This is a genomic window from Blautia sp. ZXY-1-C6, from assembly GCF_056339875.1.
Genome location: NZ_JBWJVQ010000159.1, coordinates 1 through 52140 on the forward strand (window position 1 = coordinate 1; position 52140 = coordinate 52140).

Genomic DNA, 52140 nt, shown 5'->3' on the forward strand with positions numbered 1-52140 from the left:
TAACGTCCCAGTTCGGACTGTAGTCTGCAACCCGACTACACGAAGCTGGAATCGCTAGTAATCGCGGATCAGAATGCCGCGGTGAATACGTTCCCGGGTCTTGTACACACCGCCCGTCACACCATGGGAGTCAGTAACGCCCGAAGTCAGTGACCTAACTGCAAAGAAGGAGCTGCCGAAGGCGGGACCGATGACTGGGGTGAAGTCGTAACAAGGTAGCCGTATCGGAAGGTGCGGCTGGATCACCTCCTTTCTAAGGAAGAAGAAGTAGAGTAGAATGTGTTTTACTGTTGAGTTATCAAGGAGATAAAAATTAATCCTTCTGGTGCCGATGCGGTTGGGGGACACACCCGTTCCCATCCCGAACACGACGGTTAAGACCCAATCGGCCGATGGTACTGCACTGGAGACGGTGTGGGAGAGCAGGTGGGCGCCAGATCAAAAAGAAAACAACCAGGCTGGGAGAGCCCTGACTGAAGATAAAACAGGCATTGGAAAGTTGAGTCCTGTCGGAAACAGGATGGAGCCAGATACGAATCGTAAAGATCCGGTGCTAACCCGTATCAGCCGGGAAGAGCTGTTAATGATATGCTGGTTTTACCAGTGATTAGAGATCTCAATTAAGAAGTCCATAGGCTTACGGAATATTTAGATGTGTGGTCTAATGACTGATAAAGCATCAGTCAATATGTACCTTGAAAACTGCATACATGAAATTTGATTAAAAGTTAATCAAATATCCTTGATACAAAACGTTAAGGGATTATACGAGAGTATAATTCAAACGCAAGATAGGAAAAGACATCGATATTAATTGTTATCAACAGTAACAAAAACATATCAAAAACAATGAGAATCAAACGACCGCATCACCTACGCTAGGGTGATGAAGCGAAAGGTCAAGCAATAAGGGCACAGGGCGGATGCCTTGGCACTAAGAGCCGATGAAAGACGTGATAAGCTGCGATAAGCTTCGGGGAGGAGCAAATATCCATTGATCCGGAGATGTCTGAATGGGGAAACCCACATGAGCAAACCTCATGTATCCATACGCCAATCCATAACGTATGGAAGGGAACCCGGGGAACTGAAACATCTAAGTACCCGGAGGAAAAGAAAGAAAACTCGATTCCGTAAGTAGCGGCGAGCGAACGCGGAGGAGCCTAAACCGGAATGCGTGCATTCCGGGGTTACGGACTGCATTTAAGATTCTCTGAAGCTAACAGAACGGTTTTGGGAAAGCCGGCCGGAGAGGGTGAAAGCCCCGTACGTGAAAGCCGATGAGACTGAGCAGGATCCAGAGTACCACGAGACACGTGGAACCTTGTGGGAAATCAGGGGGACCACCCCCTAAGGCTAAATACTACTTAGTGACCGATAGCGCATAGTACTGTGAAGGAAAGGTGAAAAGGACCCCGGGAGGGGAGTGAAAGAGAACCTGAAACCCTGTGTCTACAAGCTGTGGGAGCACTTTACATGTGCGACCGCGTACTTTTTGTAGAACGGTCCGGCGAGTTACGCTTACTGGCAAGGTTAAGCACTTCAGGTGCGGAGCCGTAGGGAAACCAAGTCTTAAGAGGGCCTTAAGTCAGTAGGAGTAGACCCGAAACCGGGTGATCTATCCATGTCCAGGTTGAAGCTGCCGTAAGAGGTAGTGGAGGACCGAACCCACATCCGTTGAAAAGGGTGGGGATGAGGTGTGGATAGGGGAGAAATTCCAATCGAACCCGGAGATAGCTGGTTCTCCTCGAAATAGCTTTAGGGCTAGCCTCGATACAGATTTGCGGAGGTAGAGCACTGAATTTCCTAGGGGGCGTCAAAGCCTACCGAAGAATATCAAACTCCGAATGCCGCGTAATCGATTATCGGGAGTCAGACTGCACGAGATAAGTTGGGCGGTCAAAAGGGAAAGAGCCCAGACCTTCAGTTAAGGTCCCCAAGTGCGCGTTAAGTGGAAAAGGATGTGGGATTTCGAAGACAACCAGGATGTTGGCTCAGAAGCAGCCATCCATTCAAAGAGTGCGTAATAGCTCACTGGTCGAGAGGTCCTGCGCCGAAAATGTCCGGGGCTGAAACGCGCCACCGAAACTAAGGAACCGAAAGGTTGGTAGAGGAGCATTGCATGCGGGAAGAAGCAGTACCGTAAGGAGCTGTGGACTGCATGGAAGAGAGAATGCCGGAATGAGTAGCGAGAATAAGGTGGGAATCCTTATGGCCGAATATCCAAGGTTTCCAGAGTAAAGCTGATCTGCTCTGGGTAAGTCGGGGCCTAAGGCGAGGACGAGAGTCGTAGCCGATGGACAACAGGTGGAGATTCCTGTACTGCGGTATGACAGAACTGTGGGGACACGTAAGGAAAGCGGAAGCCGGGAATGGAAAGCCCGGTGCAAGCGGGGTACCAGTCACTTTGGCAAATCCGGGTGGCAATGGGAAGCCGTGATGCGGAGCGAAATAAAGTAGTGAAGTCCGTGAGCCATGCGTCAAGAAAAGCCGCTATCGTTTATACCGTACCCGTACCGTAAACCGACACAGGTGGATGAGGAGAGAATCCTAAGGCCGGCGGAAGAAGCATTGTCAAGGAACTCGGCAAAATGGCCCCGTAACTTAGGGATAAGGGGTGCCTGGGAAACCAGGCCGCAGAGAATAGGCTCAAGCAACTGTTTAGCAAAAACACAGGTCTATGCGAAACCGAAAGGTGAGGTATATGGGCTGACGCCTGCCCGGTGCTGGAAGGTTAAGAGGAGAGGTTAGCGCAAGCGAAGCTTTGAATTTAAGCCCCAGTAAACGGCGGCCGTAACTATAACGGTCCTAAGGTAGCGAAATTCCTTGTCGGGTAAGTTCCGACCCGCACGAAAGGCGTAATGATTTGAGCGCTGTCTCGACAATGCATCCGGTGAAATTGAAGTACCAGTGAAGATGCTGGTTACCTGCGCCAGGACGGAAAGACCCCATGGAGCTTTACTCCAGTCTGGTACTGGGACTCGGTATTGCATGTACAGGATAGGTGGGAGGCTAGGAGATGGTAACGCCAGTTGCCATGGAGCCGTTGTTGGGATACCACCCTTGCAGTATTGGGTTTCTAACCAGCCGCCGTGACCCGGCGGTGGGACAATGCCAGACGGGGAGTTTGACTGGGGCGGTCGCCTCCGAAAGGGTATCGGAGGCGCCCAAAGGTTCCCTCAGAATGGACGGAAACCATTCGAAGAGTGCAAAGGCAGAAGGGAGCTTGACTGCGACACCGACGGGTGGAGCAGGTACGAAAGTAGGGCTTAGTGATCCGGTGGTATTAAGTGGGAATGCCATCGCTCAACGGATAAAAGCTACCCTGGGGATAACAGGCTTATCACTCCCAAGAGTTCACATCGACGGAGTGGTTTGGCACCTCGATGTCGGCTCATCGCATCCTGGGGCTGTAGTAGGTCCCAAGGGTTGGGCTGTTCGCCCATTAAAGCGGTACGCGAGCTGGGTTCAGAACGTCGTGAGACAGTTCGGTCCCTATCCGGCGTGGGCGTAGGATATCTGAGAGGAGCTGTCCTTAGTACGAGAGGACCGGGATGGACGGGCCGCTGGTGCATCGGTTAGACTGCCAAGTCTACGGCCGAGTAGCCAAGCCCGGAAGGGATAAACGCTGAAGGCATCTAAGCGTGAAGCCCCCCTTAAGATGAGATATCCCATTCGAAAGAAGTAAACCCCCTTGAAGACGACGAGGTAGATAGGGCAGAGGTGGAAGTGCAGTAATGCATGGAGCTGACTGTTACTAATCGGGTGAGGGCTTGACCAAGAATCGCAGGAAGAATGATTTTCAGGAAATGTCAACATGTATGTAGTTTTGAAGGTGCAAAAACCTTTATTCCTCCTTAGCTCAGTCGGTAGAGCATGCGGCTGTTAACCGCAGTGTCGTTGGTTCGAGTCCAACAGGGGGAGTTTTGGCTCCATGGTCAAGCGGTTAAGACACCGCCCTTTCACGGCGGTAACAGGGGTTCAAATCCCCTTGGAGTCATTTAAATAATGGAAATGTGATTTTTGAGGCTTGATTCTGTTACAACATGCCGATGTGGCTCAATTGGCAGAGCAGCTGATTTGTAATCAGCAGGTTATCGGTTCGAGTCCGATCATCGGCTTTTTGGACCTTTAGCTCAGTTGGTTAGAGCAACCGGCTCATAACCGGTCGGTCCTGGGTTCGAGTCCCCGAAGGTCCATTTTTAAATTATTTTGGCCCAGTGGCTCAGTTGGTTAGAGCGTCGCCCTGTCACGGCGAAGGTCGAGAGTTCGAGTCTCTTCTGGGTCGTTAGCATTTGCTGACGAAGTAATTGCATAAGTAGTATGGAATCTTAGCTCAGCTGGGAGAGCATCTGCCTTACAAGCAGAGGGTCATAGGTTCGAGCCCTATAGGTTCCATATGCCGCAGTGGCGGAACTGGCAGACGCCCGGGACTTAAAATCCCGTGGGTAGTGATACCCGTACCGGTTCGATTCCGGTCTGCGGCATGATTTTAAGTGAGAGAAACGTTGTAAAATTAACGTTTCTCTTATTTTTTTTCTTATAGGTTTTGAACACACTTGAACATAATTACTACAGTTGTATACCTCATCTGCGTCTCTTTCTTCGTATAATTCAGAGAACAATTATTAAGACGGAAAACTGACGACTGATAGAACAGAGATAAGAATAAGCCGGATAAATGCTGAATGTTACAGCATTTATCCGGCCTTTGTCTTGTAAATTTTCACCATATTTAAATATAAAGCACTATACCTGTATTCTGTCTGCAATTTCATTTCCAAGAGCTATCTTTCGGTTTGCAGAAGAAATGATCAGAGAATCGTGAAATTTTCGGAGAACACGAATCGTGCTGCCTTCGTGAATATCCATATCATGCATGGATTTAATAACTTCCGGCAGTCCGAACATCCATTTAATTGTGTAAGTGTTTCCCTGAGTAGACTCTGATAATGAATGCATAAAAAAACCTCCTTGTATAAAATAATACAGTAAATAATGTCAGATAATTTATTGCTTCTGCTGGAATAATTGTATATCTATAAGCGCTAGTTCGTCAATTGTAACATTATTTCATACAATACTTGAATAACTATTCATTTATTCAGATATTTCAGAAGCGTTTTTATGCATATTATTTATTCGACAAATTTCAGATTATCAAGTGCATAGCGGAGTGCCATGCACATCAATTCATTTCTTGAGCGTCCGCTTTTGGCAGACAAGTCATCATATTGTTCCTGCAGTTCACGTTCAAGGCGAATGGTCATGGTGATTGATCTGTCTTCTTTTTTATCTGTACATTTTGGCCGGACAATAAAGTCGTTTGGCATGATTATCCCTCCTGTATAAACATTTATTAGTGAATGGTTATCATAATTGATATTGCTTATTCTATAGCAATCCTCTGAAATAATGCATCTTAATCCAGCCCATCAGAGTGTGAAATCCTGCGTCAGATATCTTTGCCGTGCGTCAGCACGCCTGCAGATATCTTCCTTGTCTTTCGCACTCTGCTGAACTGTCTTAAATGCATTATTTACGAGGATTGCTATAATTTTGATCTCCGTAATCACTGTTATGATATAAAGTATAGTTACACAGGATTGACATTGATATAACACAAATTTATAATACATATTAGTATTACTTTTTTTCGCTTTGAATATAGAAAGGTTATCCTGCGAGACTGTTGTAAGAATTAATTTGATGCGATAGTATGAGTGAGTTATGAATATGTGGGGAATACTTGTAACATTAGAGTGTGTCTGAAAAATCATTCCCGCAATCTGCACGCCCCACTTTGCGGGATATTTCACCCGAATTCAGTTGCCGTAGCCCGCTACGGCGCCCTCATCCGGGCAAAATATCCCACAAATTGTGACGCACATCTTGCAGAAAGCCTTTTTCAGACACGCTCTAGAATGCAGTAAATAAATATTTTCAGAGAGACTGGGTAAATATATGGAAAATATGATTCGGAAATTGTATGATATGTATATGGATAATGACAATAGAGAAAAAAATGAAATGTCAGTAATGCATGATGATTTATGTAAAGAGAAAAAAGAGAAGGCATACCAGTGCTATCAGAAATTGAGAGTTCAACTGACAGATGAGCTTGCTGAAGAACTGGATGAACTGATGAATAAACATATGGAAATATATCCACAGGAGCTGGAAGAAAGTTTTGCCATGGGATTTAAAACAGGGGCAAGGCTGATGTGCGAGGTTTTTGGTGAAGAAACAGAATGATTGTAAAGCAGATATGGCAATTCTCCAGATAAAGTATGATTTTAGAGGATTGCCATAGGTCTGATAAGTGGGGGTGACATATAATTTTTGATAACATGATCAGGATAATTTATGGTTGTTGAACGTTATCAGAAATTGTGAGATTGTCAGACGTAATTTCATTCAGGAGATATTCTATAGTATGCATATGTTCATTCATAATTTTTTCTGCAAGAGGTGCATCATTATTGGTTATTGCCTGAACAAGCCGGGTGTGCTGGGAATCAATCTCCGGTGCATCGTTATTTTTCTGCATAAGATAGGAACGTATTCCAACGATCATATTTTCAGTAATCTGTGCAGAGGCATTTAATACACTCAGTATTAATGGATTGGCAGAAATCTGAGCAATTTTCAGATGCAGATCACGATCCAGATCACCGCGGATTTTTTCATCCTGAGTGCTGTCCAGTCTGGCAATGATAAGCTGGAGTTCAGCAGCATCCAGCGGTGTACAGTTTTGGGCGGCGAGAAAAGCAGCTTTGCTTTCCAGTGCGCCTCGAAGCTGCAATGCATCCTGAATTTTGCTGTTGTACATTTGAAATATGATAGACAGAGGTTCAGTAAGACAGCTGTGAAGATCAGTTGCAATATAATTGGCACCGCCATGTACGCTGACAGTAATCCCGAGTAGGGAAAGAGCCTTCAGGACTTCTCGTAATGCTGGTCTGGAGATTCCGAATTCTTCTGCCAGAATACGTTCAGCAGGAAGTGCGTCGCCGGGTTGTAATTCTCCGTTTTGGATATTTTCGATAATTTGTTTCAGAACATCGTTGAAGGTACTGGTTTTATCTATTTTTCTAAACATTTATTTTCCTCTTTCCTGGTACATCGTTTCGTAAATAACTATACCAATCGCGTAAGATGCGGATTCGAGTGTGCAGCTCTATATCAGATAACTGTTCCGCAGAGATTTCTTTGATTATTAAATAGTTACATACATCTAATATTATAACGGATTGAAAGGGAGATGCAACTGATTCCTGCAAAATTTCTAAAAGTGTAAAATTTTTGTGTTGCTGAGAACGGAGTGAACAGTAACAAATTTTTGCAGTTTTTTTATAAATTTTATAATTATATTAGAAATTAGACAAATTTCTCTCACATTTATAGGTTATGATATTTACATCTTAAGGAAATGACGTACCTTAAGAGAAAATCTTTCCTTTCCCTAAAAAGTGTAAAATGAACGTGAATCACCGCTTAGCCGACAAGATCGACGGAGAAGCGGTGATTTTATTATGTCACTGAAGCAGGATTCTTTCTTATAAACCTCTGTAACGATTAAGACAGGCATAAATTTCCTGAATACGGGGAGTAGCGTAACCACAGGAAATTTTTTGATTCTCCGTAAAGAAGGACAGACCATGTAAAGAGAGATTTTTCCAGAGAAACTGCACAATCTCAGGCAGGGTACGTCTGCCGTCTGCCAGATGTTCAACTGCATATTTCAGCAGGAGACCTAAGGCAGCGGTCTGTTCCGCGTCAATAAGCTGTTCTGTATAGCGGAGATCAATCTCCTGTCTGCCGAGAGAGAAGCCATCTGTTCCGGAGATTCTGGTTTTCAGGCGCTCAGGTTTTGCGGCACCGGAATCGGAATGATTTCCACGACTGTTATGTCTGAGGCGCTTAGAAGATTCGGCAGGTCTGCTCATAATGCGATGGCTGTGCGGAAGCTGAAAATCAGTAACTGAAACAGCAGGCAGAGGATATTGGCTGCATAATTTTTTGACAGAAGCTGTAATATCTTTTGGAACGTAATTGTCCATCTGGATAATTGTATCTGCAATATGAAAGAATGCCCCGGAACTTCCGGCAACAAGAATTGTAGAAATCCCTGCTTTTTTATAAAGATCCTCTGCACGCTCCAGAAACGGAGTGATCGGCTCTTTCTCACGCTGGATAACCTGCTGCATGAAAGCATCACGAACCATGAAGTTAGTTGCGGAGGTGTCTTCGTCAAGAAGAAAAAGGTGGCTTCCGGCTTCCATGCTTTCTGCGATACCGGCTGCCTGTGAAGTGCTTCCACTGGCATCCAGTGTAGAGAAACAGCGGGTATCTTTCTTGTTTGGAAGATCATTTATAAACATGGAAATATCCACATCCTTGATAAAACGGCCATCTTCTGAACGCAGTTTGACAGCAGTTGCATCTGTGATCACGTATTCACGTCCATCTCCGGGGATATGATTGTATACACCAAGTTCAAGTGCATTCAGAAGCGTGGATTTGCCATGATATCCACCGCCTACGATCAGAGTGATTCCCTTTGGGATCCCCATGCCTGTGATTTTTCCTTTATGGGGAAGATTTATGGAAATGCGCAGACTGTCCGGAGAAGTAAAGGGAACAGAAGCTTTCATAGGGCGGGAGGAAATACCGCTTTCTCTTGGGAGGATGGAGCCGTCGGCTATGAATGCGCAGAGATTTTTTGCGGGCAGCGTCTGACGGATAAATTCCTGATCCTCTGCAAGCTCTATATAATTCTGTAATTCCTTTGCATTAAGGCTGGAATAGAAAAAGGATTTTTGAATGCATACAGGCAGAAAATCAAAAAGGATTTTCTCCAGTTCAGTGGCATTGATCGTGCGGCCATTAGCAGGGAAGCCCACAAAAAAGCGGGCGGTTATGCCTTTTTCTGTTATTTCACAGGCTGTCCGGGAAAGAATCTCCTGACCACAATGACTGACAGTGAGCAGGCCGCTTTTGCCGGAGCCTTTTGCACGAAAGCTGTACTGGCTGACCTGTTTTTCAAACTGACGTGTAAGATAGTCGCAAAGAGTAGTCCCGGTAAGTGTATCTTTATAATATTCGACGGGAAATCCGGCATCTCTGTGTGAAATCTGAATGCTGACATGAGAGGGAGAAGCAAAAGGATCTCCCTGCACATGGTCGATGGACAGAATATAATTTCCAAAATGATACAGACCTTTCAGCCCTTTATATGCCGGATAACTTTTGCGGTTTATGGAACGAAGCTGCTGACGCAGTTCCTCTGAATTTTTCATGACAGAACCTCCTGGTATTGCAGATATTTTTATAATAATCCTCGCAAATAATGAATTTGAGAGGAGAAACATTAACCTGCCATCAACTATAGCGGAAATGAATCATAATGTCCACTGACAAATAAATATTAATCATATGGAAAATTTTCAGAGGATGTTTTATAATGAAAAACAGGTAATTGTTCAATATCATTACATAATAGCGAACTGATGAATAGTTACCGTTATCAAAGCAATACTATGAATGACAGTCATAAAGAAAGGCGGAACAGTAAATGGAACGTAGAAATGCATGGCTTTCTTATACAGAAGCAGAAGAAAAAGAACTGGAGCAGGTTGCAAAAGCGTATCGCAATTTTCTTAATGTTGGAAAAACAGAGCGTGAATGTGTGACGCAGATCATCAGAGAAGCACGGGCAGCAGGTTATGAATCTCTGGAAGAGAAGACTGCGAAGGGTGAGAAACTGAAAGCAGGAGATAAAGTTTATACAGTCGGAATGAAGAAGATCATTGCACTGTTTCATATCGGACAGGATGATATTTCTGAGGGAATGAATATTCTGGGAGCACACATTGATTCTCCACGTCTTGATGTCAAACAGAATCCATTATATGAGGATACGGATCTTGCATATCTGGATACCCATTATTATGGCGGTGTTAAGAAATACCAGTGGGTGACTCTTCCCCTGGCAATCCATGGCGTAGTGGTAAAGAAAGACGGAAGTACAGCAGAAGTAAATATCGGTGAGGATGAGGATGATCCGATCGTATATATCACAGACCTTCTGATCCATCTTGCAGGAAAGCAGATGCAGAAAAAAGCGGCAGAAGTGATCGAGGGAGAGAATCTGGACATCCTGATCGGCAGCAGACCACTGAAAGACCTGGAAGATGATAAGAAGAAAGAGGCAGTAAAACAGAATGTATTGAATATCCTTAAAGAGAAGTATGATATGGAAGAGGAAGATTTTCTTTCTGCAGAGCTGGAGATCGTACCGGCAGGAAAGGCAAGAGAGTGTGGTCTGGACAGAAGTATGATCGCTGCTTATGGACAGGATGACAGAGTGTGCGCATATACTTCTCTGCTTGCAATGCTTGGGATGGACACCCCGAAACACACTTCCTGCTGTCTGTTTACTGATAAAGAAGAGATTGGAAGCGTAGGTGCAACCGGTATGCAGTCACGTTTCTTTGAGAACGCAGTGGCTGAACTTCTGGATGCAATGGGATGCTACAGTGATCTGAGATTGAGAAGAACTCTGAAGAATTCCAGTATGCTTTCCTCTGATGTAAGTGCAGGCTATGATCCGGCTTATGGGGAGGCATTTGAGAAAAAGAATGCAGCTTATCTTGGAAGAGGTATCGTATTAAATAAATTTACCGGAGCAAGAGGTAAATCCGGCTCGAATGATGCAAATGCAGAATATGTGGCAAGAGTCAGAAATATTTTTGACAGCCATGAAGTTGCGTTCCAGACAGCTGAGCTTGGTAAAGTTGATGTAGGCGGAGGCGGAACAATCGCTTATATCGCAGCGCTTTATGGAATGGAAGTCATTGACAGCGGTGTGGCAGTGCTCAGTATGCATGCACCATGGGAAGTGACAAGTAAGGCAGATATTTACGAAGCTAAGAAAGCATATAAGGCATTTCTGCTGGAAGCATAAAAAGTCAGGCAGATGCGGAATAAAAATATGAAGAAATCGTGGAAGCTGTATCGTTTCTGATAACAGAGACTTGCAGATTCCGCAGATAAGGGCAGAGCTTTTGGAAAACTGAAGCGCTGCCCTTTTAACATATAAGTGAGGTTATGATTGTAAAAGGTATTTCTGATATCTTACGAAAGACAGGTTGCGATTCTGTAAGATCTGGATTGGAGCAGGATATTTAATAGACGGGAGGGAAAGATGGAGGAAGCGCTGATCAGAGTAAAAGATTTGTGTAAAATATATAATCCCGGCGAGAATGAAGTACGGGCGCTGGATCATATTAATCTGGAAATTAATAAGGGTGAGTTTGTTGCTATTATCGGACAGTCAGGTTCAGGAAAGTCTACATTTATGAATATGCTGGGTTGTCTGGATGTGCCTACATCCGGCGAATATTTTCTGAATGGAACTGATGTGTCCACAATGGAAGACAATGAACTCTCAGAAGTCAGAAACCGGGAGATCGGATTTATTTTTCAGGGATTTAATCTGATCTCAAATCTGACTGCAATTGAAAATGTGGAACTACCGCTGGTTTACAGAGGGGTAGACAGAAAAACGAGACATAAGCTGGCAGTAGAGTCACTGACCATGGTAGGGCTTGAGAAACGTATGGATCACAGACCAAATGAAATGTCAGGAGGACAGCAGCAGAGGGTGGCTATTGCAAGAGCAATCGCGGCCCAGCCACCGGTGATCCTGGCAGATGAACCTACAGGAAATCTGGATTCTGCATCCAGTAAGGAGATTCTTCAGATTCTTAAAAGTATGCACGAGCAGGGAAAAACGGTCATATTGATCACACATGATAATGGGATTGCTGCTCAGGCAAGGCGTGTAGTCAGAATTATGGATGGAAAGATAGAGTCAGATTTTATCAATAAAAACTATGGGAAAGAAGAATATATAAAAAATCAGCTGGATGCATAAACCCGGTTACAAGGAGACAAATATTATGAAAAAAAAGAAAAGTAAAAAGAAAATTATTATTGGAGCAGCAGCTGTTCTTGTTGTTGCCGGCGGAGTTACAGTAGCAGGTCAGAGAAATTCAACAGAAAATCAGATTCCACAGGTTCAGGTAGTAACTGCAGAGAAAGGAGATGTTGAGGAAATTGTAGATGCTACAGGAACAGTGGGAAGTGAAGAGGAGAAGACCTATTATTCTCCTGTAAATGCAGAGCTGAAAACGGTTTCTTTTGCCCAGGGAGATGTGGTGAAAAAGGGAACAAAACTGATCGAGTTTAATACAGAGGATCTGGAGAAAGATAATCGGAAAGCAGAACTGAATCTGAAATCAACAAAGTATGATACAAAGGATACAAGAAATAAATCTGACAAAGCAGAGAAGAAGCAGAAGGATGCCAAAAAGAATGTTCAGGAGCTTGAGAAGAAAATAAAGGATAAAAAGGCTTATGTCTCGTCTCTGAAATCACAGATTTCAGCGGCAGCAGCAGCGGCACAGCGTGAAGCGGCAGCTCAGGCATCCGCACAGGCAGCAGCTCAGGCTCAGGCACAGCAGCAGGAAGCTCAGGCAAAAGCCCAGGCAGAGGCAAAGAAACAGGAGGAAATCCAGAGTAAATATCAGGCCGCACTTTATACATACAAGACGGAGACTCTTCCGCAGTACCAGCAGCAGCTCTCAGATCTGAATGCACAGTATAATCAGGCACAAAGCGATTATAATCAGGCAGACACCACATATCAGATGGCATTTGCAACATGGCAGGCAGACCCTTCAGATGAGAATACACAGGCTCTGGATAATGCGGAGGCTGCAAGAACACAGGCACAGCTCGCAATGCAGCAGGCACAGCAGACTTATAATGATCTTAAGCAGCAGACACCGAAAATGCCGGTACTTTCTGATTTCACAGAAAGCAGTGCAGATTACTCATGGGGAATTTCAGACGGTTCAGATGCAGATGACAGTGATGGGGAAGATTCTTCCTCCTCCGGATATGATTACAGTGGAAGTGATGGCGGGACAGTAACTGCGGATACTTCTGCTCTGGAAAGTGCGCTTGAGACAGCAAGCGATGAACTTGCAGAGCTTCAGTCAGATCTGGCTTCTGAGAAAACTATCGCAGAGGCAGATTCCACAAGCCTGACAAAAGAAGAAAAAGAGAAACTGAAAGTAACAGATAATCTTTCCGAACTGGACGCAAAATCAGCCGAGGAGCTGGTGAAGGAAGGAAAGAAAGGAATCACCGCAGAATTTAACGGAATCATATCCAAGGCAGATATTAAGCAGGGAGCAGCAGTTACTCAGGGTATGGAACTGTTTACTATTGAGAATACAGACAAGGCAAGTGTGGATGTGACTCTCTCTAAATATGATTATAATACAGTGAAAGAGGGGCAGTCTGTTGAGATTACCTTGGGGGATAATACTTATCAGGGTACTGTAACAAAAATGAGTCATATTGCGGTGCAGAATGAAAAAGGAACGCCGGTCATTTCAGCAACAGTAAGCATTGATAATCCGGATGAAGATATTTTCCTGGGAGTAGATGCAAAGGTTAAGATTTATGCGGCTTCTGCGAAAAATGTGGTGACTCTTCCTGTGGAAGTGGTCAATATCGGAAAAGAAGGCTCCTTCTGCTATGTGATAGAAGATGGACTGGTGACAAAGAGAAATATTACCACAGGAATCAGCTCAGAGGATTATGTGGAAATTACGGACGGAATCAAAGAAGGAGAAGAAGTAATCGCAGATCTGGGTGATTACACAGAGGGAATGGAAGTACAGGCAGTTCCTGAACAGACAGGAGAGGATGCCGATGAGTAATCTGTATGAATATATCAAGATGGCAGTCCATAACATTATGGCAAATAAGGGACGTTCTTTTCTGACTATGCTTGGCATTATCATTGGCATTGCTTCTGTAATTGCCATTGTATCTGTGGGTGAAGGAACCAAGAACCAGATGAACAGTGAAATTGATGATATCGGCGGCGGGCAGATTGCCATCAGTGTCAGCGATGAGGCACAGACAGATGAGGAGTGGATCACTGCGGATGATGTGGAAGCAATCCGGGCGGTAGACGGTATAGAAGGAGTAAATGTTTCGGATTCATTCAGTGGAGAAACTACCACAGGTAAGGGAAATTTTTCTCTTATGCTGACGGGTGAGGGACCGGATGCAAAGCTGTTAAATAATGCCACCATGAAGCATGGAGTATATTTCGGGGAAAATGAAGTTCAGGAAGCAAAAAATGTCTGTGTGCTTTCCGATGCAGATGCAAAAAGACTCTTTGGCACAGATGATGTGGTTGGAATGACTGTAGATGTCAATTGTTATGGACTGACCAAAAGTCTTCGTATCTGCGGGGTGACAACCCAGAAAGAAAATGGAACCTTTGTCAGTTATACTTATGAGGGAATGCCGGTGACTATTAATGTTCCCTATACTACAATGAATGAATTCACCGGTGTATCCGATTACTTTTTCTCAGTAACAATGCAGGCAGATAAGAGCTTAAACAGTCAGGATGTTGCTGACAAAGTGGTAAAACTGATGGAAAAAAGACATCAGTGTGCAGGAAAAGATTACTTTCAGGTACAGAGCTTTCAGGATATTATGAGCTCTATGAATCAGATGCTGGATATGGTGACTGCTTTTATCTCCTTTGTGGCGGGAATTTCCCTTCTGGTTGGCGGTATCGGCGTTATGAATATTATGCTGGTTTCCGTAACAGAACGTACCAGAGAGATTGGTATCCGTAAGTCACTGGGAGCGAAAACCTCTTCTATTATGATGCAGTTTCTGGCAGAGGCGGCAATTCTGACGGTGATTGGAGGGGTGATAGGAATTGTTCTGGGTGTGATTGGCGGATATGTGATCTGTTCAATCATAAGCAGCAGTATGGGAATGTCCATCACTCCGGGAATCAGCCTGAGTACAATTATGGCGGCGACTTTGTTTTCCTGTGCAGTAGGAGTATTCTTTGGAATTTATCCTGCGAAGAAAGCAGCAAAACTGAGCCCGATCGAGGCTTTGCGGCGGAATTAATGAAAACAGGACTGCGATGGTATTTTGGTGTACCTGTGTACTGATATCATTACAGAATAGTTGTAAATTGTTATAATTTTGCGAATCAAAAGAAAAAAATAAAAAATTCAAAAAAAGTGTTGACAAATGCTCCAGTATAGAGTAGAATACTCATTGTTGTGAGGGACACGAGATAAGAACTTCACAAGGATGTGCGTTTAGCTCAGCTGGATAGAGCGTTTGGCTACGGACCAAAAGGCCGGGGGTTCGAATCCTCTAACGCACGCTAATAAAAAATAAGACAGTGCAAATGCACTGTCTTATTTTTTTATTCGAGTACGGGTCGGACTCGAACGGGTTCGATCTACGCTTCGCTCCGGTCGTTGCTAAACGCGTGCCACTGGCACGCAGCAACCTCTAACGCACGTAGAACCGCTAGAAATCAAGGCTTCTAGCGGTTATTTTTTTGATTGGCCAGTCCTGAAATTACTTCCATGAGAAGCGTTGGAAAATGTTCTGAAAGGAATTTTATAAAGGTTAGGCATGGACGTGGAAAAGGGCTATACAATAAATAAATGAAAAAGAAACGCTGGTTCCGGTAAATACCGGTTCCGGCGTTTCCTTTTATAATTTTCGGATCATTGCGCTTCCATGCAGATCGCATACAGGATCTGCAAACAGATGGTTTTTCAGACAGAATTCCCCGACCGCTTTTCGACATCCGGAAAACTGTGTACTGTACACATCGTGGATCAGGAGAACTCCTCCGGTGGCCAGGCGTTCATAGAACAGAGGAAGTGCGGCTGCAGTTGGAGCATAGAGATCTGCGTCCAGAGATACAAAACAAAAAGTTTCATCTGTGACATCGGAAAAGGTATCCGGAAACCATCCTTTGTGGATCACAGTACGTGTAGGATTAGGCATAACATGAAGAACAGAGTCAATATCAGTAGAAGAAAAATCACCTGTTTTGGCACGGGACAGATTACCGGAGGCTTCTATTGTGATATCCTTTTCTGAAAATCCCTCAAAAGTATCAAAAAGATGGATTTTTCGGTCTGGAAAGGCTGCACTGATCAGGGAAGAAAATTCACCTCGAAAAACACCTAGTTCTGCAACATTTCCCGGAATATCCAATTGATAGATCTGCTCAGATAAAAGACGCATAACAGCAACCCGTGCGTCAAACATGCGAAGGACGGAGGGATCACGAAAAGGTCCGTGATAACCTAAGTTTTCCATCTGCTTTATCATAGAATTGCGCCGTTCTTCATCCAGAACTCCCAGGATGACCAGATCCGGGAGAAGTGCTGCTGCAGTATCCGGAGAACAGACTGGAATATTTCCAATATATGATCCGTGTTTATGGGGGTCATTATCAGCAAAGCACAGGAGCTGACAGGGACTGCTGAGAAGTCTTGCGGTCATTTGTCCAATTTGTCCGGCACCAAATATTACAGTTTTATATACTGATTTTGCCATCATTTTGATGTATCCTTTCTGTCAGCGCGAACCTGGATCATCTGTCCTGTGATGGAGATGGCGATTTCAGCCGGTGTTTCTGCTTTGATCTCCAGTCCTATAGGTGAGATGATACGGTTTAAATCTTGTTCATTAATGTTGTATTCTTCAATCAGACGGCGAAATACAGCAGCTTTTTTTGCACGGCTTCCAATGACGCCTATATAACATGCAGGTGTAGCGAGAAGCTGTGCCTGTACAATGGTATCATAGGAATGTCCACGTGTCATGACGCAGCAATAATCAGCAGCTGTAATAGAAACATACTGGTCCAGATGGTTGAAATCACAAAGTATTGTTTCAACTGCTCCTGGGAAAAGAGCAGGATTTGTAAATTCCGGCCGGTCATCCAGGACAACACAGCGAAAATCAACGCTTGCAAGGATTGGGACAAGCTTTTGTGAGACATGTCCGCCGCCGAATACATAGACAGTTCCTGAGGTTCCAATCTGTTCAGAAAACAGATCATAATCTTCACTGTGATATCGGTGTGGCTTTAGAGACAAAGAAGATAATACAGAAGAAGGAACATTGGCAGTTCCGATGAGACCGCATGCAGGACTGTAAAGGCTCACACCGGAGGTGGTGAGAAGATCGCAAATCAGCCAGAAATCTTTTCGCTCTTCATAGAATTTTTCAGCAGTTTCCGTGATTTCCATAATAATCGGATCGTTATGATCAAGATACTGGAAAAAGGCCGTAACATCACCACCACAGATCATACCAATATTTTCAACATCTTTATGATTCAGCCGGAATTCATGCTCGCAGGATTCCTTTTTTTCAAGAATATCCAATGCCATACATTCAGCACGATATTCTACAGCTCCACCTCCGATGGTTCCGGAAATTCTGCCGTTTTTTCCGACCAGCATGCGGGAACCGGCACCTCTTGGTGTAGACCCTGAGGATGCTGTAACGGAAACAAGTACAAGATCGTTTCCCTCCAGGAATTGTTGTTTTATTGTCTGAAATAATGTTCTCATATAATAAAATACCTCCTAACTAAATTAAGTGATTTTTCTGCTCCAGTTGTGTACGTCTGCCCGCCTGAACTAAAGCGTGATATGGCAGAGTGATTGTATAATGTCCTGCAGTTTGCGGGCTTGTTCTAACTGCTGCTCATGAGCTTTGCGAGCTTCCGGACTTTTGCATTTACTCATGCTGTCGGCAAATCTTTTTTCTATGGTTACACGCTGTGTTTCCTGAATCAGTTTATCAGCCAGAAATACAATAGCTGCTTCATCCAGCGTGGCTTCCAACAGACCATGGTGCTGTGAAATGATCTGGCTGATCTCAGGATAACCTAACTGTAAGAAAAGTTCACCGCCTGTTTTCGCGTGATGCCTCTGAAGTCTGGCAATATCATGCAGAAGTGCACCGGAGCGAACAAGCTTCTGGTCAAAGATATAACCATTGGATTCCAGCATATTGCATAAACAACAGGCAAGTTCAGTAACAGCATCACTGTGAGCTTGTACATGACGGGGCAGAGAAACAGCATTGCGAAGCCTGAGACATAGTCCGTCATTTAATTCAGGATGAGGCAGTATATAACTGGGATCAGAGAAAGAAATATTATTTTTTTCATTCACTTCCAGATGATAGTAAGAGCCGCAGGGCAGACGAAACCGCTGCCTGCTGTACATATCAGAATGTAATGCATGTAAATAAGAAGAGATTACATCTGTATGAGTTACCACTGCAATATCACCTTCAGAAGCGCAAAGAATCTTATGAACTGCCTGCGAAAAGCGAAAACCAGATGCAGCAGGAGTTTCTGCTCCCGGGATCGGATGATCAGGGTTATTCCCACGCGCTTTATAAATGTCCGGCCATCTCTGGCGTATTTCATCAAAAGAAAGGCCATCCCATTCTCCCAGATTTCGTTCTGACAGATCAGAAACAATGATATGTGGAAGCTCAGGTGCCATATGGCCTGCTGTCTCAACTGCTCTTAACAAAGGACTGCAGTATACCCCTGATATTTTATCGGACAATTCTTCGTTAAGAAGGACTGCCTGCAGATGTCCAAGCATGGATAGAGAGAAATCTGTCTGTCCTACACAGTAAGAATGTTCATCCGGATACTGTGGTTTTCCATGCCGGACCAGATAAAGGTTACGCATTTAAAAACCCTCCGAAACATTCTTCAAATATTTTTTTTGAACAGGAACGTGTTTCTTCTGAAAAACGGGCATATCGTTTCAGAAATTCTTCGCCGTATGGTGTCAGTTCGCTATGGCTTCCCCTTGTACCGCCTTGGCTTCTGATGATCAGAGGTTCATGAAGCTGTGATTCCAGGGTATGGATCAGGTTCCAGCTGGTAGAATAGGAAATGTGCATGCGCTCACAGGCATCGCGGACAGATCCTGTTTCATGGATCAGTGTAAGCAGCGAATAGAGTTTTTCATCAAAAAAAACTTTTTCCCGGGCTAGCTGAATATGGATTTCAGAACGGATCAGACTCTGGTTGTGTATGCGGAGAAGTTCAGCATAATCCTCTGGTGTATCAGCATCATGAATAATACCGGGATCCTTTACATTAAGATAATACATGGGTTCCCCGCAGTTATCCACAGCACCTTTAAGTCCTGATTTTCCGTCATCACTTAGGATGGAATCAATCAGTGTGGAACGGATCAGAATGGGATGACCGGGATTGCCATTACAGACCGGAGTTACAAGGGGACGCCCCAGAGAGAGCATTTGAGTGACTGTCTGGGCTGTGAACAGCGGAACATCAACAGGTGTAAAGAGTACCGTATCCACTTTGTCTTTCAGATACTCAAGTCCGATTCGGACAGAATCAAACATATGAGTGTTTGCATAGTTCTCATTTCGAAGAAAGACTACATTATTGGAAGCCAGGTGGCATTCCAGAACATCTGCATGATATCCGGTTACCACTACTACTTTGGAGATTCCGGCCTGCCGGAAATTATTGATCACGCGCTGTGCGATGGAAATGGAGCCAAGCTGAAGCATGGGTTTAAAGTCTCCCATTCGTGATGATTTCCCCGCAGCCACGATGAGGGCGCCTGTCTGCATTTAGATACCTCCTTCTTTCAATGATATTATACAAATTTGATATTATTATAACATATAAAAGAATAAAAATAGTTAAAATTTTAAATAAAACAAAATAAAATTGTCTGCAATATATAAAATAGCCAACTATTAATTATTTGTAATTTGTATAATTGTGCAAAATCATGGTAGTATGGATATATAAAATAACGTGGACAGGAGAACTTTTTTATGGATAAGATTTTTGAGATTACCGCAAAAGAAGTTACTGTACAGGTAAAAGATGAGCGTACAGGGGTTGTATACAGCCGGACGCTTCCCATCGATTATTATGAGAATGCAAATGTTTTAAAGCTCAGCGGTGAGAATCTGGACGGGAGTAGCTCTTCCATTGTTTTCTATTCTGCCAGAGGAATAGAGAGACTGAAAGATCTGACAGGCAAAGGGGCTGATCATGATCCGTGTGGAGTGCATAAGCCTGAAGATCAGTAAGATTGAAATGAATTTTTTTAAAAGGAGGAATGGGACATGATTAAAAAGACATTGAAGATTAATGGTGTTGAGAGAATACTTATTCTTGATAAGGATGAGACACTGGCGCAGGTGCTCCGTAATCACCTTCTTCTTACAGGATGTAAGATTGGCTGCGGTGAAGGTCACTGTGGAGCCTGTAATGTTATTATGAACGGAAAAGTTACAAGATCCTGTATCTACAAGATGAGCCGTGTTCCCGACCATGCAGAGATCACAACCATTGAGGGTGTGGGAACACTTTCTGATATGCATCCGATCCAGGTTGCATGGATGGCATATGGATGTGCACAGTGCGGTTTCTGTTCACCGGGCTTTATTATTTCCGCAAAAGTGCTTCTGGATAATAATCCAAGCCCTACCCGTGAAGAGGTAAGAGACTGGTTTAACAAACAGCGTAATCTCTGCCGTTGTACAGGCTATAAGCCGCTGATCGATGCTACTATGGCTGCAGCAGCAGTTATGCGCGGTGAGATGACAAAGGAAGACCTTGTGTTCAAACAGACAGGGGATTCTATTGTTGGAACAAACTATATCCGTCCGTCAGCAGCACAGAAGGTAACAGGTACCTGGGACTTTGGTGCGGATGATGCGTTAAAGATGCCTTCAGGAACACTTCGTCTTGCTCTTACACAGGCAAAGGTTTCTCATGCAAATATCCTCAGCATTGACACAGCAGAAGCAGAGAGCATGCCTGGTGTTGTTCGAGTTATCACAGCAAAAGATATTAAGGCAGCAGGCGGAACTAATAAGATCAATGGTCTTGTAATGCTTCCAAAACACAACAAGACAGACGGTTTTGAACGTCCTGTACTCTGCGATGAAAAAATCTTCCAGTTTGGTGATGCGATTGCCATCGTAGCTGCTGATACAGAAGAGCATGCACGTGCAGCAGCAGAAGCAGTTAAAGTTGAAATTGAAGAGCTTCCTGCATACATGAATGCAATGGATGCCATCGCACCGGATGCAGCGGAGATCCATCCCGGTACTCCGAACGCATTCTTTGAGACAAACTGTATCAAGGGCCCTGATTTTGACTGGGACAGCATTCCGGACTCACAGCAGGTTGAGATAGAATCTTACTGTTCACGTCAGCCTCATCTTCATCTTGAGCCGGACTGCGGTTATGGTTATATTGACGAAGACGGTATGATAACTGTTCATTCCAAATCCATTGGTATCCATCTGCATATGCCTATGATCGCTGATGGTATCGGTGTGCCAATGGAGAACTTACGAATTGTTCAGAACCATGCAGGAGGAACCTTTGGTTACAAGTTTTCTCCTACAAATGAGGCTTTGATCGGTGCTGCTGTTAAGATTCTTGAACGTCCAGTATCTCTGGTATTTAATCAGTTCCAGAATATTACATATACAGGAAAGAGATCTCCTGCATTTATGAATATCAAGCTTGCAGCAGATGAAAACGGTAAGCTTCTTGCACTCTGGGGCAATAACTATGTGGATCATGGTCCATACTCAGAATTCGGTGACCTGCTTACAATGAGACTTTCCCAGTTTACAGGTGCAGGTTATGGAATCAATTCTATCCGTAATAAATCTACAACAGTATTTACAAACCACGCATGGGGTTCCGCATTCCGTGCTTACGGTTCTCCGCAGTCTTACATGGGATCTGAGATCGCGATAGATGTTCTGGCAGCAAAGATGGGAATCGACCCGTTCGATATCCGTGAAATGAACTGTTACAAAGAATCCGAAGGCAGTACGATCCCTACAGGTTATCCGCCTGAAGTATACTGTGAAGAAGATCTGTTCAAGACAGCACGTCCACTGTATGAAGCAGCTAAGAAACGTGTGGCTGAAAAGAATGCAGCTTCTGATGGCAAGATCAAATATGGTATCGGTGTATCTCTCGGTGTATATGGCTGTGGTCTTGACGGTGTTGATACATCAAACGCATTTGCAGAACTGAACCCGGACGGAACAGTTACCATGTATGCTGCATGGGAGGATCACGGACAGGGCGCTGATATGGGTGTTCTTGTATCATCCCATGAAACACTTCGCCAGGCAGGAATCAGGCCGGAACAGATCAAACTTGTTATGAATGATACCAAGACATGTCCTAATGCAGGTCCTGCAGGTGGATCACGTTCACAGGTTATGTCAGGTAATGCATGTCGTCTGGCAGCAGAAAACCTTGTGGCAGCCATGAAAAAAGAAGACGGAACCTTCCGTACTTATGATGAGATGGTGGCTGAAGGTCTTGCAACAAAATATGAAGGTAACTGGGTGACAACCTTCTGTGCAGATCATCCGATCGATCAGGATACAGCACAGGGTGATCCGTTTGCAACCTACATGTACACGATTTTCCTTCCGGAAGTTGCTGTTAATACAGAAACAGGTAAAGTTAAAGTTGAAAAATTCACCTGTGTGGCTGACGTAGGTACGATCATGAACAGACTTCTTGTAGAAGGCAACTTCTACGGTGGTCTTGTACAGGGTATTGGTCTTGCTCTTACAGAAGATTTCGAGGATCTGAACCATGATACTTCTCTGAAGAACTGTGGCATTCCGTATCCAAATGATGCGCCGGATGATATTGAACTTCATTTCAATGAAACATATCGTCCAAGCGGTCCTTACGGTGCTGCCGGCTGTGGTGAGGCTCCGCTGGATGCTCCTCATCCTGCAATCCTGAATGCAATCTACAATGCTACAGGCGCACGTATCACACGTGTTCCTGCCCGTCCGGAAAAGGTTCTTGCAGCATTAAAGGAACTTGAGAAATAATTCTCAGTATAATTTTATCATGTAATATAATAAGGGGAGACGGGAGACTGTCTCCCCTTTGGAAATGAAAGGAGTATCGGGTTATGACATATATACAGGAGAGAGGTTCCACTCATGTTTATCACGTAAATCGAATGTCAAAGGAAGAGATGGATCATATGATCGGCCTCTGTGTTCATGAACAGCCGGCGTACTGTGTTGCAGCCTGTCCTTTCAAAGCAGATACAAAAGAAATGCTGTTTTATGCTGCAAAAGGAAATTTTAAGAAAGCTCTGGGGATCTATGAGAAGATTACACCATTTCCCATGATCCTCTGTAACGGATGTACTGCACCCTGTGAGGAGAAATGCAGACTCTGTGAGCTGGGTGATGGCATATCTATACGTGAAGTAGAGCGTGCCATTGTCCGATATGGGGAACCTGGAAAACGGAGCAGTGTATTTCGTATCAGAAAGAAAAAAAAGGCTGTGATCTTTGGCTCAGGATTATTCCCGCTGTTTCTTGCAGGGGAACTGGAAAAGAAGATGTATCCTGCAACCATTTACTGTCAGGAGAAAGATTATGAAGCCTATATTGCAGCAGCAGCTCCAAAGCTTTCGGAATCAGATCGCAAAAATGAGGTAAAACGTCTCAGTTCCATGGACCTTTCCTTTGAATTTGGATGCAGTCTTGACCTTCCGTTTATCAGAGAGAAAATGAAGGAGGCAGATGTGGTCTGTGCTTCAGAGGAGGTGGCCAAAAAGCTGGCTCCAGAGGAAACAGCAGACGCAGAGATCATGCTGAGAGAACAGGCGGGAATTGTTAGCGGTCCGGTCCGGTCTGTGATGGATGCGGCTTTTGCTGCAAAGAGAGCTGCTCTGACTGTAGACCTCCTTGTACAGAATCTTTCGCCCCACAGCAACAGAGGCAGTGAAAGAGCAGTTACTACCAGGCTCTATACAAATATGGAAGGGATAAAAGGCTCCAAAAAGATTCCCTGCAGCACAGATGGATATTCAAAGGAAGACGCTATTGAGGAAGCAAAGCGATGCATTCAGTGCCACTGTGATGAGTGTATGAAAAGCTGTGTCTATTTAAGTGAATATAAAAAGCACCCTGGTCTTCTTGCACGTGAGATTTATAATAATACCCAGATCATTATGGGAGATCACCAGATGAATAAACCGATGAATTCCTGTTCACTCTGCGGACAGTGTACTGTAACCTGTCCAAATGGGTTTGATATGAGCCAGGTCTGTAAATCTGCAAGAGAAAATATGGTATCTACAGACAAGATGCCTCTGGCTCCTCATGAATTTGCATTGATGGATATGCTATTTTCCAATTCAGAGGCTTTCTTATGCAGACCTCAGCCGGGATATGAAGCCTGCAGATATGTATTTTTCCCAGGATGTCAGGCAGGAGCCATAGCGCCGGATGTTGTCACAGAGGCATATGAGGATCTGTGCAGGAGGACAGAGGGAGGTGTTGCTCTGATGCTGGGATGTTGTGGTGCCATCAGTGAATGGGCAGGACGCTATGAAATGACAGAAAAGGTAAATGAACAGCTGAAGCAGGAACTTGCAAAGCTGGGAGATCCCATGATCATAGCAGGCTGTCCAAGCTGTATGAAACAGTTAAAAGAGAGTCTTGGTGCCAGAGTCACAGGAATCTGGGAAATCTTAAAGGAGATCGGACTTCCCGGACAGGCAAAAGGACTGGAGATACCTGTTGCAATACATGATGCCTGCGGTGCCAGGAGAGATACACAGACACAGGATACAATAAGAGAGCTTCTTGCAGATATGGGGTGTACTGTTGTAAATACAGAATATTCCAGAGATCTGTCTCCCTGCTGCGGATACGGCGGACTGACTTCCTACGCTAATAAAGAAATGGCAGATAAAATGACAGAAAAGTGTCTGGAACGATCCGATGCCCCATATATAACATACTGCATGGCATGCAGGGACCGATTTGTCAGGGAAGGCAGGGAATCCAGACATATCCTGGAACTTCTGTATGGCACAAATGCCGTCAATATGCCGGATATCAGTGAGAAACGCTACAACCGGCTTATGCTAAAAGAGAAGCTTTTAAAAAATATATGGAATGAGGAACTGATGATGGAGAAAAAAGATTATACCGTTGCATATACAGAGGATGCCATCAGTATGATGGATGAACGTATGATCCTGAAAAGTGATGTGGAGCGTGTATTATCAGATTACAGAGAAAACCAGGAAGCGATCTTTGATGAAGAGACAAAAGAACTGGTGACAAGGAGCAGACTTGGAAATGTAACATTCTGGGTGCGATTTGTGGAAACAGAAGAAGGGTATCTGGTACGTAGAGCATACAGTCACAGAATGAATATTATGAAAAGGGTGGGACAGTAATGGCAGTAGAGAGAACATATTATACCATTGATCCTGAGGGAAAGCTGACCTGCATGAAATGCAAGGTTCCTCTTGTAAAAGGAAAAGCAAAATTTATGTATCTGGAGAACGGTTTTCCTGTTGAGATGCCGGTCTGTCCAAAATGTGGCTTTGTCTATGTTCCGGAGGAACTGGCTCTTGGAAAGGTTCTGGCAGTGGAACGTGCACTGGAGGATAAATAGATGAACAGACATCCCGGAGGGGAAGAGCAGACAATTCATCTTCTGAAAAGAATAGAACTGAAAAAAGGAATGAAAGCGCTGGATCTGGGAGCAGGAGAGGGAGAGACAGTGCGGATCATGAAAGCATTTGGTCTGAACGTGCAGGGAGTGGATCTTGCTCCGCGAAGCAGTGAGGTGCAGAGGGGAGATTTTCTGGACCTTCAGTATGCAGCAGACAGTATGGATCTTTGTATCAGCCAGTGTGCATTTTTTGTCAGCAGAGATCAGAAAAAGGCAGTTTCTGAATGCTGGCGTGTACTGAAAAAAGGTGGATTTCTTTTACTGTCAGATCTGGATCCGGGCAATCTTTTGGAAATTGTGAAAGAAACAGGGTTTACGATTCTCTGTCAGGAGGACCAGACTGCTCTCTGGAGAGAATATTATCTGGACGCAATCTGGAATGATTTATTCTGCTGCGAGGATCATAAGCTTTTGCAGAAAGAATACAAAGGCAGAAAAATAGGCTATACCATGATAGTTGGCAGAAAGGAGTAGTGTATGGATCTTTATGAAAGAATAATGGAATTAGGCAGCATGGGATATCATTGTTCACAGATCATTATGATCATGACTCTGGAAACTATAGGAGAGGAAAATCCACAGCTTGTAAAGGCAATGGGAGGCCTTGGGGGAGGAATTGGTTATTGTGGAGATACCTGTGGGTGTCTGACAGGAAGTGCCTGTGCCATCGGATATTTTCTCGGCAATCTGGCTCCTGAGGAGAAGGAAGATGCACAGATGAAGCCGGCTGTACAGGAATTATATCAGTGGTTCCGCCAGAAGACAGAGGAAGAATTCGGAGCTTTTTACTGTAAGGATATCACTCATCTGGACTGGGGTGTGATCATGGAGAAATGTCCTGGACTTATTGCAGATACTTATACAAAAGTTATGGAAATTCTGACAGAGCGGGAGGTACTGGAGCTTTGATCACCATCGGCAAAACAAAGAGTGTCTGTCCGGAATGTATGAAGGTAGTTCCTGCCATAAAAGGTATCGGTGAAGACGGGATCTATCTGGTAAAGGAATGCAATGCTCATGGAAAATTTCAGACCCTGATCTGGGAAGGAAATGCAGCAGATTATCTTTCCTGGGGAAGAGAAAATCTCTCAGCAGAAACGCCTGTAAATCCGAAGGTTAAAGAAAAATCCTGTCCGGATAATTGCGGACTCTGTGAGGAACATGAAAGAAAAGGCTGCTGTATGATCCTGGAAGTTACAAAACGCTGTAATATGCATTGTCCTGTCTGCTTTGCTTCAGCAGGAGAAGACAGGGAAAAGGGAGATATTCCCATCTGTGAAATAGAAAAACAGTATGATTTTCTGATGACTCACGGAGGTCCCTTTAATATACAGCTTTCAGGAGGAGAACCAACCATGAGGGACGATCTGCCTGAAATCATACATATGGGAAGAGAAAAAGGATTTACATTTTTTCAGTTAAATACCAATGGGGTCCGGCTTGCCAGGGAGGAGGGGTATGCCGGAAAGCTGAAAAAAGCAGGACTGAATACAGTATTTCTTCAGTTTGACGGTGTGACAGATCAGGTTTATGAGACTTTACGTGGACAGGCTATGATGGAACTGAAGAAAAAGGCGGTCTTAAACTGCTCAGAAGCAGAGCTTGGTATTGCTCTTGTGCCGGTCATTGCGCCGGGAGTAAATGATATGCAGGTAGGGGATATCCTGAAATTTGGTCTGGATCATATGCCCTTTGTTCGTGGCGTACATTTTCAGCCTATCAGTTATTTTGGCAGATGTTCCCAGAAGCGCCCCCAAAATCCCATCACCATACCAAAGATGCTGAGGCTTATTGAAGAACAGACAGAGGGACTGATGAAAATTGAGGATTTTGCAGGCGGCGGCGCAGAGAATCCCTACTGCTCCTTTCATGCAAGTTATCTGAGAAAAGGAGAGCAGGAACTGAAGCTTCTTGAAAAAAAATCAGGAAAAGGATGCTGCTGTACTACCAGTGATGATTCCAGGCAGTATGTGGAAAATCAGTGGAGCTACAGTACAAAAACCTATGATGAGGGAGAAATGACACAGACAGATGCGCTAGATGAGTTTCTGATCCGGATACATAATGAAACCTTTGCAGTATCAGGTATGATCTTTCAGGATGCCTGGAATCTGGATCTTGACCGTCTGAAACGCTGTTATATCTGTGAAGTGGATCCTGATCACGGAATGGTACCGTTCTGTGCATATAATCTGACTAATCTGAAAGGAACATATTTATACAGAAAGTGAAACGATCCAATATAGATGCAATGATCTGTAGGCAGGAAAAAATTACAGATATTACAAGGGAAACAATAAACAAAATACAGCTGGATAAACTGAATGCTGTTCTGAAAAGAGAAAAAGAAAGGCAGGGATTTTATAGAGATCTGCCGGAAAGGCTGGAAAGCCTTGATGATCTGAAAACCCTTCCCTTTACAACGGAATCCGACCTTGCTCAGAAAGGGGGCAGGATGTTACTGTGCTCTCAGGGAGAAATACAGAGGATCATTTCAGAACAGACAAGCGGAACAACAGGTGCAGGTAAACGTGTATTTTATACAGAAGGAGATTGTGAACATACCATAGAACTTTTTATGGCCGGACTTGGTGAGTTTATTTATCCGGGAAGCAGGACTATGGTTGCCATGCCGTTTTCAGGTCCTTCTGGACTGGGAGAACTGATCGCAGACGCAATCAGACGTATAGGAGCACATCCCCTTTTAACCGGGAACAATAAAACCTATGGTGAGTTAAAAACAATTCTGGAAGAGGAGCGGCCGGATACTTATGTAGGTATGCCGACAGCACTGCTTTCCATGCTCAGAATGTGTGGAAAAGGCAGTATAAAGAGAGCACTGATATCAGGGGATGCCTGTCCGGAAACAGTAATGAAAGCAATAGAAAAAATTTTGGGAACACCACTCTGGCCTCATTATGGTTCCAGAGAGATGGGACTTGGGGGTGCGATTTGCTGTCAGGCTCATGAGGGCATGCACATGAGGGAGAATCATTGTATCACAGAGATCATAGATAAAGAGGGAAATGTTCTGCCTGACGGTCAATGGGGAGAACTGGTGATCACAACCATTGGGATGGAGGCACAGCCTCTGATCAGATACAGGACCGGCGATCATACACGTATCATCCCCGGAAAATGTATCTGCGGAAGTGAGGTAAGGCGTCTGGATTTTGTAAGGCGCATCGACCAGTCCAAAAGTATGAGAGAAATGGATGAATTACTGTTTCAGTTTCCGAAACTGGTAGATTACTGTGTAAGGAGTGTTGGAGGGAAAAAAGAAATCACAGCACTTTTTATATCAGATAACGGAGAAGAACTGATCAGAAATGTCTGCACAGAGAAGAATATTATTTCTTTGGACTGCAGAAAAGCAGAATGGAGCGATAGGGCATTGTATCCTGCGAAACGTATTATTTTATAGAGAAACTATTAGAAAACAGAACGAAACCCATTGACTATCAGTCGGATTTCGTTCTGTTTTTTATTTTATGAATAGTTATTTGTTCACAGGATAATACGGACAGTCCTCTCTGATACATTCTTTATTATCTTCAAAATATTTACATAGTACAGAAGACAGCGGAATCTTTACAGAGCTGAACTGCCTGTAAAACCTGATCGCTTCTTCAATAGCAATTCTGCTGGTGCGTTTACAGCAGCGCGGACCACCAACATCAGCCAGTTTGGATAAAATAACAGAGACAAGCTTCTGAGGAAAGGGCCATGCATCCTTATGGAGGGGACCGGATCCGGTCATAACAGACATAAAGATTCCGGCACCTGCTGCTGCACCACACACTCCCCAGTAACCGCAGGTACCACCGGGAACCTGCCTCGCTCTTTTACAGATTTCAGATAATGCGGTATCGTAATTCATACGCTCTCCATTATTGCGAAGTGCAGTCAGAAGAACACTGGGAACAATGGCATGATGTTCAGGTCCATGCATGTGGACAGAAGGAAGGTCCATGATCTCTTCCAGAAGCAGCAGGGGATCCTTCTCTGTGCTGCTTCTGAGGGCTATGATCACCGGTATATAAGTACCATAGCTGTGACAGGCATCACAGACAAAATGGCCATTTTCACAGACAGCATTTGTCAGCTGCTCTTTGTGGCAGATGCTGCAGGTTTTCACAGAACTTTCGACGCTGTATGTGACCGGTGCTCCACAGATCAGGCAGCCTGAAAAATGTTCTGTCTCTCCACAACAGCAGGAATTATTTGTATTATCCATAAAAATCAGCATTTCTCAGCAATATCATAGATAAGCCGTTCTGTATCTTCCCATCCGAGGCAAGGATCTGTGATGGAACAGCCAGGAGTCATATGATCACTGATATCCTGGCGGCCTTCGAGAAGGTAACTTTCGATCATAACACCTTTAACCAGCTTTCTGAGGTCTGGATTATAGTTACGGCTGTGAAGTACTTCTGAAACAATACGGATCTGTTCCTTGTATTGTTTGTTGGAGTTTGAGTGGTTGGCATCTATGATGATGGCAGGGTTCTTAAGATCTTTTTTGGCATACAGAGCAGACAGACACATCAGATCTTCATAGTGATAGTTAGGAATAGTCTGTCCGTACTGGTTTACACCACCTCTGAGAATAGTGTGTGCCAGATCATTTCCTGAAGTTTCCACATCATTTCCTCTGTAGATGAAGTGGTGTGGATGCTGTGCAGCAGTGACGGAATTCAGCATAACAGAGAGATCACCGCTGGTAGGATTCTTCATACCGACAGGAATATCCATGCCACTGGCAGTGAGACGATGCTGCTGGTTCTCCACAGAACGTGCACCTACAGCTTCATAGGAGAGAATATCATCCAGATAGCTGCGGTTTTCAGGATAAAGCATCTCATCTGCAGAAGAGAGTCCTGTCTCCTGCATAACTCTCATGTGCATCTTGCGGATAGCAATAATTCCGGCAAGAAGGTCAGGAGCCTTATCAGGGTCTGGCTGATGAAGCATTCCTTTGTAACCGTCACCTGTGGTACGGGGCTTATTTGTATAGACTCGCGGGATGATCATCAGTTTGTCAGAGACTTTATCTGCCACTGTTTTCAGTTTGCGTACATATTCGCAGACTGTATCTTCGTTATCAGCGGAACAAGGTCCTACAAGGACGATAAATTTATCTGATTCACCGGTGAAGATACGGCGTATTTCTTCATCGCGCTGTTTTTTTACTTCTTTGAGTTCCTGGCTGAGAGGGTACTGAGATTTCAGAACCTCCGGTAAAGGGAGCTCGTGATTAATTTTCATAGACATGATTTATTTCCTCCATATAAGTACATGCAGATCTTTCATAATGCCGGAAGTCAGAAATATTTTGTACCTGACCGGACTGCCTGCATATTTTCCTTCACAAGTATAACATGGTGTTATCTAAAATTCCAGTACTTTAGCACTTTAAATCGACATATTTTGAGAAAATGTAATCAGACCGTTTTTTATGCCTGTTTCTTAGCTTCACAAAAATGCTTTCAGATGTTACAATCAAATAAAAGGTATTAGGAAAGAAATATCAAAAGAATACCAAAGAAAGCCGGGGTGAATGTTATGGAGATTAAGAGTATTCTGATAAAGGATACAACCAGAGAGGAAAGAAAACAGATTGTGGAAGAATCTTTTGGGAATATTTCTGCAAGCTGTGATGGCTGTATGGCGGGACTGGCAGAGATGTATCAGGAATATATTGATGGTACGAAGGAAATCCGCGACATTAACATGGAGTTTAATGCACACTACGTACGGGAAGATCTGGATGAGAAATCAAAGAGAAGCTGCCCGATGTAGATAAAACAACTATATGGGAAACTGGCAGATTGCGAATATGCAGGAAATAACAAGATAACAGGAGAAGGATATAAAAATGAGTACAAACAATATGGATAGATTTGAATTCAGATGTATCAGACCGGAGGAGACACAGCAGGCGATAGAGATCGAGCAGATCTGTTTCCCGCCAAATGAGGCATGTTCCCCGAAAAGTCTGACAGAGAGAATAAAAGCAACAGCAGAAACATTTCTGGTAGCTGAGGATAAGGAAACCGGAAAGCTGGCTGCATTTCTTAATGGAGTTCCTACAGATGAGGAGGCTTTCAGAGACGAATTCTTCACAGATATTTCCCTGAGTAATCCTGAAGGCAAAAATATCATGCTTCTGGGTCTGGATGTCCGTCCGGAATATCGTATGCAGGGACTGGGACGTGAACTGGTATCCCGATACTGCCAGAAGGAAGCACAAAAAGGACGAAAGAAACTTTTCCTCACCTGTCTGGATGAAAAAGTGAAGATGTATGAGAAATTCGGCTTTACAGATCTGGGTCAGGCAAACTCCACCTGGGGCGGAGAAGCCTGGCATGCCATGAGCATCGAGATTGGAAGATAATTAACGAGCAGAACAGACAGGAGAGTGTACAATGAGCCTATACGCAATCGGTGATTTTCATCTTTCGTTTACAGTCAATAAACCTATGGATGTATTTGATAAAAGATGGAAGAATCATGTGGTTAAGATCGAGAAATACTGGAAGAGAAAAGTGACAGAGAATGATACAGTAGTGATTACCGGAGATCATTCCTGGGGGAGAGATCTTGCAGAGTGTCAGGCGGATCTGGATTTTATTATGGCTCTGCCGGGCAGGAAGATTCTGCTTAGGGGAAATCACGATATGTTCTGGGATGCGAAGAAGACAGAAAATCTGAATGAGATGTTCAGAGGAAAGCTGGAATTTTTGCAGAATAATTTTTATACATATGAGGATTATGCGCTGGTGGGAACCAAAGGCTACTGTTATGAAGGAAAAGACAGCTATGAGCATTTTCTGAAGATCAGAGAGCGGGAGTTGGGGCGGCTGCGCTGCTCTTTTGAAGCGGCGAAGGCAGCAGGATATGAGAAGTTTATCATGTTTCTTCATTATCCACCTACAAGTATTGGAGAGATGGAGAGTCCGTTTACCCTGATGGCACAGGAATTTGGCGCCGAGAAGGTGATCTATTCTCACTGTCATGGAGAGAAGCGGTATGATGACAGCTTTAAAGGCTATGTGGATGGAATAGAGTACAAGCTGGTGTCAGGAGATTATCTGAACTTTAAACCGGAGCCAGTATTATGCTAATGGTAATCTTTATATCGGTATTCGATTATAGGTGGGTAGTGGAGTGCGAATATCTGTTTAATATTAAGCATCAGTAGTATAGAAAAAATCCCTGGGAAGTATTATACTTTTCAGGGATGATTTTATGTGCTTTGAGAGAAAATATCTTCGGGGAGAAATGAGAAAATGAAGATTTACTACAGAGAGAAATCTGGCGGGATTGAAATTCTGCGGTGTTTTGGAATAGAGGGCAGAGTTGAGATTCCGGGAATGATAGATGGCAGATTGGTGATCAGTGCGGCACCGTATGCATTCTCCAGTCATATGGATGAGAAAGAAGAACTGAAAAATGCCAGCCTGTGGGAAGTGTCAGAGGGTCTTGGGTTTGGCAGAGAAGAGCATGTTCTGGCAGGAAATGACGTGGAGGAGATTGTTTTTCCTTACACTTTAAAAGAGATTGGACGATATATTTTTTATGGCTGCGGGAATCTGAAAAAGCTGGAGTTTTCTGACAGTCTGATGCAGATAGGCTGTGGTGCATTTACAGGCTGCCATGCATTGGAGAAGCTGACTGTTCATATGAGACAGGGAAAGAAGTCAGGCGTTAAGGAAATGCTGGGCGAGATGTGGCAGAGGATAGATGTAAACTTTCTTTCTGAGTATGAAGAAGCCAGACTTGTATTTCCGGAGCATTATGATGAGGCGGTTGAGAACACTCCGGCGCGTATTTTGTATACGGAATATCATGGATCAGGCAGTAATTACAGGCAGTGTTTTTATGATAAGGAGCTGAATTATCAGGAATATGACAGGCTTTTTGAAATGGCGGTAGCCATGGATAAGCTGGAAGTTCTGGTTGATATGTCATTTGGCAGACTGGAGTTTCCTTATGAACTGACCGGGAAAGCCAGGGAGAATTACAGGGAATATATCCGTAAGAATCTGGGAGATATTGCAGAATATCTGGTAAAGCAGGAGGATATGCACAGATTGGAAGTGATATCCTCGCAAAAACTCTGGACACTGGAAGGAATTGATTCTGCGTTAGATTGTGCATCTAAGAGAAAAGAAACGGAAGTATCCGCATTTTTGATGAATGAAAGAGCAAATCTGGTGGATAATACGGCAGGAAGTGAACATATAGATGTGGATAAGCTGCAAAATAGTCAGGAAGCTGACAGGACAGAGCAGGGGAAAAATGAACAATCACAAACTACAGAAAAATCTTTGAATAGAAGAACTATACTAAGAAAAAAGAGGTTTGAACTGTGATAGATATAGAGGAAAATAATGATGCAGCCAGAGGATAAAATACAGGAAATAGCAGAAAGAGCAGAGCGTTTGCAGGAAATCGGCAGCAGTATTCTCAGGGCTGCGCGGGATGAATTATATCTGGGAATGCGGTTTTTGGATGTGGCGCTGAGCAGTTTTTCTTATCAGATGGATGGTCAGGTCCATGGATTTGGAACGGATGGAAGAGTGATGTATTTCCAGCCGCAGATGCTGGGAGGCTTATATAGAGAGAACAGGATTCTGGTGAACAGAGGGTATCTGCATATGGTATTCCACTGTATTTTCCGGCATTTTGCATGGAGCGGTACAGAAAGTAAGAAGAGGGCAGACGATGGAATCACAATCCAGGAACGTATGCGTGATCTGAGTTGTGACATTGCAGTGGAGCATATGATAGATGGGATGAGCTATCGGAGTATCCGTTTCTCACGCAGTCTTCTGCGAAGGGAAACCTACCGTCTCCTTGAAAAAGAGGGAAAAACCCTCAACGCACAGAGAGTATATAAAATATTGTCAGAATGGAATCTGAACGAAAAGGATCTTACAAATCTGGAACAGGAATTTCGCACAGATGACCACAGATACTGGGAAAGTAAGAAACCGGATCAGAAACCGAATCCCATGCTCAGCCGCAAATGGGGGGAGATTAATGATGGAATCGAGACAGACCTGGAAACCTTTTCACAGGAGGCAGGTGAGCGGGACGGAAATTTCCTGGAGCAGATAAAAACAGAGAACAGAAGACGATACGATTACAGAGAATTCCTGCGGAAATTTGCAGTTTTTCACGAAGAACTTGCAGTGGATGATGACAGTTTTGATTACAATTTCTATACCTATGGTCTGCGCCTCTATGGAAATATGCCGCTGATCGAACCACTGGAATCCAAAGAAGTTAAGAAGATAGAGGAGTTCGTGATCGTCATCGATACCTCCATGTCCTGTTCGGGAGAACTGGTGAGAAAGTTTCTGGAAGAAACCTACGGTGTACTTAGTGAAAGCGAGAACTTTTTTACAAAAATAAATGTACACATCATTCAGTGTGATGAGAAAGTCCACACAGATAAAAAGATTACTTCTCAGAAAGAAATGAAAGATTATATGGAACACCTGGAACTGTATGGAGAAGGTGGAACAGACTTCAGACCTGCATTTGAATGGGTGGACAAACTGTTGGAACAGCATGAATTTCATAACCTGAAAGGATTGATCTATTTTACAGACGGATTCGGAATTTACCCGAAGAAAATGCCGCCATATAAGACTGCGTTTGTGTTTATGCAGGATAATTACAGAGATGTGGATGTACCTGTATGGGCCATGAAACTGATCCTGAATGAGGATGATTTTGAGAAGCCGGACAGGTAATGAAATAAAAAACTGAGTAAAAGTAAGAAGTGTTCAGCAGGAAAGGATTTACATTATGGATATAAAACGAGCAAAACAGGAGATAAAAGATTCAATAGAAGCATACCTTGCGAAGGATGAATTTGGAGAATATCTGATCCCTGCCATACGCCAGAGACCGATTCTCCTTATGGGGGCACCGGGAATCGGTAAGACGCAGATTATGGAACAGATCGCCAGGGAATGTAAGGTAGGTCTGGTATCTTATACCATCACACATCACACCAGACAGAGTGCAGTAGGACTACCCTTTATCAAAGAGAAAACCTTTGGAAGTGAAAGTTTTTCTGTCACAGAATATACTATGAGTGAGATTATTGCTTCTGTCTATGAAAAGATGGAAAAAACAGGTCTCAGAGAAGGGATTCTTTTTATTGACGAGATCAACTGCGTCTCAGAAACTCTGGCGCCGATGATGCTCCAGTTCCTTCAGGGAAAGACTTTTGGCAATCAGAAAGTACCGGAAGGCTGGGTGATCGTGACGGCAGGAAATCCACCGGAATATAATAAATCGGTCCGTGAATTTGACGTGGTAACCCTCGACCGAATCAAGAGAATTGATGTACAGCCGGACTTTGAGGTATGGAAAGAGTATGCCTATGAACAGGGAATCCATCCTGCTGTGATTTCTTATCTGGAGCTTCGCAGAAAGAATTTCTACAGAATGGAAAATACGGTAGACGGCCGTATTTTTGCCACCGCCAGAGGCTGGGAAGATCTTTCCAGGCTGATACAGGTATATGAAACACTGGGCAAAGAAGTAGACAGAGAGGTGGTATATCAGTACATCCAGCATCCCATGGTTGCCAAGGATTTTGCTTCGTATCTGGCACTTTACAATAAGTATAAGACAGATTATGCAGTGGAGGATCTGCTTCAGGGTAAATGGACGCCCATCACTCTGGGCAAGATTCGCAATGCTTCACTGGATGAGCATCTGAGTATTGTTGGTCTGCTGAATGGAAAGCTCAGTCAGTTATTTGCAGACTGCTATTTTATGGATGCTTATGTGACAAAGCTCTATGGTTACATGACAGAATACAGAGATAACCTTCCGGAAATGACTCTGGAATTCATTTATAAAAAGGCAGAAAATGATTTTCAGACTGCAAAAAAATCTGAGCTCCTCACTAAAAATGAAGAAAAAGTATTTATCCGTACAGTAGATTTTCTTGAGAAATTATGGATAGAACTGAGGGGAGAAACAGGTTCTGAAGATAAAACAGTAGATAATAAAGCTGTTGAAATTTCGGAAAAAGATACTTATGAGCAGGTAAAAACAGCTTTTGCAGAGGTGGCTGACAACCTTGAAGCTCAGACAGAATATATTTCTCAGACGCTTCAGAATGTTTTTGATTTTATGGAAGCAGCCTTTGGTGACAGTCAGGAAATGGTAGCCTTTATCACAGAACTGAATGCCAATTATTACAGCCTCTGGTTTATCCGTGAGAATGGTTCGGATCAGTATTATCGCCACAATAAAGGTCTGCTTTTCGACAATCGTCAGAAGCAGATTCTGGGACAGATGGAAGAGCTGGAGCAGGGGAACAGCTTTCCTCCTGTATTAAAATGATTGTATCTCAGGGAGATATGAAACTTAACAAATAGCTGCTTTTGTTAAGGAAAGTGTAAATGTCTGTCAAACATAAGCAAACCTGATTGTTTTTTGAAAATTTGGGTGATATACTCCACTTGTCAACAAAAAAATAATATTTTTTGAGTGAAAAGGAGTCTACTATTATTATGAAAAGAAAACTAATTGCAGGTCTTTTGACAGCTCTTTCAGTGACTATGGTTTGTCCTTCTGCATATGCATCTACAGATCATTATACAGACAGCAGCGTGGTTGGTGCTGATTCCGGATGGTCTGACTGGGATGCAGCCTGGGAAACAACAGCAGTTGATTTTACAAAGGTATCTTTAACACCTGGTGCTGATGATACGCAACTGAACCTTGCATGGTACAGTGAAAAAGGTGACAGCGATGCAACACCTGTAGTTCATTTCGGAACAGACAAAGACAATCTTGAAACCTTTGAAGGAACTGCCGGTGATGTAGACCAGAGTCTTACAGGAGACAAGGCATATGAATATAATCATGTAACAGTTACAGGTCTGGAGCCGAATACAACTTATTATTACACAGTTGAAAAAAACGGTGAGCAGACAGAGGTATCTGAGTACAAAACACAGGGTACAGATTCAGTAAAAATTCTCTATGTAGGTGACCCGCAGATCGGTGCTTCCAAAGGTCAGACACAGAATGGAGCAGAGCTTACCAATGAGTCTGGTGCAGCCAATAAAGCAGCAGAAAACGACGGTTTTTCATGGAACCGTACTCTCAATACTGCACTTGAGCAGAATCCGGATATCAACTTTGTGATCTCTGCAGGTGACCAGGTTAACAAAACCGGTGAAGCAAAAGAGGAAGAATATGCTTCTTATTTAAATGCAGATGCTTTGAAGGGACTTGCAGTGGCAACTACAATTGGTAACCATGATTCTCTGAATGAGGATTATATGTATCATTTCAATAACCCGAATAATACAGAAAATGGTAAAACTCAGGCAGGTGGTGATTACTACTACAGCTATGGAGAGGGTCTTTTCATTGTTCTGAATACCAATAATTACAATGTGGCAGAGCATCAGAAAACAATTGAAGAAGCTGTCAAAGCTTATCCTGATGCAAAATGGAGAATTGTAACCATCCATCAGGATATTTACGGATCAGGTCTTGACCACTCTGACACAGACGGTATGATCCTTCGTACACAGCTTACACCTGTATTTGATGCAAATGATATTGATGTGGTTCTTCAGGGGCACGATCATACATACAGCCGTTCCAAAATGCTTTATGGTGACGGAAAGACTCATGGTAAATATGAGTTCAGTCTGAATGCAGACGGAACAGATTATGACTGGGATCATGCAACAAACGTAGATACACAGGAACAGATCGCACTTGCACCGGAAGAGGGAGACACAGATGCACAGGCAGCACTGGATGCATTCCATGAGGATAATAACTGCTACACAATTGAGGATGTTGACGGAGATACAGTTACAGATCCACAGGGGATTCTCTATATGACAGCAAACTCAGCTTCCGGTTCCAAGTATTATGAACTTCTTTCCACTCAGCAGGATTATGTGGCAGCCCGCAGCCAGAACTGGCTTCCAAGTTATTCTGTAATCACATTAACTGCAGATACCTTTGCGATTGATACTTACCAGATCACAGATGACGGTAAGGCGGAAGCAATTGATTCTACATTTAAAATTAAAAAGACTGGTGCAGACGCAGCTGATGCTTCTGCAGATACTACAGACGGTTCCTCAGATGATACAGACACTGTTGCAGACACCACGGACAGTGCTTCAGACACCACAGAAGTTGCAGATACATCCGCAGATGCAGCAGCTGAAGCTTCTGAGAATTAAGATAATCTTTCGCAAATAGTTTCATGAGTATGAAAAAAATAAAATTTACCGGGCTGCTTACCAGAAAAAAAGCAGTCCGGTATCTTATTTATATTTTGTTTGTCTGTGTGTTCGCTGTTTTTGTCATTAAACTGAATCAGGTGGAAAAAACAGAGCTGGTGGTCCGGACAGGACAGACATTTGAGAAAGCAAAAGTAGTAAAAATCCTTCAGGATAATCTGGAGGAAAACGGAACCCGTGTGGGTGAGCAGAAGGTTCGTGTCCGTATGCTTACAGGAGTGAGAAAGGGGGAAGAGCTGGATATTACAAGCAGCTCAGGATATCTGTTTGGCGCTGCCTGCAAACCGGGGATGAAGGTAATTGTCATGCAGAGTGTTGCAGGTGATTCTACAGTTGCCAGTGTTTATACCCAGGACAGAGAAGGAGTTATCTATATTTTTGCACTGATCTACCTGCTGGTTCTCTGTCTGATTGGTGGAAAGCAGGGGATAAAGGGATGTCTGGGACTTGTCTTTACATTCTTCTGTGTGATCTTTGTATATCTGCCTCTGGTGTACCTGAAATATTCCCCCTTCTGGACTGCTGTATTTGTATGTTTTATCACTACACTGGTCACGATGTATCTGATCGGCGGACCTACACGGAAAACCTGTGCGGCAACACTTGGAACCCTTGTTGGTGTTATTCTTGCCGGGGTTTCTGCCTGGTGTTTCAGCAAGGCATCAGGAATTTCCGGATACAATGTTTCGGATATTGAGACCCTGATGACTCTCTGGAATACCAATCGTATCCAGGTTGGAGGTTTGCTTTTATCCGGTCTTCTGATCTCCTGTCTGGGGGCAGTTATGGATGTTGCCATGTCCATCAGCAGTGCCATTGATGAGATTTACAGACAGAATCTGTCTTTATCCAGAAAAGAACTTTTTAAGGCTGGACTGCGTGTGGGAAGAGACATGATGGGAACAGACAGCAATACGCTTATACTGGCATTTGCAGGAAGCAGTGTCAGTACCCTTCTTCTTGATTATTCCTATAATCTTCCGTATCAGCAGATCATTAATTCCAATAATATCGGAATTGCGATCATGCAGGGGCTGGCAGGCAGTTTTGGGATCGTGCTTTCTGTACCTTTTACTGTGCTGATCTGCACAATTCTTTTTCATAAAAAATAAAGCTGAATCATATATGAGAAGGTCACCCTATGATTTCCGGGTGGCTTTCTTTTGCGGTTACTGTTCAAGGGTATGCATAAGTCATTGTAAAAAGTGACGAATTTTAACCGAATCAAGTAAGTCCCCTGCGGAGGTTGCGAAAAGCAATAAGCAGGGGACTTACTTGTATCAGGAGGAGTGCAAGCAAAGATGTCACCTGTAAGTGGTATAATTATTTCGAAAACGCTGTACTGGTATAACATGATGGATTTAAAATCCTGGTGCTTTAGCGCTTTAAATTGACATATTTTTAGAAATTTTTATGAGGAGGTTTTTTATTGGAAAATAGCAGTACAATTTTTGTAAGCAAATGAAATGTCGCCCAAAAAGAGACCACAAAAAATATGACAGGTGTATTATGAGAATATCTTTAAAAGGTGATTTAAGCGGTAACGCTATATATCATACGTTGTGGATATATCTCGCTGTTGCTATAATAAGTATACATAAAATACCGATAGATGAGGATGAGAAATGTTATTGGACAGGTCTTTTAAGACAAAACTAAATGCTTACATAGTGAAAAATTATACAGAGCTTTGTAGAGATGATGACCAATACCTTATGTGGGATGCGTGTGAATCATTAGCAAAGGATGCGGGACTGACAAATAATGAAAGTCTGGATTTAAAGAGCCTGATAGATGAAGTGGGAGATACTTTTCACGACAAATTGTTCCAGTATATTGATAATAGTGGCATGACGGATGTAGAAATTTACAAAAAGGCAGGATTAGACAGAAAGCTTTTTTCAAAAATCCGCAGCAATCCGGCATATCATCCGGGAAAAAATATCGTACTGGCACTGGCTATTGCCCTGGAACTGGATATAAATGAAACAAATGATCTTCTATCCCGCGCAGAGTATGCTTTTTCACCGTCAAACAAAGGGGATCTGATCATTAAATTTTTTATCGAACATAAAGTATATGACCGGATGGCAATTAATTTTATGCTTGATGAATATGGACAGCCGATTCTGGGTTAGGGCATGCAGATTGTGAGAGTGATTTTTTAAACATGCCCTGGAAATGGAAAGGAGAAAAAAGATGGGAGTATTAACAAATCAGGAGCGAAAAGCGAAAATTGGGGATATCGTAGAGAAAGTAACGCAGATGTCAGATGAACAGCTTGGAAATGTTCATGAATATACATCCGATGAATTTAAAGAACCCAATCACGAGGCAGTAGCGTTAAACGCAGTTATTCAATTAAGCAGAAAGTATGGAAAAAGTGAAGATGGAAAATAGATTCTATGCATTGCTTGCACCGGTTGGAGTTTATGAAATCGGTAAAAGAAAAAACCTTCCATCATGGAAGATGGATTTGGAGTTAATGAAGACAGCATTGGTGCAGGGCTTGGAAATCCCAGATGACAATATACGGATCTCTGGTGAAAATGGAGTAGTTACGAGCAGAAGTTTTGCAAGGAATATTGCGGAAATTTCAAAGTATGTTTCTGAAGAAGATGGATTTATATTTTATTTTTCAGGTCATGGAGATAACAGCGGATTATGCTTTTCAGATGCCGCAGTTTCCATTCAGAGTATCATTGAATTCATTAAAAAGATCAAAGCGAAAAGTAAGATCGTTATTATGGATTGTTGTTATTCCGGGGACTTCCGTATGAGTCAGAGTGTGAAGATGGACATGGAAAAAACGGTAGATGATTTTGCAGGTCATGGGATTGCAGTCATGGCATCCTCAGCATCTGATGAAAAGTCCTGGCTTGGAGTGGGAGGAACACATAGCTTATATACAGGGATTTTAACTACCGTTATGACAGTCAATCGAAAAATCCGACATGGAAAAGTTTCACTGGCGGATATTAATGAAGAAGTGAAACAGCTCATAAAAATCTGGAATATGAAAAATCCGGATAGAATCCAGCATCCTATCTATCGTGCCAGCTTAGGCGGCACGATATTTTTTCAGGTAGAAGAATATAAAACGTATCAGTCTTTGCAGGTATATCTTGAGGAAAATGATTATATAATCCAGTCTGTTGAGCCGTTGTCTACGCTAAAGGAAAAGCGATTGGCAGTTTTTATTCTGGTGAAAGAGAAGAGTAATGCCAGGCAGTTGTCTGTGATTACGAGAGAAGCGGTACAGGAAGTAAAGTATGCAGATGTGTATTCAACACAAAAAATGGAAGATATCCATGGCCATAGATCAGCAGATGCTATATGGTTCTATTTTGGATATGATGAAAGCGATATGGTAAATCACCGATATTTTGCAACTGGTATCTGGTGCTGTAATAGCGTATTGCAGAAAAAATATTTCAGGAATGAAAAGAATGCAGAAGTTATAGAAGAAATATGGATCTCACAGGATTCTTCCTATGAAATCGTGCGAAAACTTCAGCAAACCGATATTTCAGAAGAACAATTCCGGCAGCAGGCAAAACAGCTTCTGAGCAAAACGGTATCTATGGCAGAGCAGTTTATTGCGGATCTGGAAGAGGTTGATAACAGAACCAAAACCATTAAGGAAGTTCAGCGGGAATATAAACCATGGATACGCCAGGTCTATGAGGAATATTACAAAATGACAGAAATTCCGGTACCGCCGGATGAACTGCATGACTGGTTTGGTGTGGTGGAGGATTTAGTGGGCTGCGTGCTGGATATGGCACTGGAATTGAGAAGGGATGTAGAATTTAAAGGATTGGACAGATGGGTGTTCAGGAATTGTGTGCGGAGATATTATGAGGACTTGGAGAGGTTGCGGGGGATGGAAGGCTAATATTTGTAAAAAAATATAAAATATGTGAAAGATTGAGATAAAAATTGTGCGTTATGCATATTGCTATGATATAATTTATACGTTTATAGTTACGTGATTTGAAGTAGCAATATCAGAAAGTATGATTGGGTGTAAAATGTGTGAAGAAGAAAAACAATTGATAATTTTTCAGGATAGATTTTCCAATCTTTTAGAGGAAAATATAGAAGCTATTAAAGATGAGAGAAAACTTAGAGGTTTAATTAGTGATTATTTTCCAAAAGAAAAATGGCTGAATCATTTACTGATTTCATTGTACAAAGATGGAATTGTAGAAGAAATAGAAAAATGTGAAAGTGTGGAATTTGAAAGCTTTTTGCGATTTAAAAAGGATCTTATCAGTAATTATAGAACTCAGGAGCAAGAAGCTGAGTGGGCGGTAAATATATGGTTTGAGAGTTATGGAAACTATATTTTGAAAAAAGATAATAATGTTCGAAAGTATGTTCATAGAAATACGGCGATTAATTCTAAGGAGGCAAATGAATTAGTCGAAAAAATTATTCAGATTAGTCAAAATATGCATTATACTGAAAATGCACTACAAGATATTTTGACGATATTTCAAAATGCATCCCAATATCCCAATGTGTTAGGAAAATTATATATGTTATATCCAGTTTTGAAGCAATATTATGATACGGAAGAAACAGAATATTCTTATATTATGTATTACGCGATATATAATGAAAAATCTATTTGTGAATATGAGGATTATATGAATTTGTATAATACATTACTAAGTATGAAATGTAATGTGGATTATTATATTTATGGAATTTTTTTGTTAAAAGGTGCACATTCAAAGGATGGAGTAGTTAGCGTGAAGCTTAATGAGGAAAAAGGATATAAGTGGTGTGCATATTTTTTTGAAAAGTTAAAGAAGATGAACAATATTACAAAAACTAGAGGATTATATTTTCATATTGAAAATTTGGAATTCGCATTGGGTGTTGCATATTTGCAGGGAAAATATGTAAAAAAAGATATAAAAAAAGCTACTATGTGTTGGAAATCCATGCTTAAACGAAATGTAAATGAATATTCCGATATAGAGGATGCTAAAAAAGTTCTTCGTTGTGTAGGTGGGGCATATATAGGAAAATCGGTAACTGTATCGGTAAATGGAATTAAAGAATATGAAATCAAAGTTCAAAAAAATTTGAAGTTAGGATATAAATTCTTAGAGAAAGCGAGTGAATATGGAGATGCATTTTCATTATTCTGTCTGGCTGAGATGTATGAAAAGGGTGAGTATGTAAAAAAAGATTTTTTTCATGCAGTGCAATTATATGAACAGGCAGAAGAAAATGGAGAGGATGAAGCTGCAACATGGATAAAAGAAAATAAAACAGTTGTAGAATTAATTGATGAAGTAGTAGAGATTAGCAAAGCGACTGAATATAATGATGAATTATGGTGTAGAATATATAAGATATTTGAGGAAGCGCCTCAATTCCCAGAGGTATTGAGATGTTTATATTTGTTGTATCCAGTGATAAAAAACTATGACACAGAGGAAAATTGTTATTCTAGAAATATATTCATGCTTTTGTTCAAAAAGGATTCATTATGTGGGTATGAAGATTACTTTGTGTTATTTAATAAAATGGCAGATTTAAGGTGGGATGGGGATTATTATCTTTATGGAATTTTATTAACTGGTGCGGAAGTAGAATGGGGAGAGAGAGTAATTGAGTTAGACCATAATTTAGAAAATGCAATAAAATGGTTTGTATATTTTGATAAATTGATAAATTATGGAAATATTTCTTGTGTTCGATTTTTAATTGGAGAGGAAGAAGAAATTAAGTTTTATTTAGGATGCGCATATATTCAAGGTTTATATATAGAAAAAAATACACAAAAAGGGTATCGATATTGGAAGGAACTATTGGCAATAGAAAATAATAAATGGGGAGATTCAGAACGTGCTGGTAAAATGTTGTTGACAATAGGAAAAATGTATTTGGGAGAAATATGTCATTTTAAGATGTCTAATGATGAAATTTATGATTTTAAGATTAGAAAGAATAGAAAAGAAGGTTTAAAATATTTATATAAGGCAAGCGAACTGGGAAATATAAAAGCAATATTATTGTTGGCGGAAATGTATGAACAGGGAAATTATGTGAACAGGGATGTTGGTAAGGCGTATCAGTTGTATAAGAAAGCAGAAGCAAAAGGTGATGAGAGTGCGCGAGAAAAGATTGCAGATTTAAGAAGTATGCTGGAATTAGAAGAAGTATCATGTAGTAGAAAAGAGAAATTGATTGATATAGAAGATCATAAAGATGAATTCATTCAATTAGATGAGAATGAATATGAACTTGTTGATGTAGGCGAGACTGAAGATGAGTGGTCCGGAGATGAACTCGTTGAAATAGACGAAACGGAAGATTTTGATGAAGATTGACTTGTACTTGTGATAAAATTATAGAAGAATATTAATAAAGAGAATGATAAAATGAATCTGTTAGATATATTTTTAGAGAAAACAAAAATGCCATCTATTGCAGTAAGTATCTTGCCAGAAGTGGCAAAACAGGCTATTTTGCAGAACCAATTACCCAGACTGAATACCAATAATATTTTCCTTAACTCAGGAGAATATTGTTGCTATATAGATAAAACGATTCTTTTAATTGATAAAACAAAAAAAATATATCAACATAAAGGCGGAAGTGCACCAGGTCTTTTTAAAGGAACGAGAATAACTTGGGGAAGTGGGCATCCAGTTGAGTATACAGAAACACAGCAGATCAGGGGGATTTTATATATTACAAATAAACGTGTGATTCTCCAAGCTAAGACAGAAGGATTCGATAAACAACATCGATACTTGACGGCAATTAAACCTTATCAAAATGCTATAGAATTACAGTATGGAACGAAAACCTATTGTCTGATTGTGGCAGATGGAAATTTGGTGTATCATGTATTAAAGATGGTAAATTGAAACGAAGGAGAAGGGAAAATATGGACGGACAATTAAAGACTGGAACAATACTAACATCGGAAGCAGGCGAAGTTTATACTGTAAAGCAGTTACTTGGATCTGGCGGACAAGGAGAAGTATATTCAGTAGAAGCTAAGGGAATCTCTTATGCTTTAAAATGGTATTTTCCTAAAAGTGCAACCAAAAATCAAAAAGATATTTTAGATAATCTGATTATAAAAGGAAAACCCGATGAATCCTTTTTATGGCCACAGGATTTAATTTTTGAAAAAGAAGGAAAGCCATTTGGATATATTATGCCCCTTAGACCGAAGAATTATAAGGGAATTATAGATATGATGAAACGAAAAGCAGAACCAAGTTTCAGTTGTTTGTGTAAAGCTGCATTTAATCTTACGAAAGGGTATCGCGCTTTACATAATATGGGATATTGCTATCGTGATATATCTTTTGGAAATGTTTTTTTTGATCCAGATACAGGAGATGTATTGATTTGTGATAACGACAACGTTTCTTATAACAGTGCGCCAAGTGGCATTTATGGAACTCCGCGTTTTATGGCTCCGGAAATTGTTAATGGAAAAGCAAAACCATCTACAAATACAGATTTATTTTCGTTAGCGGTCCTGTTGTTTTATATGTTTATGCTAAATCATCCTTTAGAGGGAAAACTTGAGGCTGAAATTAAATGTATGGACTATCTGGCTATGAATCGATTATATGGGGAACATCCAGTATTTATTTTTGATCCAAAAGATACTTCCAATCGTCCTGTGAGAGGGTACCAGGATAATGCATTATTATTTTGGGATTTGTATCCGCGACAGTTAAAGGAGCTTTTTATAAGATCTTTTACTGTGGGAATTAATGAAGCAAATAAACGTGTAACGGAAGCAGAGTGGCTGGATGCTTTGGCAAATTTGATGTCTGGTATTGAGATATGTCCTAATTGTCAGGCAGAAATATTTTATGATATAGATAAAGTTAATAAAAATACTGCGCATGTATGTTGGTCCTGCCAGAAAACGGTGAAGATGCCACATATATTAGTTTCTGGCAAGAGTATAGTTTTACTTCAAAAAGGTAACAAACTGTATAAACACCATATCACAGGAAACAGAGATATGTTAAAAGAAGTTGGAGAAGTAGTGCAGAATCCTAAAAATCCAGATTTGCTTGGTATAAAAAATAAAACACAGGACAACTGGACATATATTCGAGTAGATGGAACGCAAATTCCGGTAGCACCTGAGAGGTCTGCTGCTATAGTTGAAGGTGCGAAGATAAACTTTGGGCAATTAACAGGAGAGTTTGTATAAAAACAGAATAATAAATTTTATGAAGCGAGGAAGAGAAAAATGAGTGAAATGAGAAGACCAGGTGGTAAGTTAGCGAGTAGACCATTACATTTTTTCTGGATTGTTGATTGTTCTGGTTCAATGTATGGCGATAAAATTGGAGCTGTTAACTGTGCCATCAGAGAAGTGATTCCAGAGATGAAAAATGCAGCAGATAATAATCCCAATGCGCAGTTAATGGTAAGAGCGTTAAAATTTTCTACAGGTGCTTCATGGATTACAAGTGCACCAGTGAATATTGAAGAGTATGCATGGGATGATTTGGAAGCTGGAGGAGTGACTGACCTTGGTGAGGCCTATGATTTACTGGCAGCACAATTATCGGTAGAGCAGCTTGGAGAAAGGGCACTTCCGCCAGTATTAGTTTTATTGTCTGATGGACAACCAACGGATGATTACAAAACAGCATTGGAAAAGTTAAAGAAACTTCCATGGGGTAAAAAAGCTGTTAAGATAGCAATTTCTATAGGACAGGATGCGGATGATGAGGTGCTTGCAGAGTTTACTGGAAATAGAGAATTAGTATTACAGGCAAATAATGCGGAAATGTTAGTTAAAATGATAAAGTGGGCTTCAACCGCAGCCTCCGTAGTGTCTTCTCCTGCAAGCATTGCTTCTGCAGGTGAGAAAAATAATGATGGAATATCTGTTTCGAATCCGGTTGTAGTAGATATGGTTGATAATATTCCGGATATTGATGGAGACGATGTGTGGTAAGGAGCGTATTCGAATGAGAAAAATCTGTTTGGGGCAGTCTATTCAGGGAGCATCACATAAGAGAACTGGAAAAGAGTGTCAGGATTTTTTTAAAGTGGATGTACAGAAGGACTATATAATTCTGGCAGTCGCAGACGGACACGGGAGTAAATCCTGTCCTTACAGCAGGACTGGTGCAATTTCTGCTACAAATGTGTTTCACGATGTGATTAAAGAGTATTTAAAAGAATATCGTGGACAGTTAGAAAATCTTACAACATTTCTTCATAGAGAGGGAGAAGTCAGCTTTTCAAAAAATATTGAAAGAGCATGGCAATGGAAAATACGGGCAATTCAAGAAAACAATACAAAAATATCATCTAATACACCTAAGGATATAAATGGAAAAATTAACTGGTCAGCGGTTTATAAAATGTATGGTTGTACATTATTGGGAATGTTAATTACAGACGAATTTGTTTTTTCATATCAAATGGGTGATGGGGATATCATGTGTGTAGATTCGGATGGGGTTCGAACTGTAATAGATGGAGATCATATTTTAGGGGTTGAAACACATTCTCTTAGCGGAAAGAATGCATGGGAAAAATCTGTTACGAGCATTGTAAGGAATGATATTTTGGAACATACACCCAGATTATATTTTATGTCAACAGATGGACTGGCTAATAGTTATATTGATTCCAATGAATTTAAAAAGACTTGCCAAGATTATTATAATTTATTTATAGATCATCGCGAGAAAGATATAAAATGTAATTTAAACAAATGGTTAGAAGAAACAAGTGAGCTGGGTTGTGGGGATGATATTACACTTTTGATGTTGTATTTTGAAGGCTGAAAGCTGATTATTATGTGATGTGATTGGGAGAAAAAAGAATGAATACAATAGATTTGAAACCAATATTGCAGAAATATCCAGATGTAGTGAATAATAATAAGGGAAAATTAAAAAATATTCTTCGAGATATCTATCCAGAAATGAGCAGAGAGGTCAATATATTAATAGAAGTATTGGAATCAGGAATTGCTTTGCAAATGAGGCAATTAAATTATATTGAAAAGAAGGATATAAAGAATTATCTTTCTATTTTAGAAAAACTTTACGGAACATCTTCTATATATGGATTAGAGGCAATATATAGTTGGGCTAATGGATTGGGGATTTTATACGATTCAATCGAGTCAACGGATAATAAAATAAGTAACGAAAATCCAATAGTGATGAAGGATAATATATTTGACATTAATTCTCTTGTGTATAAAGATAAAAATGTTGAAATGACATATTTGGGAATTGAAATAGTAGGAGGAGATAATCCGTATAGATTATCGATTAAATTTATTGCGCAAAATAAAACGGATGAAAAAATCACTTTCTATGATGAGATTGTTGTGGTTAATGGAATTGGATTTAGTATAAATACGTTTGCATATAGTCAAGCGGGATATAAGAAAATCATTGGTTTCAGTGTGGATTTAGAAAAATGTAAATATTGTGGGGTACAGGCAGTAAAAGACATACATGATTTAGCATTAAAATTACGTTATGTTATAAATGATAAAGACTATTATACAGATGAGATGAAGCTTAAACTGGTATTTATATAAGAAATACATAAAAATAAATGATAAGAGGATACGCAATATGAATCCTAAAAGAGACGCTAGGATAGCTTTATGTAAATGTAAAGAAGGAAAGAAAACCTACGGAGTCCGCTTTGAAAAGAGTGAAGATGGGTGGAAATATACATGGGCTTTTAAAATAAAAGAGACATCGGCGAAAAGAGAAGGATATGAAAACACGCAGATTATTGGAAATATTTATCCCACAGAGAATTATCCAGGATGTCCATATTGTAGGACGAAATCATTTGTAGTTTGTGAATGTGGAAAGTTAAATTGCAATAATTATAAAGCTGGGGAGTTCGTTTGCGAATGGTGTGGAGAATCAGGAACATTAGTGGATTATGAGGGGGATGGATTTCAATCTGGTGAGGATATGTAAGACATTAAAGAGGCTTTAAATATAGCAAAAGTTTTTTTGACTGATTTGAGAATTTCGATGCGCACAAAACAGCAAAAACATACTTTACGGAGAAATAATATGAGTCTATATGCAATCGGTGACTTCCACCTGTCTTTTACGGTCAACAAACCAATGGACGTATTTGACAAGCGATGGAAGAATCATGTAGTCAAGATCGAGAAGTACTGGAAGAAAAAAGTAACAGAGCGTGACGCTATTGTGATCACAGGGGATCATTCCTGGGGGCGGAATCTGGAGGAGTGTCAGGCGGATCTGGATTTCATTATGGCGTTGCCGGGCAAGAAGATTTTGCTTCGTGGAAATCATGATATGTTCTGGGATGTGAAGAAGACGGAGAAATTAAACGAGATGTTTAAGGGAAAGCTGGAGAGGCTGCGCTGCTCTTTTGAGGCGGCAAAGGCAGTGGGGTATGAGAAATTTATTATGTTTTTGCATTATCCGCCTACCAGTATCGGAGAGATGGAAAGTCCGTTTACTTTGATGGCACAGGAATATGGTGCGGAGAAGGTGATTTATTTACACTGCCATGGAGAAAAGGTACTCGAATTCTATCGTTTACGAAGAAGAAACTAAACCTTGTATCGTGGAATGGTGCAGCTGCAAAGTATGATTTGAGGGATTGGGCACCAGAACATGAAAAAATGGGAAAAGGCATTACATTAAGTGCTGATGAAGTGCAGGAGCTTTATGAGATATTGAAAAATATTGTGGAGGATTAGAACAAGAGAATTGGAGGTAGGGCGTTATGGTAAAAGAGGATTTGTTTTCCGGCATTCGAGCATGTCTGCTCAAATTTATAAAAAATCACAAAACACTTGTTCTGACACAATAAATATATTATAATAGAAAAAAGAACAATATGCTCTTGAAATTTAGACGGTCGAAATAAGCAATAAGTGAGTGTACATAATGAGTTTAGATAATAATTCTCATTCAGTGTTTTTGCTTGATTCTGGTTATGAAATATAGCAGAAAGATGCTGGACGATAAGATGTCAGAGAGAACAAAAGAAATCTTTGAAATATAGCACCTGTTGAAACAATCCATCAGTATATAGAGAGTCAGGGTGAGAAAGATAAACCGGGCAGTAAAAATAAGGATCTATCCAAATAAAGAACAGATAACCCAGATAGAGAAGACGATCGGCTGCAGTCGTTTTCTCTATAACCGGATGCTTGCGGATAAGATCCGTTATTATCAGGAAGAAAAAAAGATGCTGAAAAATACGCCGGCCGGATATAAAAAAGAATATCCATGGCTGAAAGAGGTGGATTCTCTTGCGCTGGCGAATGTACAGTTAAATCTGGAAGGGGCTTTCCGGAAATTTTTCCGGGAAACGGGAGTGGGATTTCCGCATTATAAATCAAAAAAACATTCGCGGAAATCCTATACAACGAATATGGTAAATGGGAATATCTGTCTGCAGGACAGGTTCCTGAAACTGCCAAAGATGCAGCCGGTAAAAATAAAACTCCACCGTATGATCCCGGAGGGATGGAAGCTGAAATCAGTGACTGTGAGCAGGGAACCGTCCGGAAAATATTTTGCCAGCCTGCTGTTCGACTGTGAAAACCAAACAGCGGAGAAAAGACAGGCGGAAAAATTCCTGGGGATGGATTTTGCCATGCATGGGATGTGTGTATTTTCTACCGGTGAAAGAGCCGGATATCCCATGTTTTACCGGAATGCAGAGAAAAAGCTTGCCCGGGAACAGAGAAAACTTTCCAGATGTGAAAAGGGCAGCCGTAACTATCAGAAACAGAAGAAAAAGGTTGCTTTATATCATGAAAAGATAAAGAACCAGAGGAAGGATTTCCAGCATAAGCTCAGCCACAGCCTTGCAGAAGACTATGACGCAGTATGTGTGGAGGATCTGAACCTGAAGGGGATAGCCGGAGGCCTGCATTTCGGAAAAGGGATACAGGATAACGGATACGGTCAGTTCCTTTCCATGCTTGGATATAAGCTGGAAGAACGTGGAAAATATCTGATAAAAGTAGACAAATATTTTGCATCCAGTAAGATATGCAGCGTATGCGGACATAAGAAGAAAGAGCTGGCATTATCAGAACGGATATACCTATGCGAATGTGGAAACCGGATGGACCGGGATGTGAATGCGGCGGTCAATATTCTGGAAGAAGGAAAAAGAATATATAAAAAATGTGCATAATAGCACAGAAAAGATCCGTAACCGGATAAAAAAAGAACCGAGGGACACGCGGGGATAGCCTGTTTTAGCTTTGCTCTGAAGGGCAATTGAGCAGGAAGCTCTCACTTTAAAATCTGTAAGATTTAAGTG

Annotated in this window: 43 protein-coding genes, 8 tRNA genes, 3 rRNA genes and 3 pseudogenes; 46 read left to right on the plus strand and 11 right to left on the minus strand. The window is 41.9% G+C overall.

The genetic code is table 11. From position 1 onward, the window contains the following. The 10 genes from AC075J_RS07055 to AC075J_RS07100 form a co-directional block, all read left to right on the plus strand. Positions 1 to 253: ribosomal RNA gene (locus AC075J_RS07055) — 16S ribosomal RNA — on the plus strand; the annotation flags it as partial. A gap of 68 nt (positions 254 to 321) precedes the next feature. Continuing rightward, a 5S ribosomal RNA gene (gene rrf, locus AC075J_RS07060) occupies positions 322 to 439 on the plus strand. Between the two features lie 458 nt (positions 440 to 897). After that, a 23S ribosomal RNA gene (locus AC075J_RS07065) occupies positions 898 to 3781 on the plus strand. A 70-nt stretch (positions 3782 to 3851) separates the two neighbouring features. After that, positions 3852 to 3924, plus strand: a tRNA-Asn gene (locus AC075J_RS07070). A gap of 4 nt (positions 3925 to 3928) precedes the next feature. After that, a tRNA-Glu gene (locus AC075J_RS07075) sits at positions 3929 to 4000 on the plus strand. 48 nt (positions 4001 to 4048) lie between these two features. After that, positions 4049 to 4121, plus strand: a tRNA-Thr gene (locus AC075J_RS07080). A gap of 4 nt (positions 4122 to 4125) precedes the next feature. Beyond that, positions 4126 to 4199: transfer RNA gene (locus AC075J_RS07085), tRNA-Ile, on the plus strand. 15 nt (positions 4200 to 4214) lie between these two features. Further along, positions 4215 to 4288, plus strand: a tRNA-Asp gene (locus AC075J_RS07090). A gap of 37 nt (positions 4289 to 4325) precedes the next feature. Then, positions 4326 to 4398, plus strand: a tRNA-Val gene (locus AC075J_RS07095). 3 nt (positions 4399 to 4401) lie between these two features. After that, a tRNA-Leu gene (locus AC075J_RS07100) sits at positions 4402 to 4487 on the plus strand. Between the two features lie 262 nt (positions 4488 to 4749). Here the strand turns inward: AC075J_RS07100 and AC075J_RS07105 are convergent. The 3 genes and pseudogenes from AC075J_RS07105 to AC075J_RS07115 all read right to left on the minus strand — a co-directional run bounded on the left by AC075J_RS07105 (position 4750) and on the right by AC075J_RS07115 (position 5870). Further along, positions 4750 to 4962 (minus strand): FeoA family protein, encoded by a 213-nt coding sequence (locus AC075J_RS07105; RefSeq protein ID WP_476390181.1) that lies wholly within the window; start codon positions 4960 to 4962, stop codon positions 4750 to 4752. Between the two features lie 176 nt (positions 4963 to 5138). Beyond that, a complete protein-coding gene (locus tag AC075J_RS07110) occupies positions 5139 to 5333 on the minus strand; it encodes a CopG family transcriptional regulator (protein ID WP_118339594.1) in 195 nt (64 codons plus the stop codon). 102 nt (positions 5334 to 5435) lie between these two features. Then, positions 5436 to 5870, minus strand: a pseudogene (locus AC075J_RS07115) (DUF6783 domain-containing protein). Between AC075J_RS07115 and AC075J_RS07120 the strand changes: the two are divergent. Further along, a pseudogene (locus AC075J_RS07120) lies at positions 5829 to 5933 on the plus strand (DUF6783 domain-containing protein); the annotation flags it as partial. The pseudogenes AC075J_RS07115 and AC075J_RS07120 sit on opposite strands and share 42 nt — an antisense overlap. A gap of 31 nt (positions 5934 to 5964) precedes the next feature. Further along, a complete protein-coding gene (locus AC075J_RS07125) occupies positions 5965 to 6255 on the plus strand; it encodes a DUF6809 family protein (RefSeq protein WP_476390182.1) in 291 nt (96 codons plus the stop codon). 109 nt (positions 6256 to 6364) lie between these two features. Here the strand turns inward: AC075J_RS07125 and AC075J_RS07130 are convergent, their stop codons facing one another. Next, the gene (locus AC075J_RS07130; protein ID WP_476390183.1) at positions 6365 to 7102 is read right to left on the minus strand and encodes a FadR/GntR family transcriptional regulator; all 738 of its coding nucleotides are present in this window, start codon (positions 7100 to 7102) and stop codon (positions 6365 to 6367) included. A gap of 457 nt (positions 7103 to 7559) precedes the next feature. Next, a complete protein-coding gene (locus AC075J_RS07135) occupies positions 7560 to 9302 on the minus strand; it encodes an ABC-ATPase domain-containing protein (RefSeq protein ID WP_119251352.1) in 1743 nt (580 codons plus the stop codon). 275 nt (positions 9303 to 9577) lie between these two features. On the opposite strand from AC075J_RS07135, the gene AC075J_RS07140 reads away from it, so the two are divergent. From AC075J_RS07140 to AC075J_RS07160, 5 genes are all read left to right on the plus strand, one after another. Further along, on the plus strand, positions 9578 to 10969 hold the full coding sequence (locus AC075J_RS07140) for an aminopeptidase (protein WP_022380787.1): 1392 nt from the start codon (positions 9578 to 9580) through the stop codon (positions 10967 to 10969). Between the two features lie 240 nt (positions 10970 to 11209). Beyond that, a complete protein-coding gene (locus AC075J_RS07145) occupies positions 11210 to 11941 on the plus strand; it encodes an ABC transporter ATP-binding protein (protein ID WP_008708059.1) in 732 nt (243 codons plus the stop codon). 25 nt (positions 11942 to 11966) lie between these two features. Continuing rightward, positions 11967 to 13799 (plus strand): efflux RND transporter periplasmic adaptor subunit, encoded by a 1833-nt coding sequence (locus tag AC075J_RS07150; protein ID WP_476390184.1) that lies wholly within the window; start codon positions 11967 to 11969, stop codon positions 13797 to 13799. Beyond that, entirely contained in the window at positions 13792 to 15024 is a 1233-nt protein-coding gene (locus AC075J_RS07155; protein ID WP_008708063.1) for an ABC transporter permease, read from the plus strand. Before AC075J_RS07150 ends, AC075J_RS07155 begins: the two co-directional genes overlap by 8 nt. 191 nt (positions 15025 to 15215) lie before the next feature. Continuing rightward, positions 15216 to 15289 (plus strand) — tRNA-Arg (locus AC075J_RS07160). Between the two features lie 338 nt (positions 15290 to 15627). On the opposite strand, the gene AC075J_RS07165 is transcribed toward AC075J_RS07160, so the two are convergent. From AC075J_RS07165 to AC075J_RS07180, 4 genes are all read right to left on the minus strand, one after another. Further along, a complete protein-coding gene (locus AC075J_RS07165; RefSeq protein ID WP_055059909.1) occupies positions 15628 to 16488 on the minus strand; it encodes a TylF/MycF/NovP-related O-methyltransferase in 861 nt (286 codons plus the stop codon). Beyond that, positions 16485 to 17510, minus strand: a complete 1026-nt coding sequence (locus AC075J_RS07170; RefSeq protein WP_055059910.1) for an XdhC family protein — start codon at positions 17508 to 17510, stop codon at positions 16485 to 16487. The genes AC075J_RS07165 and AC075J_RS07170 overlap by 4 nt, the downstream gene beginning before the upstream one ends. A gap of 69 nt (positions 17511 to 17579) precedes the next feature. Further along, the gene (locus AC075J_RS07175; RefSeq protein WP_476390185.1) at positions 17580 to 18653 is read right to left on the minus strand and encodes a histidine phosphatase family protein; all 1074 of its coding nucleotides are present in this window, start codon (positions 18651 to 18653) and stop codon (positions 17580 to 17582) included. Next, the gene (locus tag AC075J_RS07180) at positions 18646 to 19575 is read right to left on the minus strand and encodes an NTP transferase domain-containing protein (RefSeq protein ID WP_008708069.1); all 930 of its coding nucleotides are present in this window, start codon (positions 19573 to 19575) and stop codon (positions 18646 to 18648) included. The genes AC075J_RS07175 and AC075J_RS07180 overlap by 8 nt, the downstream gene beginning before the upstream one ends. Before the next feature lie 210 nt (positions 19576 to 19785). On the opposite strand from AC075J_RS07180, the gene AC075J_RS07185 reads away from it, so the two are divergent. The 8 genes from AC075J_RS07185 (at position 19786) to AC075J_RS07220 (ending at position 28928) form a co-directional block, all read left to right on the plus strand. Then, positions 19786 to 20046, plus strand: coding sequence for a hypothetical protein (locus tag AC075J_RS07185; protein ID WP_019160620.1), 261 nt, complete (start codon positions 19786 to 19788; stop codon positions 20044 to 20046). Positions 20047 to 20082: 36 nt separating this feature from the next. Next, on the plus strand, positions 20083 to 22845 hold the full coding sequence (locus AC075J_RS07190) for a molybdopterin-dependent aldehyde oxidoreductase (RefSeq protein WP_055199671.1): 2763 nt from the start codon (positions 20083 to 20085) through the stop codon (positions 22843 to 22845). A gap of 83 nt (positions 22846 to 22928) precedes the next feature. Then, complete coding sequence (locus AC075J_RS07195) at positions 22929 to 25223, plus strand: pyridine nucleotide-disulfide oxidoreductase/dicluster-binding protein (protein ID WP_476390186.1); 2295 nt, start codon at positions 22929 to 22931, stop codon at positions 25221 to 25223. Further along, complete coding sequence (locus AC075J_RS07200; protein WP_005427475.1) at positions 25223 to 25444, plus strand: DVU_1557 family redox protein; 222 nt, start codon at positions 25223 to 25225, stop codon at positions 25442 to 25444. Before AC075J_RS07195 ends, AC075J_RS07200 begins: the two co-directional genes overlap by 1 nt. After that, positions 25445 to 25978 (plus strand): class I SAM-dependent methyltransferase, encoded by a 534-nt coding sequence (locus AC075J_RS07205; RefSeq protein WP_476390187.1) that lies wholly within the window; start codon positions 25445 to 25447, stop codon positions 25976 to 25978. A gap of 3 nt (positions 25979 to 25981) precedes the next feature. Continuing rightward, the gene (locus AC075J_RS07210; RefSeq protein WP_022380796.1) at positions 25982 to 26413 is read left to right on the plus strand and encodes a DVU_1555 family C-GCAxxG-C-C protein; all 432 of its coding nucleotides are present in this window, start codon (positions 25982 to 25984) and stop codon (positions 26411 to 26413) included. Continuing rightward, entirely contained in the window at positions 26410 to 27735 is a 1326-nt protein-coding gene (trsS, locus tag AC075J_RS07215) for a radical SAM (seleno)protein TrsS (RefSeq protein ID WP_476390188.1), read from the plus strand. The genes AC075J_RS07210 and trsS overlap by 4 nt, the downstream gene beginning before the upstream one ends. Further along, positions 27732 to 28928, plus strand: coding sequence for a DVU_1553 family AMP-dependent CoA ligase (locus AC075J_RS07220; protein ID WP_008708079.1), 1197 nt, complete (start codon positions 27732 to 27734; stop codon positions 28926 to 28928). Before trsS ends, AC075J_RS07220 begins: the two co-directional genes overlap by 4 nt. Positions 28929 to 29003: 75 nt before the next feature. On the opposite strand, the gene AC075J_RS07225 is transcribed toward AC075J_RS07220, so the two are convergent. Then, a complete protein-coding gene (locus AC075J_RS07225; protein WP_008708080.1) occupies positions 29004 to 29741 on the minus strand; it encodes a DUF5714 domain-containing protein in 738 nt (245 codons plus the stop codon). 5 nt (positions 29742 to 29746) lie between these two features. Continuing rightward, positions 29747 to 30778, minus strand: a complete 1032-nt coding sequence (locus AC075J_RS07230) for a 3-deoxy-7-phosphoheptulonate synthase (protein WP_026649015.1) — start codon at positions 30776 to 30778, stop codon at positions 29747 to 29749. Between the two features lie 291 nt (positions 30779 to 31069). Here AC075J_RS07230 and AC075J_RS07235 point away from each other — a divergent pair, with 291 nt between their 5' ends. The 21 genes and pseudogenes from AC075J_RS07235 (at position 31070) to AC075J_RS07335 (ending at position 52011) form a co-directional block, all read left to right on the plus strand. Next, positions 31070 to 31306: a hypothetical protein gene (locus AC075J_RS07235; protein WP_022380801.1), complete on the plus strand. Its 237-nt coding sequence runs from the start codon at positions 31070 to 31072 to the stop codon at positions 31304 to 31306. Positions 31307 to 31382: 76 nt separating this feature from the next. Beyond that, on the plus strand, positions 31383 to 31901 hold the full coding sequence (locus tag AC075J_RS07240) for a GNAT family N-acetyltransferase (RefSeq protein ID WP_020437248.1): 519 nt from the start codon (positions 31383 to 31385) through the stop codon (positions 31899 to 31901). A gap of 31 nt (positions 31902 to 31932) precedes the next feature. Beyond that, positions 31933 to 32631 (plus strand): metallophosphoesterase, encoded by a 699-nt coding sequence (locus tag AC075J_RS07245; protein ID WP_120062313.1) that lies wholly within the window; start codon positions 31933 to 31935, stop codon positions 32629 to 32631. Positions 32632 to 32796: 165 nt separating this feature from the next. Then, on the plus strand, positions 32797 to 33882 hold the full coding sequence (locus AC075J_RS07250) for a leucine-rich repeat protein (protein ID WP_120062312.1): 1086 nt from the start codon (positions 32797 to 32799) through the stop codon (positions 33880 to 33882). 21 nt (positions 33883 to 33903) lie between these two features. Further along, positions 33904 to 35271, plus strand: a complete 1368-nt coding sequence (locus AC075J_RS07255) for a vWA domain-containing protein (RefSeq protein ID WP_476390200.1) — start codon at positions 33904 to 33906, stop codon at positions 35269 to 35271. Positions 35272 to 35326: 55 nt separating this feature from the next. Then, positions 35327 to 36883, plus strand: coding sequence for an ATP-binding protein (locus AC075J_RS07260; RefSeq protein WP_476390189.1), 1557 nt, complete (start codon positions 35327 to 35329; stop codon positions 36881 to 36883). 170 nt (positions 36884 to 37053) lie between these two features. Next, complete coding sequence (locus AC075J_RS07265; protein WP_476390190.1) at positions 37054 to 38757, plus strand: purple acid phosphatase family protein; 1704 nt, start codon at positions 37054 to 37056, stop codon at positions 38755 to 38757. A gap of 23 nt (positions 38758 to 38780) precedes the next feature. Then, entirely contained in the window at positions 38781 to 39929 is a 1149-nt protein-coding gene (locus AC075J_RS07270) for a YibE/F family protein (protein WP_476390191.1), read from the plus strand. A 513-nt stretch (positions 39930 to 40442) separates the two neighbouring features. Continuing rightward, entirely contained in the window at positions 40443 to 40955 is a 513-nt protein-coding gene (locus tag AC075J_RS07275; protein WP_476390192.1) for a hypothetical protein, read from the plus strand. Between the two features lie 61 nt (positions 40956 to 41016). Continuing rightward, complete coding sequence (locus AC075J_RS07280; protein ID WP_020993536.1) at positions 41017 to 41217, plus strand: hypothetical protein; 201 nt, start codon at positions 41017 to 41019, stop codon at positions 41215 to 41217. Further along, positions 41192 to 42715 (plus strand): caspase family protein, encoded by a 1524-nt coding sequence (locus tag AC075J_RS07285; RefSeq protein WP_476390193.1) that lies wholly within the window; start codon positions 41192 to 41194, stop codon positions 42713 to 42715. The genes AC075J_RS07280 and AC075J_RS07285 overlap by 26 nt, the downstream gene beginning before the upstream one ends. Positions 42716 to 42851: 136 nt before the next feature. Beyond that, positions 42852 to 45170: a tetratricopeptide repeat protein gene (locus AC075J_RS07290; RefSeq protein WP_476390194.1), complete on the plus strand. Its 2319-nt coding sequence runs from the start codon at positions 42852 to 42854 to the stop codon at positions 45168 to 45170. Positions 45171 to 45221: 51 nt separating this feature from the next. Next, the gene (locus tag AC075J_RS07295) at positions 45222 to 45713 is read left to right on the plus strand and encodes a hypothetical protein (protein WP_118586876.1); all 492 of its coding nucleotides are present in this window, start codon (positions 45222 to 45224) and stop codon (positions 45711 to 45713) included. A 20-nt stretch (positions 45714 to 45733) separates the two neighbouring features. Further along, the gene (locus AC075J_RS07300) at positions 45734 to 47032 is read left to right on the plus strand and encodes a protein kinase domain-containing protein (protein WP_476390195.1); all 1299 of its coding nucleotides are present in this window, start codon (positions 45734 to 45736) and stop codon (positions 47030 to 47032) included. 39 nt (positions 47033 to 47071) lie between these two features. Then, positions 47072 to 47788, plus strand: coding sequence for a VWA domain-containing protein (locus AC075J_RS07305; RefSeq protein WP_207664469.1), 717 nt, complete (start codon positions 47072 to 47074; stop codon positions 47786 to 47788). 13 nt (positions 47789 to 47801) lie between these two features. Continuing rightward, positions 47802 to 48629 (plus strand): PP2C family serine/threonine-protein phosphatase, encoded by an 828-nt coding sequence (locus tag AC075J_RS07310; RefSeq protein WP_476390196.1) that lies wholly within the window; start codon positions 47802 to 47804, stop codon positions 48627 to 48629. 38 nt (positions 48630 to 48667) lie between these two features. Further along, positions 48668 to 49399, plus strand: coding sequence for a hypothetical protein (locus AC075J_RS07315; RefSeq protein ID WP_476390197.1), 732 nt, complete (start codon positions 48668 to 48670; stop codon positions 49397 to 49399). 37 nt (positions 49400 to 49436) lie between these two features. Then, the gene (locus AC075J_RS07320; protein ID WP_118586868.1) at positions 49437 to 49796 is read left to right on the plus strand and encodes a TerY-C metal binding domain-containing protein; all 360 of its coding nucleotides are present in this window, start codon (positions 49437 to 49439) and stop codon (positions 49794 to 49796) included. Positions 49797 to 49895: 99 nt separating this feature from the next. Next, complete coding sequence (locus tag AC075J_RS07325; protein ID WP_476390198.1) at positions 49896 to 50411, plus strand: metallophosphoesterase; 516 nt, start codon at positions 49896 to 49898, stop codon at positions 50409 to 50411. After that, a pseudogene (locus AC075J_RS07330) lies at positions 50399 to 50557 on the plus strand (YdbC family protein); the annotation flags it as partial. The gene AC075J_RS07325 and the pseudogene AC075J_RS07330, both read left to right, overlap by 13 nt. Before the next feature lie 347 nt (positions 50558 to 50904). Next, complete coding sequence (locus AC075J_RS07335) at positions 50905 to 52011, plus strand: RNA-guided endonuclease TnpB family protein (protein ID WP_476390199.1); 1107 nt, start codon at positions 50905 to 50907, stop codon at positions 52009 to 52011. Positions 52012 to 52140: the final 129 nt, after the last annotated feature.

Bases quoted from the DNA above. Each gene is read 5' to 3' on its own strand.
- AC075J_RS07105 (WP_476390181.1), bottom strand. From the start codon at position 4,962: ATGCATTCATTATCAGAGTCTACTCAGGGAAACACTTACACAATTAAA.
- AC075J_RS07110 (WP_118339594.1), bottom strand. From the start codon at position 5,333: ATGCCAAACGACTTTATTGTCCGGCCAAAATGTACAGATAAAAAAGAA.
- AC075J_RS07125 (WP_476390182.1), top strand. From the start codon at position 5,965: ATGGAAAATATGATTCGGAAATTGTATGATATGTATATGGATAATGAC.
- AC075J_RS07130 (WP_476390183.1), bottom strand. From the start codon at position 7,102: ATGTTTAGAAAAATAGATAAAACCAGTACCTTCAACGATGTTCTGAAA.
- AC075J_RS07135 (WP_119251352.1), bottom strand. From the start codon at position 9,302: ATGAAAAATTCAGAGGAACTGCGTCAGCAGCTTCGTTCCATAAACCGC.
- AC075J_RS07140 (WP_022380787.1), top strand. From the start codon at position 9,578: ATGGAACGTAGAAATGCATGGCTTTCTTATACAGAAGCAGAAGAAAAA.
- AC075J_RS07145 (WP_008708059.1), top strand. From the start codon at position 11,210: ATGGAGGAAGCGCTGATCAGAGTAAAAGATTTGTGTAAAATATATAAT.
- AC075J_RS07150 (WP_476390184.1), top strand. From the start codon at position 11,967: ATGAAAAAAAAGAAAAGTAAAAAGAAAATTATTATTGGAGCAGCAGCT.
- AC075J_RS07155 (WP_008708063.1), top strand. From the start codon at position 13,792: ATGAGTAATCTGTATGAATATATCAAGATGGCAGTCCATAACATTATG.
- AC075J_RS07165 (WP_055059909.1), bottom strand. From the start codon at position 16,488: ATGATGGCAAAATCAGTATATAAAACTGTAATATTTGGTGCCGGACAA.
- AC075J_RS07170 (WP_055059910.1), bottom strand. From the start codon at position 17,510: ATGAGAACATTATTTCAGACAATAAAACAACAATTCCTGGAGGGAAAC.
- AC075J_RS07175 (WP_476390185.1), bottom strand. From the start codon at position 18,653: ATGCGTAACCTTTATCTGGTCCGGCATGGAAAACCACAGTATCCGGAT.
- AC075J_RS07180 (WP_008708069.1), bottom strand. From the start codon at position 19,575: ATGCAGACAGGCGCCCTCATCGTGGCTGCGGGGAAATCATCACGAATG.
- AC075J_RS07185 (WP_019160620.1), top strand. From the start codon at position 19,786: ATGGATAAGATTTTTGAGATTACCGCAAAAGAAGTTACTGTACAGGTA.
- AC075J_RS07190 (WP_055199671.1), top strand. From the start codon at position 20,083: ATGATTAAAAAGACATTGAAGATTAATGGTGTTGAGAGAATACTTATT.
- AC075J_RS07195 (WP_476390186.1), top strand. From the start codon at position 22,929: ATGACATATATACAGGAGAGAGGTTCCACTCATGTTTATCACGTAAAT.
- AC075J_RS07200 (WP_005427475.1), top strand. From the start codon at position 25,223: ATGGCAGTAGAGAGAACATATTATACCATTGATCCTGAGGGAAAGCTG.
- AC075J_RS07205 (WP_476390187.1), top strand. From the start codon at position 25,445: ATGAACAGACATCCCGGAGGGGAAGAGCAGACAATTCATCTTCTGAAA.
- AC075J_RS07210 (WP_022380796.1), top strand. From the start codon at position 25,982: ATGGATCTTTATGAAAGAATAATGGAATTAGGCAGCATGGGATATCAT.
- AC075J_RS07225 (WP_008708080.1), bottom strand. From the start codon at position 29,741: ATGGATAATACAAATAATTCCTGCTGTTGTGGAGAGACAGAACATTTT.
- AC075J_RS07230 (WP_026649015.1), bottom strand. From the start codon at position 30,778: ATGTCTATGAAAATTAATCACGAGCTCCCTTTACCGGAGGTTCTGAAA.
- AC075J_RS07235 (WP_022380801.1), top strand. From the start codon at position 31,070: ATGGAGATTAAGAGTATTCTGATAAAGGATACAACCAGAGAGGAAAGA.
- AC075J_RS07240 (WP_020437248.1), top strand. From the start codon at position 31,383: ATGAGTACAAACAATATGGATAGATTTGAATTCAGATGTATCAGACCG.
- AC075J_RS07245 (WP_120062313.1), top strand. From the start codon at position 31,933: ATGAGCCTATACGCAATCGGTGATTTTCATCTTTCGTTTACAGTCAAT.
- AC075J_RS07250 (WP_120062312.1), top strand. From the start codon at position 32,797: ATGAAGATTTACTACAGAGAGAAATCTGGCGGGATTGAAATTCTGCGG.
- AC075J_RS07255 (WP_476390200.1), top strand. From the start codon at position 33,904: ATGCAGCCAGAGGATAAAATACAGGAAATAGCAGAAAGAGCAGAGCGT.
- AC075J_RS07260 (WP_476390189.1), top strand. From the start codon at position 35,327: ATGGATATAAAACGAGCAAAACAGGAGATAAAAGATTCAATAGAAGCA.
- AC075J_RS07265 (WP_476390190.1), top strand. From the start codon at position 37,054: ATGAAAAGAAAACTAATTGCAGGTCTTTTGACAGCTCTTTCAGTGACT.
- AC075J_RS07270 (WP_476390191.1), top strand. From the start codon at position 38,781: ATGAGTATGAAAAAAATAAAATTTACCGGGCTGCTTACCAGAAAAAAA.
- AC075J_RS07275 (WP_476390192.1), top strand. From the start codon at position 40,443: ATGTTATTGGACAGGTCTTTTAAGACAAAACTAAATGCTTACATAGTG.
- AC075J_RS07280 (WP_020993536.1), top strand. From the start codon at position 41,017: ATGGGAGTATTAACAAATCAGGAGCGAAAAGCGAAAATTGGGGATATC.
- AC075J_RS07285 (WP_476390193.1), top strand. From the start codon at position 41,192: ATGGAAAAAGTGAAGATGGAAAATAGATTCTATGCATTGCTTGCACCG.
- AC075J_RS07290 (WP_476390194.1), top strand. From the start codon at position 42,852: ATGTGTGAAGAAGAAAAACAATTGATAATTTTTCAGGATAGATTTTCC.
- AC075J_RS07295 (WP_118586876.1), top strand. From the start codon at position 45,222: ATGAATCTGTTAGATATATTTTTAGAGAAAACAAAAATGCCATCTATT.
- AC075J_RS07300 (WP_476390195.1), top strand. From the start codon at position 45,734: ATGGACGGACAATTAAAGACTGGAACAATACTAACATCGGAAGCAGGC.
- AC075J_RS07305 (WP_207664469.1), top strand. From the start codon at position 47,072: ATGAGTGAAATGAGAAGACCAGGTGGTAAGTTAGCGAGTAGACCATTA.
- AC075J_RS07310 (WP_476390196.1), top strand. From the start codon at position 47,802: ATGAGAAAAATCTGTTTGGGGCAGTCTATTCAGGGAGCATCACATAAG.
- AC075J_RS07315 (WP_476390197.1), top strand. From the start codon at position 48,668: ATGAATACAATAGATTTGAAACCAATATTGCAGAAATATCCAGATGTA.
- AC075J_RS07320 (WP_118586868.1), top strand. From the start codon at position 49,437: ATGAATCCTAAAAGAGACGCTAGGATAGCTTTATGTAAATGTAAAGAA.
- AC075J_RS07325 (WP_476390198.1), top strand. From the start codon at position 49,896: ATGAGTCTATATGCAATCGGTGACTTCCACCTGTCTTTTACGGTCAAC.